We start from the raw sequence: 57671 nt of genomic DNA, 5'->3' as shown, positions 1-57671 counted from the left end.
CGCCGACCGCGTACACCTCGGTGACCTCGCGGCCGGTGACCCAGCGGATGATGTCGAAGTCGTGCACGGAGCAGTCCCGGAAGATCCCGCCGGAGGCGGCGATGTACGCGGCCGGCGGCGGGGCCGGGTCCAGGGTGGTGGAGCGCACGGTGTGCAGCTTGCCGAGCTCGCCTGCCTGAACGGCGGCCCGTGCGGCGACGAAGCCCGCGTCGAAGCGGCGGTTGTAGCCGATCTGGATCGGCACCCCCCTGCCCTGGACGGCCTGGAGGACCTCGACGCCCTCGGCCATCGTCTTCGCCACCGGCTTCTCGCAGAAGACCGGCACACCGGCCTCGACCCCGGCCAGGATCAGGGCCGGGTGGGCGTCGGTGGCGGCGGCCACGACGATGCCGTCCACGCCGGCCGCCAGCAGCGCCTCGGGCGAGTCCACGACCTCGGCACCGAACCTCTCCGCGGCGGCCTTGGCCGCGTCCGCGAACGGATCGGTGAAGACGAGCGACTCGACGACGTCGAGCCCGGAGAGGGTCTCGGCATGAAAAGCACCGATACGGCCGAGGCCGAGGATTCCGATACGCATTGAGTGTTGCTCCTTGATGGTGATGAAGAGTCGGTCGGCAGGCGCCCCGTAAGGGACGCGGGGAACTGCGCGACCAGCCACGACGAACCCGCGGACGACTACGGCCTGTCGCCCCTCAGCTCTCCCGCCGTACCGCGGCGTGCCGCAACCCGTCCCGCAGCACCCGCGGCGCCCACCCCTCCCGCAGCGCCCGCCGCACCAGGTCCGCCTGCGAGGGCGGGGCCATGCCGTCGACCGGCGGGTCGCTGTCGAGGTTGGTCGGGAACGGGTAGCCCTCGGCGCTCGCGGCGATGACGTTTTCCAGCCACGCCTCGCCCGCTCCCTCCGAACGGCGCCGGCGCAGCACCGGGTAGACCGCGTTGGCCACCGCCTCCCGGTCCACGCTCTCCATGGGCCGCCCGAACGCCGAGGACACCTGCAGCAGGTTGGCCGTCCGGCGCACGTCGAGGGTCCGGTTGGTGCCGGCCGCGTGGAACACCGCAGGGTTGAAGAACACCGCGTCGCCCTTCGCGAGCGCCAGCTGCACATGGCGGGCCCTGAAGTACTCCTGGAACTCCGGCCGCCGCCAGGCCAGGTAGCCGGGCTCGTACGTCTGCGAGTACGGCAGGTACATCGTCGGCCCCGACTCCACCGGCATGTCGCAGTGCGCGACCGCGCCCTGGAGGGTGAGCACGGGGGAGAGGCGGTGCACGTGCGCCGGGTAGGCCTCCGCCTGCTCGTCGGAGAGGAAACCCAGGTGGTAGTCGCGGTGCGCGGTCTGCGCCGCCCCGCCCGGGTTGACCACGTTGACCTGCGAGGTGATCTGGTAGCCGGGGCCCAGCCAGGCCCGGGAGACCAGGGCCACGACGTCGTTGGCGTAGTAGTCGGCGAACGCCTCCGGGTCGTAGAGCGCCGCCTTCTCCAGGGCGTTCCACACCCGCTCGTTCGCCCCGGGCGTCGCGAAGTGGTCACCGGCCCCCGCGCCGGACTCGTGCTGCTCCGAGATGAGCGCCTCGAACACCGCGGTGGCCCGGTCGATGACCGCCGGGTCGGGGAACGCGCCCCTGAAGACGACGACGCCCGGACCGTCGGCCAGGGCGCGGACGAGCTCGGTCCGGATCCCGTGGTCCGCGTCGGCGGTGCGCAGCCGCTCGCCGTCGTAGACGAGGACGTTGCCCTCGACGGCCGAGGCGTGCGGGTACCCGGCCGGGTCCGTGGTCCGCTCGACCAGGGCACGGAAGGCGTCGAGGTCGCAGTCCTGCTGAGAGAGCCAGGAGCGGCCCTGTTCGGCGGCTAGGGACATCGATGTCCTGCTTTCGGTCACGGCCATGGTCTCGGCCACGGCGGGGCTCTGCCATTCTTGTCAGCACAAACCCCTCGAACAACCAGCAGCGACCCGTCAAAAACCCCTCAAGGAGGCAGCCCGTGGGCCACCCCTTCCCCATCCGTGAGATCGCCCGGCAGGCAGGGCTCAGCGAGGCCACCGTGGACCGGGTCCTGAACGGCAGGGGCGGCGTCCGGGAGAGCACCGCCCGCGAGGTGGAGCGGGCCATCGCCGATCTGGACCGGCAGCGCACCCAGGTCCGGCTGGTGGGCCGCACCTTCATGGTCGACATCGTGATGCAGGCGCCCGAACGGTTCACCACGGCCGTCCGGGGCGCCCTGGAGGCCGAGCTGCCGGCCCTGCACCCGGCGGTGGTGCGCTCCCGGTTCCACTTCCGGGAGACCGGGCCGGTCGCGGAGCTGGTGCGGACGCTGGACCGGATAGCCCGCCGCGGCTCGCAGGGCGTGATCCTCAAGGCACCGGACGTCCCCGAGATCACCGCCGCCGTGGGGCGCCTCAGGTCGGCGGACATCCCCGTCGTCACCCTCGTCACCGACCTGCCCGCCAGCGGCCGGCTGGCCTACGTCGGCAGCGACAACCGGGCCGCGGGCGCCACCGCCGCCTACCTGATGGGCCAGTGGCTCGGCGACCGGCCCGGCAACGTCCTCACCAGTCTGAGCAGCGGCTTCTTCCGCAACGAGGAGGAGCGCGAGATGGGCTTCCGCAGCGCCATGCGGGCCCGGCACCCCGAGCGCACGCTGGTGGAGATCGCCGAGGGGCAGGGTCTGGACGCCACCCAGTACGACCTGGTCCGGGCCGCCCTGGAACGCGACCCGGAGATCCGCGCCGTCTACTCGATCGGCGGCGGGAACATCGCCACCCTGCGTGCCTTCGCCGACCTGGACCGCGAGTGCGCCGTGTTCGTCGCCCACGACCTCGACCACGACAACACCCGGCTGCTGCGCGAGCACCGGCTGTCCGCCGTCCTCCACCACGACCTGCGCCAGGACATGCGCGAGGCGTGCCACCTGGTGATGCGCGCCCAGGGCGCGCTGCCTCCGGCGGGCCCGACCCTGCCGTCGGCGATCCAGGTGGTCACGCCCTACAACATGCCGGCGGCCACCACCCGCTGAGCGCGCCCACGGCTCGCCGGCCGCGGCTCACAGACTGATCGCGTACGCCTTGCGCAGCGTCTCGTGCACCGTCCAGGTGGTGCGGTCGCCCGCGCGCAGGACGGCCATGTCGCCGGGGCCCACGGTGAACGTCGCCCCGCCCTCGACCTCGATGGTCGCCGAGCCGCTGACCACCACGAACAGCTCGTCGGCCTCGGTGTCGGTGACCACCCCCGGGGTGATCTGCCAGATCCCGCGGAGCTGCTTCCCGTCCGCCGACTCCCCGACCACCTTCCCGGTGACCTCGGGCGTTCCGGAGACGATCTGCGCCGGGTCGAGCGGGTCGGGTTCGAGTTCGGCGTCGGGGATGTGCAGGGCGAAGCTGTGCGTCGTCATGCGGCGACCCTAACGAGCCCGCCGGCGGCCCGGGTGTGGACAGGGTGTGCGGCATCCGGCCTGGTAGGAGGACACTTCGTCGCGCCGTGCCCGGTGGCGGCAGGGTCCGGCCCGGGTGATCGTGGAGGACATGGCTGACTGCACGGCGGCCAGGCCGGAGCCGCGAGCGCACGACACCCGCGAGGCCGTCCTGTTCGGCGGGGTCTACGGCGCCGTGCTGGCCTGCTCGATGGTGGCCGCGCTGACCCAGTACGGGCACACCTCCGAGGCCAGCCGCCGCTACGACGCCCTGTGGCTCCTGGTCACCGCCTGCGCCTCCGCCCTGGCCCACGGCTACGCCCACTACATCGCCGAGCGGGCCCCGCACCAGCGCTGGGACGCGCTGCACACCCTGGCGGACGAGTGGCCACTGGTCACGGCCGTGCTGCCCACGGTCCTCCTGCTCGCGGGCGCCGGCTGGGGCTGGTGGCCGCCGAAGGGCGTCGAGTACCCCGCGTTCGTCCTGAACATCGTCATCCTGTTCGGCCTCGGCCTCGTCACCGCCCGACGGTCGCACCGGAGTTGGCCGGCCGCCGTACTGATCGGCACGCTGGACGCGCTGCTCGGGGTGATCGTGGTGGTGGCCAACGCGCTCATCAAGTAGCCGCGGGCGGACGCGCGCGTGGGGACGGTTCATTGAACGGTGAACGGGTTTACGATCACTCAAGGTCACTGTTCCTCCGGGCAAGGAGCCGGCATGACAACCGAAGACGCAGTCACCGCGGAGGCCGTGGACAGCCTGCGGGGCACCGACGACCCGCGGCTGCGCGAGCTGCTCGCCGCGTTGATCCGCCATCTGCACGCCTTCGCGCGCGAGACCCGGCTGACCCGGCGCGAGTGGGAGGCGGCGGTCGCGTTCCTCACCGAGACCGGCCAGACCTGCACGGACACCCGGCAGGAGTTCATCCTGCTCTCCGACGTCCTGGGCCTGTCGATGCTGGTCGAGACGGTCAACGGACACAGCGACCCCGACCGCACCGAGTCGACCGTCCTCGGCCCCTTCCACCTGACCGAGTCCCCGGTCCGGGAGCTCGGCGCCGGCATCGACCTGGTGGGGACCGGTGAACCCTGCGTGGTCAGCGGCGTCGTCCGCTCCGCCGACGGCACCCCGCTGCCGGGCGCGGTCCTGGACGTGTGGCAGGCCGACCCGCACGGCTTCTACGACGTGCAGCAGCCCGACGTCCAGCCGCCGGGCAACGGCCGCGGCCTGTTCACCGCCGACGGCGAGGGCCGCTTCCGGTTCCGCACCTGTGTGCCGAGCGCCTACCCGATCCCGACCGACGGCCCGGTCGGCGCCCTCCTCAAGGCCACCGGACGGCACCCCTACCGCCCCGCCCACATCCACTTCATCGTCTCGGCCGCGGGACACGCGCCGGTCACCACGCACATCTTCGTCGCCGGCGGGGAGTACCTGGACTCCGACGCGGTGTTCGCCGTCAAGGAGAGCCTCGTCAAGGACTTCACCCCGACCGACGACCCCGTCCTGGCCGCGGAGTACGGCGTGCCGAACCCGTTCCGGCACGCCCGCTTCGACCTCGTCCTGGAGCGCTCGTGAACCCCTTGGACTTCGTGTACGAGACCCGTCCCTCCCGAGTGGTGTTCCGGCCCGGGGCCGCGTTCACCGCACCCGCCGAGGAGGCCCGGCACCTCGGTCTGCGGCGCCTTCTCGTGCTCAGCGGCGAGCGGGGCGCGGCGACGGCGCGAGCGGTCGCCGACTCGCTGGGGGATGCCTGCGCGGGGCTGCACACGGGTGCCCGGATGCACGTCCCCGTGGAGGTCGCCGACCGGGGTGTCGAGGCGGCCCGGGCCGCGGGCGCCGACGGCTGCGTGGCGGTCGGCGGCGGTTCGGCCATCGGCCTCGGCAAGGCCGTCGCGCTGCGCACCGGACTCCCGCTGATCGCCGTGCCCTCGACCTACGCGGGCTCCGAGATGACCCCGGTCTGGGGTCTGACCGAGCACGGTGTCAAACGCACCGGCCGCGACCCCGTCGTACTGCCGCGCAGCGTCGTCTACGACCCCGAACTCACCCTCTCCCTGCCCGTCCCGCTCTCGGTGACCAGCGGGATCAACGCCCTCGCGCACGCCGTCGAGGCGCTGTACGCCCCCGACGGCTCGCCGCTCGTCGCGCTGCTGGCCGAGGACGGCGTACGGGCGCTGGCCGGCGCGCTCCCGGAGATCGCCGCGGCCCCGGACGCCGTACCGGCCCGCTCCCGCGCCCTGTACGGCGCCTGGCTGTGCGGGACGTGCCTCGGCGCCACCACCATGGGCCTGCACCACAAGCTGTGCCATGTCCTCGGCGGCACCTTCGGCCTGCCGCACGCCGAGACCCACACCGTCGTCCTGCCCTACGCCCTCGCCTTCAACGCCCCCGCCGCCCCGGACGCGGCCGCCGCCGTCGCCAGGGCCCTCGGCGCCGACGACGCCCCGGCGGCCCTCAGGGAACTCGCGGCCCGTCTGGGCGCGCCCGGCTCCCTCGCCGAACTTGGCCTGAAAGAAGCAGACTTGGCGACTGCCGCCGCCCAGGTCGCCGGACAGCCGTACGCCAACCCGAGACCGGTCACGACCGACGACGCGCTGGCCGTGCTGCGGGCGGCGTACGAGGGGGGCCCGGCCCGGGCGTGACCGCGACCCCTCGGACCCGGAGGCGGCGGTCAGCCGCGGCTGCTCGTGGACATCGGGGGAGCGGACGCATCGGCCTGTCGCAGTTCGGCGAGGAGGACGTTCTGCCCGTCGAGGAGTTCGGTGAGGATACGGCGGGCCGCGCGCAGCAGGTCGGCCACGTCCCCGCCGGCCAACGCGTAGCGGACGGTGGAGCCCTCCCGGGTGGAGACCACGATGCCGGACCGGCGCAGGACGGCCAGTTGCTGCGAGAGGCTGGACGGCTCGATCTCGATGTCGGCGAGGAGATCCCGTACCGGGACGGGCCCGTGCTGGAGCAGTTCCAGGACCCTGATCCGTACCGGGTGCCCGAGCATGCGGAAGAAGTCCGCCTTGGCCTGGTAGAGGGGGACTTGCATGACCGCTCGCTCTCTGCCGGGACGGGTGGGGGCGCCGGGGTGCGGCGGCGCCTCGCGGCACCGCCGCACTGGCCCTGTACGGCCGATCCTTGCCGTCCGGGGCCGTACGCAGACATGAGTTGGAATCATGCTGATGTGGTCACTTGAAGAAGTTTTCACATCATGGGCGCACGAAGCCCCGGAACCTGGACCGTCGTCAGACCTCGAGTTCCTCCTCGACCCGCTTCAGCTGGTGACGGGCCATGGCGAGGTTCGAGCGCTCCTTGTCGAGCACCAGATAGAGGAACAGGCCGTTCCCGCTGCGGCCTGTGATCAGACGGATGAGGTGGTACTGCTTCTCCAGTGTGATCAGGATGTCCTCGATCCGGCTCTTGAGGCCCAGCTCCCCCATCGTGCGCACCTTGGCCCGGATGACATCCGTGTTCCCGGCCGCCGCCACCGTCAGGTCGAGATCCTTGCCTCCGCCCAGTGTGCCCAGGGCCATGCCGCTGGTGTAGTCGACGACCGCGGCTCCCAGTGACCCCTCCACCCCGGCCATCATTTCCTTCAGCGACACTTCCACGCTCGCCATACCGGCGCCTCCCCATTCGAATGTCGACGACGACGGGCCGGCGCTCGCCGGCCCGCCCGATGCAGGGACCGTAGGCCGACGGAAGCGGCGCCGGGACGGAGTCTCCGGGGCTGACGGATGCTGACCGATCGCCGGCGCTTCTAGTCCGTTTGAGCGATGGAAATTGGTTCGATCGAGGCGGGGGCGACGCTTCCCGGCGCTCCGGTCGGGGGCGGCGCGGGCGCTTCCGCGGGTGGAACGGTGAAGATCGTCACGAGGGTGCCGCCCGTCGCCCCGCCGCTGCGGGCGCCGCATCGCGTTCACCGACAACTTCCCGCCGAAAGGCCGTTGAACGGAACCGAGTTGGCGAGGCCGAGGTGTCTTCGCGTCGCCGTGGCGGCAGTTCCGAGATCTTGTGCCGTCGCAGGTCACCGAGGTGGCCCTCGTCGCCGAGGTGTCCGTGGATGATCACCGGTCCGTTGACCCGCTTTCAAAACCCGCGCACAAATTCCACACACCCCCTCTTCAGGCGGTCGTAGATGGTCTAGATTGACCGTGCTTCGCATGCTGGGACACGGGGCGACAAATGATGATCCATGGGTCAGGCGTTGCGGGCGGCCAGTGGCCGCGTCCGTGGCGCGGGGCCCGGGGGTGATCAACTTCCGGGGATCGGGGAGGACTTCGGGTGCGGGGAGCACCTGTGGTCCCGACGGGTTCCCACGCACCCGGAGAGCCTTGTGGAGCAGGCAGTTCCGCCGCGGCACGGGCAGGTTGTGCGGGCAGCGCTGAAGTAGCCGGGATGTCGTACGCGGAGGGCGGGGGCCGTCCGTCGGAGGAACAGCGCGGCGCGGGGAGCCGGGGGGCCTCCCGGGGGCGGAAGCGTACGGGAGGCGGGGGCCTCCCGGGGGGAGGAACGGTGTCAGGGCACCATGTCGAACCACTGGGGACCGGGGGGTTTCTGTGCGGCAGGGGGGACTAGTCGGCCCTTTTCCGTCGGCGCACGAGCGTCTGGCGAACGGGGGAACCAACAGGCCGGCGATCGAATGGGAACAGCGGTACCGGCGTACCGTGATCATCAGCGATACCGTCGCCACGGCCGTCGTGGTGGCGGGCATCGGAGAGTTCTTCGGCGGCCGGGACGCGGCCAACTGGCACGAGAAGTGGGGGATCCTCGCGTTCGGCACCGAACTGCTGGTGCTGTCCGCGCTGGTGGTCGGCCGCTCGTGGGCGCCGGCCGTGCTCGGCCAGGGCGCCGAGGAATTCCGCCGGCTCGGACGCTCGCTGTTCGCGGCGACCGTCGTCCTGGCGCTCGGCGGGATCGCCCTCACCTCACGCAACATCAAACTCTGGATCTTCGTCGCGATCCCCGCGATCGGGCTCGTCACCATGACCGCGCGGTACCTGCTCCGCCTCGATCTGCACAGACGCCGCAAGGACGGCCGGTGCCTGAGACCGGTGCTCGCCGCCGGCAGCCCGGCCACCGTGGGCGACCTGATCACCAGGACCCGCAAGTTCCCGCACATCGGGTGGCGGGTGGAGGCGGTGTGCACGACGGACGGCCGCGGGCTCGACGGTGACGAACTGGACGGCGTCCCGGTCGTCGGCGGACTGGCGGACGTCGCCAAGCACGTCCGCCACGACGGCTACCGCGTCGTCGCGGTCACCCCGGACCCGTACTGGACGCCGGACCGGCTGCAGCGGCTGGCCTGGAACCTGGAGGGCAGCGACGCCGAAATGGTCGTGGCCCCCGTGCTGATGGAGGTGGCCGGCCCGCGGCTGCACGTCGACGCGGTGCTCGGGATCCCGCTGCTGCGGGTCAGCCTGCCGACCTTCACCGGGGGCCGCCGGGCCATCAAGGAAGTCGTCGACCGGGTCGGCGCCGCGCTCCTGCTCATGGTGTTCGCGCCGCTGATGGCGTTCGTCGCCCTGCTCGTGCTGGCCGACAGCCGGGGCGGGGTCTTCTACCGCCAGCGCCGGGTCGGCAAGGACGGCCGGGAGTTCACGATCCTCAAGTTCCGCACCATGGTCGTCGGTGCGCACCGGGCCCGCGCCGAGCTCGCCGACCGCGACGAGGGCGCGGGCCTGCTGTTCAAGGTCCGCCGGGACCCGCGGGTCACCCGGGTGGGAGGCGTGCTGCGCCGGTACTCGATCGACGAACTCCCGCAGCTCTGCAACGTGCTCACCGGAGCGATGTCACTCGTCGGCCCGCGGCCCCCGCTGCCGGAGGAGTGCGCCGCCTACGACCCGGACATCCGGCGGCGGCTGCTGGTCAAGCCGGGACTCACCGGACTGTGGCAGATCAGCGGACGCAGCGACCTGCCGTGGGAGGAGGCGGTCCGCCTGGACCTGCGGTACGTGGAGGACTGGTCGCTCGCCCTCGACACGGTGATCTTGTGGAAGACGATGCGTGCGGTGCTGCACGGGCAGGGGGCCTACTGATGCGCGGGGGATCACGTCCGGCCGACGTGCGGACCACAGGCCACCAGGGCCTGCCTGGGGGGAGGGACGAGTCATGAGGGTCAGCGTTTTCGGGCTCGGCTACGTGGGCTGCGTATCAGCCGCGTGCCTGGCCGGCATGGGCCACGAGGTCATCGGGGTGGACGTCAACCAGGTGAAGGTCGACCTGGTCAACGACGGCAAGGCTCCGGTGGTGGAGGAACGTATCGGCGAACTCCTCGCCGAGGTCGTGCGGACCGGGGCCCTGCGCGCCACCGGCGACGTCCGTGAGGCGATCATGAACAGCGACGTGTCGCTGGTCTGCGTGGGCACGCCGTCGGAGCCCAACGGCAGCCTGTGTACCACGTACCTGGAGCGGGTCACCGAGCAGATCGGCACCGCGCTGGCCGAGGGGGCCAAGAAGGAGGGCCGGCATACCGTCGTCTTCCGCAGCACCATGCTCCCGGGGACCTGCCTGAACCTGCTGGTGCCGATCCTGGAGAAGAACACCGGCGGCACGGCCGGGGTGGACTTCGGGGTCGCGGTCAACCCGGAGTTCCTGCGCGAGGGCACGAGCGTGCGGGACTTCTTCGACCCGCCCAAGACCGTCGTCGGCGAACTCGACCCGGGCAGCGGCGACGCGGTGCTGGAGCTGTACGAGGGCCTGCCCGGCGAGGTGTTCCGGGTGCCGGTGCCGACCGCCGAGGCGATCAAGTACGCGGACAACGCGTTCCACGGCCTCAAGATCGGCTTCGCCAACGAGCTGGGCGCGGTCTGCCAGGCGCTCGGGGTGGACTCGCACCAGGTGATGGACGTGTTCCTGGCCGACCGCAAGCTGAACATCAGCCCCGCCTACCTGCGCCCCGGCTTCGCCTTCGGCGGCTCCTGCCTGCCCAAGGACCTGCGCAGCCTGGTCCACGCGGCGCAGCGGGCCGACGTCTCGGTACCCATCCTCGCCCACGTGCTGACCTCCAACTCCGACCACCTGCAGCGCGCGGTGGACCTGGTCGAGCGCACCGGGAAGCGCCGGGTGGGGATGTTCGGGCTGTCCTTCAAGCCCGGCACCGACGACCTCCGCGAAAGCCCGCTCGTCGAACTGGCGGAGCGCCTCTTCGGCAAGGGCTACGACATCAAGATCTACGACGCCAACGTGAGCCTCTCCCGGCTGATCGGCGCGAACCGCGAGTACATCGAGACCCGGCTGCCGCACCTCGCGCAGCTGCTCGCGGACTCCGTCGAGGAGGTGCTCGACCACGCCGAGGTGTGTCTGGTCGGGACCAGGGAGCCGGCCGTGACGGCGGCGCTGCCGCACGGCGAAGGACCCGTGATCGTCGACCTCGTCCGCCTTCCCGACGCCGAGACGCGCCGGACCGAACCGGGATACATGGGCCTTGCCTGGTAACGCAAGAGGCGGCGCCGGCTCCGGCCGGCGCGCGCTGATCCTCGTGGAGAACCTGTCGGTGCCGTTCGACCGGCGGGTGTGGCAGGAGTGCACGACACTGCGCGACGCGGGCTGGACGGTGCACGTCATCTGTCCGCAGGGCAGCAAGCGCGACACCGAGCCGGAGGCGGTGATCGACGGCGTGCGGATCCACCGCTACCCGCTGCGCGCCGCCACCGGAGGCCCGGCCGGCTACCTGAAGGAGTACGGGTCGGCGCTCTGGCACACGGCCCGGCTGGCCCGCAAGGTCGGCCCGGTCGACGTGGTGCACGCCTGCAACCCGCCCGACCTGCTGTTCCTGCCCGCGCTGTGGCTCAAGCGGCGCGGCGCACGGTTCGTCTTCGACCAGCACGACCTGGTGCCCGAGCTGTACCTCTCCCGCTTCGACCGCGGCAAGGACCTGCTCTACCGCGCCGTCTGCGCACTGGAACGGCGGACCTACAACGCCGCCGACATCGTCCTCGCCACCAACGAGAGCTACCGCGACGTGGCGATACGCCGCGGCGGCCGGCGCCCCGAGGACGTCTTCGTGGTGCGCAGCGCACCCGCCGTCGAGCGGTTCCAGCCGGTGCCGCCCGAACCGGAGTTGAAGCGCGGCAAGCCTCATCTGCTCTGCTACCTCGGTGTCATGGGCCCCCAGGACGGCGTCGACTACGCCCTGCGGGCCCTCGCGAAGCTCCGCGACGACCTGGGCCGGACCGACTGGCACGCGGTGTTCGTCGGCTCCGGCGACGCCTTCGACGCGATGGTGGAGCTGTCCCGGCGGCTCGGGCTCGACGAGCAGGTGGAGTTCACCGGACGGATCCCGGACGCCGACCTGGTGCGCTATCTCTCCACCGCGGACGTCTGCCTCTCGCCCGACCCGTGCAACCCGCTCAACGACGTGTCGACCATGAACAAGGTCCTGGAGTACATGGCGATGGGCCGGCCGATCGTCTCGTTCGACCTGAAGGAAGCCCGCGTCTCCGCCGGCGAGGCCGCGGTCTACGCGGCCGCCGACGACGAGGCCGAGTTCGCCGCGCTCGTCGCGAAGCTCCTCGACGACCCGGACCAGCGGGCCCGGATGGGCAGGATCGGCCAGGAGCGGGTCAGCGGGCCGCTCTCCTGGCGCAACTCGCAGGCATCGCTGCTTGCTGCCTACACCGCCGCCTGCCGTGACCACACCCCGGTGCCGGCGGCCGATCAGGTTCGAACAGGGAAGAGGCAGCGCAGTTGAGCGAGGAATCGATACGTCTGGTCACCATCGGGCGGATATTCCGCCGGCGTTGGCGGTTTCTCGCCGTCCTCGCCGTCGTGGGCGGGCTCGTGGGCTACGGCGCCTCGGTGGTGTTCCCACCGCGGTACACGACGTCGGCGTCCGTGCTGCTGCCGGGACAGTGGGAGGAGCGCGAGCTGCTGACGCAGGTCGACATCGCGACCAGTTCGACGGTGGTCGACCGGGCATCCGCCGCGCTGAACTGGCGGGACGTCAGCGCCGCCGAACTCCGGGACCGGGTGACCGCCTCGGCCGCCGACGGGAACATCATCAAGATCTCCGGTACGGCCGACACCCCGAAGCGCGCGCAGCAGCTCTCCGACCAGGTGGCGGCGCAGTTCGTCAAGTTCGCCGCACGGGTCGCGGGCGGCGGCACCGACTCCGCGGCGGCCACCGAGGCCGAGTCGCTGCGCAAGCAGGTCGAGGAGACCAACCGCCGTATCACCGAACTGGCCGACGCGTCCGATCCGGGGCAGACCGTCGAGGGGGTGCAGGCCCGGACCGAGCTGGAGAAGCTGAGCACCTCGCTGGAGGAGGCCATGACGAAGCTGGACGAGGCCGACCCGGCGACGAACAAGGCCGGCATGGTCGTCATGGGCCCGGCCGCCCGGCCGACCGGCGAGGCGCCGCCGACGCGGATGCAGTTCATCGGCGCGGGAGCCCTGCTGTTCCTCCTGCTCGCGGTCGTCGGCCACCTCGCCGCCGCCCGGATGAACCGCCGGCTGCGCACCGAACCGGAGCTCACCGCGGCGCTGGGCACGGTACTGCTCGGCACCGTGGAGGTGCCCGACCCGGGGCGCGGCGCGCACCGGCCCGAGGACGGCGCCCGGCGCGGCTGGATCCGCCGCCTCCTCGGGACCGACACCCGGTGGGACCTGCCGACCCCGCCGAGATCCGACGACGAGGCCGCTCGGCGAATCCGCTACCGCCGGGTCTGCGCCCGGCTCCGGGACCAACTTCCCGCCCCCCGGCGGCTGCTGGTGGTCGTGCCGGACGGCGACGGGCTCGCCCGGCGGGCCGCCGGACAGCTCGCCGCCGAGGCCAAGAGCGATCCGCAGCTGCGGATCGTCGAGGTCTCCGTGGACCGGCCGATCGTGCCGGACCGCGACACCGAGTCCGGCGCACTCGTCGTCCTCAGCGCCGGCAGCTGGACCGCGGAGGAACTCGCCGGCATCGCCGAGGCCTGCGCGGACGGTCGGCACGAGGTCCTCGGCATCGTCGTCGCCGACCCCGTCCGCGCCCGTGAGACACGACCCGCCGGCCGTCTCCCCGACGACGCCACTCTCGCCCTTGCGGTTCGCGGCCAGGCCACTGGAGGTTCAGCGTGACGACCAGCACGACCGCGGAGTCGTCGGCCGCCACTCCGCTTCTCGACCTGCAGGCCCTGGTGGTGGCGGTGCGCAGGCGCCGCCGCCTCTGGTACGCCACGGCGTTCCTCGGCCTGGTGGCGGGCTCCGGGCTGGCGGTCGCCATGCCGCCGGCGCCGACCGCGGTGACCGAGGTGCTGGTCGCCCACGAAGCGGACCAGCCGAACGACACCGGAACGCTGATCCGCACCGACGTCCAGCTCCTGCAGACCACGCAGATCGCCGACAAGGCCCTGCGGTCCCTCGGGTCCACGGCGAAACCGGAGGACTTCCTGAAGGACTACCGGGGCACCGGCCTGACCAACAACCTGTTGCAGATCACCGTGACCGGCGACACCGACGCCCAGGCGGTGGCCCGCGCCAAGGCGCTGGCCGACGCGTTCGTCGCCGACCACGTGCAGCGGATGCAGCGGACCGCGCAGGCCGAGGCCCAGGCCCTGCTCGACCAGCGGGACCGCATGCGGGACGAACTCGCCCAGGTCAACAAGGAGATCGGGAACCAGTCGGCGGACAGCGACCCGAAGGTGTCGGCGACCCTCGAATCGCTCTTCGCCCGCCGTGCCGAACTCAACTCGCGCATCTCCGACTTCGACGAGCGTGCCGCGGACGCTCGGACCGGCGCACCCCAGGTCGTCGCCGGCACCCAGATCGTGGACACCCCGCGCGCGCTGCGTCAATCCGTGCCCAAGGCCGTCGCCACCGACGGCGCGATCGGCCTCGTCCTCGGGCTCTTCCTCGGGCTCGCGGGGGCCGCGGTCGGCACGGTGGTGGCGGACCGCCCCGTACTGCGCCGGGACATCGCCGCGAACCTGGGCGCCTCGGTCGTCGCGGAACTGCCCCGCAGGCCGGGCAGGCCGTGGCAGCGCCGCCGGACCCGGCTGGCACGCGAACGGCTCGCCGCGTCCCTGGCCCGCACCCTGCGCGGCTCCACGGAACCTGTGTCGCTGCTCGAACTGGGCTGTGCGCGCGCCACGAGCGTGATCGCCCTGGACCTCGCCAGGAACCTGGCGGCGGAGGGGCCGGTGACCCTCGTCGACGCACTGCCCCGTCCGCAGCTGGCGGCCCGCCGTCAGAAGCCCGGCGACCCGGCCGTGGTCGGCGCCGAGCATGCCGCGACCCTGTCCCCGCAGGAGCGCAGGATCGGCGTCGGCTCGGTGGCGCCGGGCACGGCGTGGACCGACCTGCAGTACCTCGGCACCCAGACCGTGCTCGTGGTGCGGGCCGGCCACGGCAGCGCCGCCTGGCTGCACACCGTGGCCCGGCAGCTCGCGGACCAGCGCATCCCGGTCATCGGCGTGGTGCTGATCGACCCCGATCCGCGGGACCGGACCGACGGCACCCTGTGGGACGGGCTGCAGACCGCCCTGCGCGGCCGGAGCGAGCCCCCGGCCCGCCAGCCGGGGGCGGGAACGGGTCAGCGGCGGGCGGAGCGGCAGCCGGTGTGGGCCGTCCGCGGCCCGGACAACGACCAGGAGGCGCGGTAGCACATGTGCGGCATCGCAGGTACCTACCGCTGGCCGGACGGAAAGATCGTGACCGACCGGCTCACCGACACCCTCGCCCACCGCGGTCCGGACGGGTCGGGCCGCTACAGCCACCCCGTGGGCGACGGCGAGGTGCACCTCGGGCACCGCAGGCTGGCCATCATCGACCTGTCCGACACCGGCGCCCAGCCGATGGCCTCGGACGGCCTCGTCCTGACGTACAACGGCGAGCTGTACAACGCGCCGGAACTGCGGGCCGAGTTGGAAGCCGCCGGGGTGCGCTTCCGCGGCACCTCCGACACCGAGGTGCTCCTGGAGGCCTGGCGGCGCTGGGGCACGGACTGCCTGCCCCGGCTGCGCGGCATGTTCGCCTTCGGGATCTTCGACGAGCGTACCGGGGACCTGGTGCTCGCCCGCGACCAGCTCGGCATCAAGCCGCTGTTCCTGCTCCGGCGCGGCGGCGGCCTGGTGTTCGCCTCCGAGCTCAAGGCGCTCTCCGTCGCCACCGGCAGGTCGCTGCAGGTGGACGACGCGGCGCTGGTGGCCTCGCTGCTGTACTACTGGGTGCCGGACTCCCGGTGCGCGTTCCGCGAGGCCGAGAAGCTGCAGCCGGGGAGCTGGCTGCGGTGCCGCGCCGACGGGCGGGTGGAGCGCGGCCGGTTCTGGAACCTGAAGGACGTCGCCGCCGAGGGCCGGGAGCGGGCCCTGGCCGGCGAGCGGCCCGACCTGGCCGCGATCGTCGAGGAGTCGACCCGGCGCCACCTGCTCTCCGACGTCCCCGTGGCGACCTTCCTCTCCGGGGGCCTCGACTCCAGCTATCTGACCGCGCTGGCGGCCCGTCACCAGCCGGGGATCTCCGCCTACACGATCGGGTTCCGCGCCGAGGACGCCAGGTTCGAGGCGATGCCCGACGACCTGCGCTACGCCCGGCAGGTGGCCGAGAGGTTCGGCGTCGACCTGCACGAGATCGAGATCGCGCCGGACGTGCTCGACCTGCTGCCACGGATGACCTACCACCTGGACGAGCCGATCGGCGATCCCGCCGCGATCAACACCTACCTGATCTGCATGGCCGCACGCGAGGCCGGGGTGAAGGTGATGCTCTCCGGGATGGGCGCGGACGAACTGTTCGCCGGGTACCGCAAGCACCTGGCCAACCTGATCGCGCTGCGCTACCAGCGGGTCCCGCGGCCCCTGCGGCGCGGGGTGTCCGCGGCCGTGGACCGGCTGCCGGTCGCGACGAGCCGCCGCGGCTACCGGTCGGTGCGCTTCGCGAAGCGGTTCCTCTCCTTCGCCGACCTGCCGGAGGAGACCGCCTTCCGGCGCAGCTACACCATGTACGACCGGGACGAGCTGCTCGCCCTGCTCGATCCCGACCTGGCCGGGACGGTCGAGGACGTCCTGACCGAGCACGCGGACGTCTACGCGGACAACGACCTGGACGACTTCGTCAACCGCATGTGCCTCACCGACGCGCGGATGTTCCTGCCGGGCCTGAACCTCACGTACACGGACCGCTCCAGCATGGCCGCCTCCACCGAGGTGCGCGTGCCGTACGTGGACGTCGAGGTGGTCAAGGCGGCGTTCACGGTGCCCGGCGACCGCAAGATCGCCGGACGGCAGGGCAAGGCCGTCCTCAAGGAGGCGGCCACCTCGATCCTGCCCCGGGAGATCGTGTACCGGCCCAAGGGCCTGTTCAGCGCCCCGCTGCGGGCCTGGATGAGCCGGGACCTGGCACCGCTGGTGCGCGAGGTCGTCGACCACGGCGAACTCGTCCGCTCCGGGTTCCTGCGCCGTGAGGCACTGCAGCGGCTCGTCGCCGAGGACGCCGCCGGGCAGCGGGACAACTCGAAACATCTGTGGCACGTACTGACCCTCGAGTACTGGTATCGCGACGCGACCTCCGGGTCCGGCCAGAGCACTCGGCTGACGGCTTAGGAATCAGGGGACTTCGGTGAAACAGGTCGTACAGAACTACAAGAGCGGCGAGCTGGCGGTGCTCGACGTTCCGGTGCCGGGGTGCAAGCCGGGCGGTGTGCTGGTCCGCACCGCCTACTCGCTGATCTCCACCGGCACCGAGCTCATGAAGGTCTCCGAGGCCGGCATGTCGATGCTCGGCAAGGCCCGCTCCCGCCCCGACCAGGTGGCCAAGGTCATGCAGAGCGTGGCCACCAACGGGCTGCCCGCCACCTACCGCAAGGTCATGGGCAAGCTGGACTCCTACACGCCGCTCGGTTACTCGCTGTGCGGGGTGGTCGAGCAGGTCGGCGCCGGCGTCGACGACGTGAAGGCGGGCGACCTCGTGGCCTGCGCCGGCAACGAGCACGCGCTGCACGCCGAGTTGAACTGGGTGCCGAAGAACCTCTACACCCCGGTGCCGGACGGCCTCGCGCCGCGGCACGCCGCCTTCGGCACCGTCGGCTCGATCGCGATGCAGGGCGTCCGCCAGGGCGGGCCGCAGCTCGGCGAGGTGGCCCTGGTCATCGGCCTCGGCCTGATCGGGCAGCTGGTGGTCCAGCTGCTGGCCGCCGCCGGAGTCCGGGTCGTCGGCGCCGACCCCGACCCGGCGCGCTGCGAACTCGCCGAGCGCCTCGGCGCGGTGGCCTGCGGCGACCCCTCCTCCGCGGCCCTGGAGGCCGCCGTCGGCGAACTCACCGACGGGCACGGCGTGGACCAGGTGTACCTGGCCGCGGGCGGCGGCAGCAACCAGCCCGTCGAGCTGGCCGCCCGGCTCTGCCGGGACCGCGGCCGGGTCGTCGACATCGGCAAGTGCCGCCTGGACCTGCCGTGGAACGCGTACTACGAGAAGGAGCTCGACGTCCGGTTCTCGCGGTCGTACGGCCCCGGGCGCTACGACCCGGAGTACGAACTGGAGGGCCGCGACTACCCGATCGGCTACGTGCGCTGGACCGAGCGCCGCAACCTCGCGTGCTTCCTCGACCTGGTCGCCCGCGGCAGGGTCGACGTGGAGCCCCTGGTCTCCCACGTCGCCGACTTCGGGGACGCGGTCGAGACGTACCGGCGCCTGAAGGACGGCGAACTGAAGGCCGTGGCCGTACTGTTCCGCTACCCCGAGCAGGCGGCGGGAGCGACGGAAGCCGGGGAAGGGACGGAAGGAGAGGCGGCGCAGGCCCCTTCGGTGGCCGTGCCCGCGGTGCGCCGCAGCGGGGGAGCACCCGCCCCGGCCCGGTCCGCCACCTCACCGGTGCGCCTCGCGTTCGTCGGTGCGGGGAACTACGCGACGTCGATGCTGCTGCCGCACCTGGCGCGGCGCGAGGGCGTCGAGCTGTCGACCGTCGTCACCACGACGGCGCTCTCCGCGGCCAACGCGCAGCGCAAGTTCGGCTTCACCGAGGCGACCACCGACCTCGACGCCGTGCTCGGCGACAAGTCCATCGACGCGGTGTTCGTGGTCACCCGGCACAGCTCGCACGCCGCACTGACCCGCAAGGCGCTGCTGGCCGGCAAGACGGTGTTCGTGGAGAAGCCCCTCGCCCTCACCGAGGACGAACTGGCGGACGTCCTCGCGGCGGTGGCGGAATCCGGCAACGACCGCCTCCAGGTCGGCTTCAACCGCCGGTTCGCACCGCTGCTGACCGAGGCCAAGCAGCGGTTCGGCGCCCGGACCGGCCCGGCGAGCCTGCGCTACCTGGTCAACGCGGGCCAGTTGCAGCACGGCAGCTGGTATCTCCGCCAGGGCACCGAGGGCTCGCGGTTCGAGGGCGAGGGCGGGCACTTCGTGGACACGGCGAGCTGGCTGCTCGACGCCGACCCGGTCTCGGTCTACGCGGTCGCCCCGTCCGGCAACGAGGACCTGCAGATCGTGCTGCGCTACCCGGACGGGTCCACCGCCACCATCAGCTACGTCACCACCGGCTCGCCCGGGTTCCCCAAGGAGACGCTGGACCTCCTCGCCGACGGCAAGGTGCTCAGGCTCGACGACTTCGTCCGCGCCTCGGTGTACGGCCGCAAGCGCTGGGTGAGTTCGCGGCTGCCGAAGGCCCGCGACAAGGGCCAGAACGCCGAACTGGCCGCGTTCGTCAAGGCCGTGCGGACCGGCGGGCCGATGCCGGTGCCGCTGGAGTCGCTGGTCGCCACCACGGCGGCCACCCTCGCCGTGCGGAGCGCCCTGGCCGCCGGCGCGCCGGTGGCGTTGGAGCGGGCCGAATGACCGTGACTTCGGGGAACGCGGGCTGGTACCTGCGACGCCTCTCCCGGATGGGACCGCGGGAGATCGCGGGCCGGGCGGCCGACACGGTGCGCAGAAGGCGTTGGCGGTCCGCCCGGCCGGACTGCCCGAGCGTCACCGGCGCCCGGTTCACCGCGGTCCTGCCCGCCGGGACGCTCGCCGCGGTGCCGCCGGACGCCGCTAAGCGTCTCGTCGCCGAGGCGGACCGGCTGATGTACGGGCACGTCGAGTTCTTCGGCGTGGTCCGCGACGACCTCACCGACCCCGACTGGTGGTACGACCCGAAGACCGGACGCCGGGCTCCCGGCGGCTACGCCTTCGACGTGCCGTACCGCAACGAGGACGCGGTCGGGGACATCAAGCAGATCTGGGAGCCGTCCCGGCACCAGTACCTCACCGTGCTCGCCGCCGCCTACGCGGTCACCGGCAACGAGCGGTACGCCGAGCGCGTGGCCGAGCACCTGCGGTCCTGGTGGACGGCCAACCCCCCGCTGCGGGGCGTGCACTGGATCAGCGGCATCGAGCTGGGCATCCGGCTGCTGTCCTGGGTGTGGATCCGCCGGCTGCTCGACGACTGGCCGGGCGCGGCCGGGCTGTTCGAGGACAACCCGGTGGCGCTGAACCAGATCTGGCACCACCAGCGGTGGCTGGCCGCCTTCCCCAGCCGGGGGTCCTCGGCCAACAACCACGTCGTCGCCGAGGCCGCCGGACAGCTCGCCGCGGCCTGCGCGTTCGGCTGGTTCCCCGACTCGGCGCGCAGGCGGGCCGACGCGCTGCGGTCGCTGGAGCGGCACCTGCGGAGCAACACCTTCGTCTCCGGCCTCAACCGCGAGCTGGCCACCGAGTACCACGGGCTCGTGCTGGAGCTCGGCCTGGCCGCGGTGGCCGAGGCGGACGCCGCGGGCGTGCCGGTGCCGACGTCCGTCCGGCTGGTGCTGCTGCGGATGACCGACGCCCTCGCGGCCGTCGTGGACAACCGGCTGCGGCCGCCGCGCCAGGGGGACGCGGACGACGGGTACGGTCTGGTCGTGGACGGCGCGGGCACCGACCGCTGGGGCTCGCTGCTCGCCACCGGCGACGCCGTGTTCGGCCGGCTCGACTGGTGGCCGGAGGTGACCGGCACCGACGTGCGCACCCCGCTGCTGGCGGCGCTCGTCAGGCGCACCGACCTGTCCGTGACCCGCCCGACGGACCGGCCCGCGCACTTCGCCGACGCGGGCATGACGATCCTGCGCGGTCCGGGCGAGATCTGGTGCCGCTGCGACGGCGGTCCGCACGGCTTCCTGTCCATCGCCGCGCACGCGCACGCGGACGCGCTGTCCGTGGAGGTCCGGCACGACGGCGTCGACGTGCTCGCCGACCCCGGGACGTACTGCTACCACGGGCAGCCCGCGTGGCGGCAGTACTTCCGGTCCACCCTCGGCCACAACACGCTGCAACTGGACGGCGTCGACCAGTCGGTCTCCGGCGGCCCGTTCCTGTGGACCCGGCAGGCCCGCACCCGCGTCCTGGCCGTGGACACCTCCGGCGAGGGGGTGGCCGCCTGGTCCGCCGAGCACGACGGGTACGAGGGCTCCGTGCACCGCCGCCGGGTGGAGCTGACGGCCGCGAGCCAGGAACTGAAGCTGGTCGACGAGGTGCGCGGCCCGCGCCGGACCGTGCGGCTGGCGTTCCACCTCGGCCCGGAGATCGCGGCGGACCTGGTCGGGAACCGGGCGGTGCTCACCTGGATCCGGGACGGCGAGGGGCGTTCCGCCGTACTGGACCTGCCCGGGCAGTTGTCCTGGCGGGCGCACCGCGGCGCGACCGAACCGCCGCTGGGCTGGTACTCCGCGGGCTTCGGGCGCAAGGAACCCACGACGACGCTGATCGGCACCGGCACCAGCCCCGCCGACGGCGCGGGCGGGTTCACCACCGTGCTCAGGTTCGGCGGCTAGGGGGCACGTGGTGATCAAGAGGCGGCTTCTCGCGCCGGCGCTGGTACCGCCGGCGCTGGCCCTGCTGCTGACGGTGACCGGCTGCGACAGCACGTCGGGCGCCGGAACGGCGGAGCCGACCGCCGCGCCGTCCACGTCCACCTCCGCGGCCCGCGCCGTGGCCCGGGTGTGCGCCAACCCCGCGGCCGGACCGGCGAAGGCACCGGCGGGCGCGGTGACGATCGACCCCGCGGTCGTCGGCGACCTGGCGGCGAAGACCAAGAACAGCCCACCGCACACCACGTTCTGGCTCCGGCCGGGCAGGCACCGACTCGAACCGGACCGCTACGCCCAGGTCATCCCCAAACAGGGGGACCGCTACCTCGGTGCGCCGGGCGCGGTGCTCGACGGCGGGAAGAAGAACCAGTACGCGTTCGCGGGCACCGCCCGCGACGTCACCATCCGCTACCTGACCGTGCAGCACTTCGTCGCGCCGCAGAACGAGGGCGTGGTCAACCACGACTCGGCCGACGGGTGGGTGATCGAGCACGCGACGATCCAGGACAACTCCGGGGCGGGGCTGATGGCCGGCGCCCGCCAGCAGGTCCGCGCCAGCTGCCTGCGCGGCAACGGGCAGTACGGAATGAACGCGTACAAGGGCGGCGGCGGGATCAAGGACCTGGTGGTCCAGGACAACGAGATCGTGGGCAACAACACCGACGACTGGGAACGGCGCCAGCAGGGCTGCGGCTGCACCGGAGGCATCAAGTTCTGGGCGGTCGACGGCGCGGACATCCGCGGCAACTGGGTGCACGGCAACCACGGAGCCGGGCTGTGGGCCGACACCGACAACAACGACTTCCTCATCGAGGACAACGTGCTCGACTCCAACGACGGTGCCGCGCTGATCTACGAGACCAGCTACAACGCGGTCATCCGGGACAACACGATCCGGCGGAACAACTTGGTCGAGGGCCGCAGGTACGCCGACCGCGGGGACAACTTCCCCTACGCGGCGGTCTACCTGTCCGAGTCCGGCGGCGAACCACGGGTCCGGGCCCGCACCGACAAGATCGACATCTACCGGAACGTGCTGGAGAACAACTGGTCCGGGATCACCCTGTGGGAGAACGCCGACCGGTTCTGCAACAGCCCCGCCAACACCTCGTCCGGTGACTGCACCCTGCTGGTGAAGAACACCCGTCGCTGCGTGCAGCCGGCCATCGACAAGGCACCCCTGTACGCCGACTGCCGTTGGAAGACCCAGCGGGTGGACATCCACGGCAACCGCTTCGTGCTCGACAAGTCCGTGGTCCAGTGCACCGACATGTGCGACCGGATGGCGGTGCTGTCCAACTACGGAACCTATCCGGACTGGTCGCCCTACAAGGGCGAGAAGGTGGCCCAGGCGATCACCCTCGAACAGGACAACCACTGGCGTGACAACGTCTACCTCGGACCCTGGCAGTTCGTCGCCCACGACCCGAGCCGGGTGCTCGACTTCGACGAGTGGCAGGGCACCGACTACCGGCAGGACGCGGGCAGCACCCTCGACGCAGGGGCCGGTGGCTGAGATGGACACACGGATGGACAGACCGACCGCCGCGGAACCGGCCACGGCCGGCACCCCGCGGATCGTCGGGATCGTCTGGGGGCTGCTGGTCCTCAACACGCTCGGCTCCGCCGGGGCGAAGACCATCGTCCCGCTGCCCCGCTCCCTCATCCAGATGGTCACCATGGGAGCCCTGCTCGCCGCGTTCGCACTGGCGCTCGCGGTCAATCTCCGGCTGCGCATCCGGCCCAGCGCCTACCTGCTCCTGCTCACCCTGCTGCTGGTGACGAGCGCGATCTCCAGCGCCCACCTGGAGTCCGGGTTCGGCGCGCTGTTCCGCTGCTTCCGGCTGGCGCTCTTCGTCGGCACCCTGTGGCTGCTCAGCCGCTGGTGGGACGGCAGCCTGACATTCGTCCGCCACCACATCCGGGCGTACTTCGCGGTACTCGGCTCGGTGGCCGCGGGCCTGGTCGTGTCACCCGGCGCGGCCCTGCCCGACCTCTACGGCGGCCGCCTGGTCGGCGCGCTGTGGCCGCTCACCCCGCCGCAGATCGGGCAGTACGCGGCGGTGATCATCGGGCTCACCGTGCTGCTCCTCATGGGCCGCAGGACCGACCGGACGAGCGCCGCGGTGGTCATCGTGCCGTCCTTCGTGCTGCTCGCGCTGACCCACACCCGCACGGCCACGCTCGGCCTGCTCCTCGGGCTGGCACTGGCCATCGGTTCGCTCGTCCTGACCAGCGTGGCCGCCCGCCGGTTCTTCAGCTGGGCGGTACTGGTCGGCGCGGTGGCCGCGGTCGGGTTCGCCGGCGCCCTGCAGACGTGGTTCCTGCGCGGGCAGAGCAAGGAGAACTTCTCCAGCCTCACCGGCCGGGCCAAGGTCTGGGACGCGCTCCTCGCCGCACCCCGGACGACCTCGGAGCAGCTCCTCGGCGTGGGCCTGGGGGACAAGTCGTTCGGCGGCCTGCCGATCGACAACAGCTGGCTGGCCGTCTACAACGAGCAGGGCCTGATCGGCGTCGGCCTCGTCGCGGTGATCATCGTCGTGCTGGGCGGCGTCGCGCTGCTGCGCCCGCCGTCGCTGCAGCGGGCCTGCGCGATCTTCCTGATCAGCTACTGCGCGATCGCGTCGTACACCGAGGCGGGCCTCGGCGACGCCTCGCCGTACCTGCTGCACCTGGCCCTCGCCGCCTCGCTGCTGGCGACGCCCGCCGCGGCACCACCCGTTCCCACGCCCGAGCTGCCGAGCCGGTCGGAGGTGACCTGAGCATGCACGTCCTCGTGGTGCACAACCGCTACAACTCCGCACAGCCGAGCGGGGAGAACAAGGTCGTCGACCAGGAGGTGGAGCTGCTGCGCGCGGCCGGCCACCGGGTCGAGGTGTTCGAGCGGCGCAGTGACGACATCGCCTCCCGGTCGCTCCTCGGCAAGGTCGCGGTGCCGCTCCTGGTGCCGTGGAACCCGGCGGTGCGCTCGGAACTCGCTGCCCGGCTGCGCACCGAGCGGCCGGACGTGGTGCACGTGCACAACGTCTTCCCGCTCCTGTCGCCCGCGGTCCTCGCCGCGTGCGCCGACGCCGGGGTGCCCGCCGTCGCCACCCTGCACAACTACACCCAGGTCTGCCCGCCCGGCACGCTCCAGCGAGACGGCCGGCCGTGCACCGAGTGCGTCGGCTCCGCGCCCCTGCCCGCCGTCCGGCACGGTTGCTACCGCGGCTCCCGCCTCGCGACGGTGCCGCTGGCGGTCAGCCTGTCGGCCAACCGGCGCCGCTGGTGGACCGGCGTGGAGCGGTTCCTCTGCATCTCCGCTGCCCAGCGCGACGTCCTGGTGCGGTCCGGCATGCCGGCCGAGCGCCTCACGGTGAAGCACAACTTCGTTCCCGACCCCGGCAGTTGCCGGGAGGGTGAGGGAGAGCACCTGCTCTACCTCGGCCGGCTCGCGGAGGCCAAGGGCGTCCGGCTGCTCATGGCCGCGTGGGACCAGATCGCGGCCGACGGCGGGCTGGGCGTACCGCTCGTGATCGCCGGCACGGGTCCGCTGGAGCGGGAGGTGACCGCCTGGGCGGCGGGCCGGGACGACGTCCGCTACGCCGGTCTGCTGGACACCGCGGAGTGCCGCAAGGCCGTCGCGCGGTCGGTCGCCGTGGTGGCTCCCTCGACGTGGCTGGAGGCGTTCGGCCTGGTGGTCGTGGAGGCGATGGCGGCCGGGGTGCCGACCGTCGCCGCCGGCCACGGCGCCTTCGTCGAACTCGTCGAGGACGGTGTGACCGGGCTGCTGCACCGGCCCGGCGACGCGGGCTCGCTCGCGTCCCGCATACGCCGGATCGCGGCCGACCCGGACCGCAACCGGGAGCTGGGGCGGGCGGCCCGGCGCCGCTACGAGCAGGGATTCAGCCCGGCCGTCGGCCTGGAGCGCCTGCTGGAGGAGTACCGCACCGCGATCGCGGGGCGGTCGGTACAGGCTCGCGGCGGGGAGACCCGCGCGAGCAGGGGGGATGGGGACAGCACATGACACGATGCCGACTCTGCGGCTCGGAAGCGATGGCGAGCGTCGTCGACCTGGGGGCGACGCCGCCGTGCGAGAGCTTCCTCGCCGCGGACCAACTGGACGATCCGGAGCCCGCGTACCCGCTGCACCTGCGGGTCTGCACCGACTGCTGGCTCGCGCAGATCCCGCCGCTGATCACGCCGGAGGAGACGTTCAAGGAGTACGCCTACTTCTCCTCGTACTCGACGTCCTGGGTGGAGCACGCGCGCACCTTCGTCGCCGGCGCCGCCGAGCGGCTGGCGCTCGGTACCGACGCGTTCGTGGTCGAGGTGGCGAGCAACGACGGATACCTGCTGAAGCACGTGGTGGACCGGGGGATCCGCTGCCTCGGCATCGAGCCGTCGGTGAACGTCGGCGCCGCGGCCCGGGAGGCGGGCGTACCCACGCTCACGGAGTTCCTCTCCCCGCAGACCGGCGCCGCCGTCCGCGCCGAGCACGGCCCGGCGGACCTGGTCGTGGCCAACAACGTGTACGCGCACATCCCCGACGTGGTCGGTTTCACCCAGGGGCTGCGCGCCCTGGTCGCCGACGACGGCTGGGTCTCCGTCGAGGTGCAGCACCTGCTGACCCTGATCGAGGAGAACCAGTACGACACCATCTACCACGAGCACTTCCAGTACTACACGGTCGCTTCCGCGATCCGGGCCCTGGCGAGCGGCGGACTCGCCCTCGTGGACGTCGAGTTGCTGCCCACGCACGGCGGCTCCATCCGGCTGTGGGCCCGCCCCGCCGAGGCGGCCGGCGAGCCGACACGACGGGTGGCCGACGTCCTGGCGCGGGAGAAGGCCGCCGGGCTCCAGGAGCTGTCCGGGTACGCCGAGTTCTCCGCCCGGGTGGCGAAGGTCCGCCGGGACCTGCTGCGGTTCCTCATCGACGCGGCCGAGCGCGGCGAGACGGTCGTCGGCTACGGCGCCCCAGGCAAGGGCAACACCCTGCTCAACCACTGCGGCATCCGCCCCGACCTGCTCGCCTACACCGTCGACCGCAACCCCTACAAGCACGGCAGGTTCACCCCGGGCACCCGCATCCCCATCCTGGCGCCCGAACGGATAGCCGCCGACAAGCCGGACTACGTCCTCGTCCTTCCGTGGAACCTGCGGGCCGAACTCGCCGAGCAGCTGTCCTTCGTCCACGAGTGGGGCGGCCGGCTCGTCTTCCCCATCCCGGAACTGAGCATCGTCGAGGCCGCGAAAGAGGTCACAGCATGAAGGTCGTCCTGTTCTGCGGCGGTTACGGGATGCGCATGCGCAACGGCACCTCCGACGACGTGCCCAAACCGATGGCGATGGTCGGCCCGAGACCGCTGATCTGGCACGTCATGCGCTACTACGCGTACTTCGGGCACAAGGAGTTCATCCTGTGCCTCGGGTACGGCGCCCATCACATCAAGGACTTCTTCCTCAACTACGAGGAGACCACGTCCAACGACTTCGTCCTGCGGGGCGGGAAGACCGAGCTGCTCTCCACCGACATCGCCGACTGGACGATCACGTTCGCGCAGACCGGCATCGAGTCCCCGATCGGCGAGCGGCTGCGCCGGGTACGCCACCACCTGGACGGCGACGAGATGTTCCTCGCCAACTACGCCGACGTGCTCACCGACGCACCGCTGCCCGAGATGATCGACAGGTTCGCCGCGCGCGACGCCGGGGCGTCGATGATGGTGGTGCCGCCGCAGTCCTCGTTCCACTGCGTGGAGCTGGGCGAGGACGGCCTGGTGGGCGGCATCACCGCGGTGAGCGAACTGCCGCTGTGGGAGAACGGCGGCTACTTCGTGCTCCGCCAGGAGATCTTCGACCACATACCGGAGAACGGTGACCTGGTCGCCGACGGCTGCGCCCAACTGGCCAAGCAGGGACGGCTGGTGGCCCACCAGCACCGCGGCTTCTGGAAGCCGACCGACACCGTGAAGGAACGGGCCGCGCTCGACGAGGCCTACACCCGGGGCGACCGCCCGTGGGCCGTGTGGGAACGCGACACCGCCGGAGCCAGGGCGTGATCCGGCTCGGGGCCGGCCCCCTGGACCGGATCCTCGCGGTGGGCGCGCACTGCGACGACATCGCCATCGGCGCCGGCGGCACGCTGCTGACACTGTGTCAGGGAAGTCCGGGCATCCGGGTCGACGCGCTGGTTCTGACCGGCGGCGGCAGCGAGCGCGAACAGGAGGAGCAGGCCGCGCTCGCCGCCTTCTGCCCGGGCGCCGACCTGCGGCTGACCGTGCACAAGCTGCCCGACGGCCGCTTCCCGGCCCACTGGGAGGAGGCCAAGTCCGCGGTCGAGGAACTGCGCGCCCAGACCGACCCGGACCTGGTCCTCGCACCGCGCACCGACGACGCCCACCAGGACCACCGCGGCCTGGCCAAGCTGATGACGACCGCGTTCCGCGACCACCTCGTGCTCGGCTACGAGATCGTCAAGTGGGACGGCGACCTCGGCCGGCCGGCGGCCTACCAGCCGCTGGCGCCCGAGACCGCCGAGGAGAAGGTGCGGCTGCTGCAGGAGCACTACCCCTCGCAGCGGCACCGGCCCTGGTACGACCGGGAGGCCTTCCTGGGTCTCGCCCGGATCCGCGGCATCGAATGCCACGCGCGCTACGCCGAGGCGTTCGCCGTCACCAAACTCACGCTCAACCTGGGGGGTTGAACAACCTTGCGCGTACTACTGACCGGACACCAGGGCTATCTGGGCACCGTGATGGCCCCGGTCCTCAAGGCCGCCGGGCACGACGTCGTCGGCCTCGACTCCGGCCTGTTCGCCGACTGCGTCCTCGGCCCGCGGCCCGAGGACCCGCCGGGGCACCGGGTGGACCTGCGCGACGTCACCGCCGAGCACGTGGCCGGGGTGGACGCCGTGATCCACCTGGCCGCGCTCTCCAACGACCCGCTCGGCTCGCTGGCACCGGAACTCACCTACGACATCAACCATCACGCGTCCGTCCGCCTCGCCCGGCTGGCCCGCGACGCCGGGGTACGGCGCTTCCTGTACGCGTCCACGTGCTCGGTCTACGGCGCCGCCGGCGACCCCGACTTGTCGAACTTGGTGACCGAGGACGCCCCGCTGCGCCCGGTGACGCCGTACGCCGAGTCGAAGGTGCGGGTGGAGGACGACCTGCACGCGCTGGCCGACGACGACTTCACCCCCGTGTTCATGCGCAACGCCACCGCCTTCGGCTTCTCGCCCCGGCTGCGTGCCGACATCGTCCTCAACAACCTGGTCGGGCACGCCCTGTTGTCCGGCGAGGTCCTGGTGCTCTCCGACGGCACTCCGTGGCGCCCGCTGGTGCACGCCGCCGACATCGCGCGGGCCTTCACGGCCGCGCTGACCGCGCCCCGTGAGGCGGTGCACGACCGCGCGTTCAACATCGGCAGCGAGGTCAACAACGTCACGGTCGCCGAGATCGCCGGACAGGTCGCCGAGGCGGTGACCGGGTCCAAGGTGGTGATCACCGGGGAGACCGGCGCCGACCCGCGGTCCTACCGGGTGGACTTCTCCCGGTTCCGGCACGCGATCCCCGGCTTCGACTGCGCGTGGACGGTGAAGCAGGGCGCGCTCGAACTCGCCGACGCCTACCGGAAGTTCGACCTCACCCGGGAGGACTTCGAGCAGCGCTACACCCGGCTCGCCGTACTGCGCGCGGCCTCCGACGCCGGCACCGTCGACGACACCCTCAGGCGGCGCCGGTGACCGACGTGAGCAAGGAGATGTACGCGCTGGTGGAGCGGATGTACCCGCTCTGCCGGAGCATCACCGGCGACGGTGTGCGCGCCACCCTGGACATCGTCGGGGAGTACATCCCGCTGCAGGTGCACGAGGTGCCGACCGGCACGCAGGTGCTCGACTGGACGGTGCCGCAGGAGTGGAACATCCGGGACGCCTACATCGCCGACGGCGCCGGCCGGCGGGTCGTCGACTTCGCCGCGTCCAGCCTGCACGTGCTCGGCTACAGCGTGCCGGTGTCGGCGACCATGCCCCTCGCCGAGCTGCGCCCGCACCTGCACACCCTGCCGGACCACCCGTCATGGGTGCCGTACCGCACCAGCTACTACAAGCCGGACTGGGGGTTCTGCCTGGCCCAGGAGACCCTGGACGCCCTGCCCGACGGCGACTACGAGGTCCGCATCGACTCCACGATCGCCGACGGCCACCTCACCTACGCCGAGTACGTGGTCCCCGGCCAGGTCCCCGACGAGGTCATCGTCTCCTGCCACGTCTGCCACCCGTCGCTGGCCAACGACAACCTGGCCGGCATCGCGGTGGCGACGTACCTGGCCCGCGCGCTCGCCGAGCAACCGACCTACTACACCTACCGGTTCCTGTTCGCCCCCGGCACCATCGGGGCGATCACCTGGCTGGCCCGCAACGTGGAGCGGGTGGACCGGGTCAAGCACGGCCTGGTGCTCGCCTGCGCCGGGGACCCGGGCCGGCTGACGTACAAACAGAGCAGGCGGGGCGACGCGGAGATCGACCGGGTGCTGCAGCACGTGCTGACCACGTCCGAACGCCCGCACCGGATCACCGAGTTCACGCCCTACGGCTACGACGAGCGGCAGTTCTGCTCGCCCGGGTTCAACCTCGGCGTGGGTTCGCTCACCCGGACCCCGTACGCCGGCTACCCCGAGTACCACACCTCCGCGGACAACCTGGACTTCGTCTCCCCGGCGGCGATGGCGGACACCCTCGCCGTGTGCCGCGAGGCGTTCGCCGTCCTCGACCGCAACCGGCGGTACGTCAACCTCAGCCCCTACGGCGAACCGCAGCTCGGCAGGCGCGGGCTGTACGACGCGGTCGGCGGGCGCAGCGACACCAAGCAGGCCCAGATGGCCATGCTCTGGGTGCTCAGCCTCTCCGACGGCGAGCACAGTCTGCTGGACGTCGCCGAGCGGTCCGGGCTGCCGTTCGACACCGTGGCCGCCGCGGCCGATGCCCTGCGCGGCGCCGACCTGGTCAAGGAATGACGCCCATGACCACCCAGGGGGAGAAGTCGACAGCACCGGCCGGGTCCGCCAGGCGGGCCCTGGTCGGCCGGCTGTCCTGGGGACTCGCCGACCAGGCGGCCTCCAGCATCAGCAACTTCGCGGTGGGCCTCTACGTGGCCCGCTCGCTCGGGGTGACCGCGTTCGGCGTGTTCAGCCTGGCCTGGGTGACCTACGGCGTGGTCCTCAACGTCTCCCGGGGCCTGGCCACCGACCCGCTCACGGTGCGCTTCAGCGGGGTGCCGGAGGCGGTCTGGCGCGGGGCGGTGGCCCGGTCGACGGGCACCGCGCTCGGCGTCGGCTCGGCCCTCGGCGTGTTGTGCCTGGCGGCCGGGCTCGGACTGGGCGGCCGGGTGGGCCCCGCGTTCGCCGCCCTCGGCGTCCTGCTGCCCGGGCTGCTGCTCCAGGACGCCTGGCGGTTCGCGTTCTTCGCCGCGGGCAACGGGCGGAAGGCGTTCGTCAACGACGTCGTGTGGGGCATCGCGCTCGTCCCCGCCATGGTGGTCGCGGCCCACGTGGACACCGTGGCCGCCTTCGTGCTCGCCTGGGGCGCGTCCGCCACGGTGGCGGCGGGCTACGGCTACCTCCAGTCCGGCATCCGGCCCCGGGTGGCCGAGGCCCGCGGCTGGCTGCGCGAACAGCGCGACCTCGGCTACCGGTACCTGGTCGAGAACGTCAGCCTCAGCGGCGCCAGCCAGGTGCGGGCGTACGGGCTCGGCGTGATCGTCGGGGTCGGCGCGGTGGGCGCGGTGCGGGGCGCCGAGCTCCTGATGGGGCCGTTCCTCGCCGTGCTGATGGGTCTCTCGCTGGTCACCGTCCCGGAGGCGGCGCGGGTGCTGCGACGGGCCCCGCACCAACTGGGCAGGTTCTGCCTGCTCCTGGGCGGGGGACAGGCCGCCGGGGCACTGCTGTGGGGCTCGGCGCTGCTGCTGATGCCGGACCGGCTCGGCGACCTGGCGCTCGGCGACGTCTGGCACTCCTCCTCGCACCTCGTCGTGCAGATCACGCTCAGCGTCGCGGGAGCGGGCCTCGGCACCGGCGCGGCGGCCGGCCTGCGCGCGCTCGGCGCGGCCCGGCGCAGCCTGCGCTGCCAGCTGTTCGCCTCCGCCTGCTACGTCGGCGGCGGGCTCGGCGGTGCGGCCGTCGCCGGCACGTCCGGCTCGGCCTGGGGCGTCGCCGCCGCGACCCTCAGCGGCTCGGCCGTGTGGTGGCTGCAACTGCGGTCCGCCCTGCGCGAGCGCCACCGCAATCCCATCCCCGAAGTGAGGACCGCATGACCGACCGACCCAGGCTGAGCATCGGCCTGCCCGTGTACAACGGCGAGGAGTACCTGGCCGAGTCGTTCGACGCCCTGCTCGGCCAGACCTACGAGGACTTCGAACTGGTCGTCTCCGACAACGCCTCGACCGACGGGACCGAGGCCATCTGCCGCAAGTACGCCGCGCAGGACTCCCGCATCCGGTACCACCGCCTGCCCCGCAACATCGGCGCCACCCCGAACCACAACCACGTGTTCGCCGAGTCCCGCGGCGAACTGTTCAAGTGGGCCTCGCACGACGACCTCTACGGCCGCGACCTGCTGCGACGATGCGTGGACGCGCTGGACGAGCGGCCGGACGTGATCCTCGCCCACACCGACCAGGCCGTCATCGACGGCGACGGCCAGGTGACCGTCCCCTACGAGTACACCCTCGCCACCGGCTCGCCGCACGCCCCGGAGCGCTTCCGCAGCCTGCTGTTCGAGCCGGGCGGCGACGACTTCTACGGGGTGATGCGCGCCGACGTGCTGCGCCGGGTGAAGCCGATGGACAGCTACCACCACGCGGACCGCACGTTCGTCGCCGAGATCACCCTGCACGGGCGCTTCCACCAGGTGCCGGAACTGCTGTACTTCCGCCGCGACCACCCCACCCGCGCCGAGCGGGCGAACCCGTCCAAGCGCTCCCGGTGCGTCAACCTGGACCCGCGCCGGGCCGGTCTGCTGCACCCGACCCCGCGGCTGCTCGCCGAGTACGTCTGGGGCTTCGCCTCGGCGGTCCGGCGGGCGCCGCTGTCCGCGGCCGACCGGCGGGAGTGCTACCGCCACCTGGCCGCCTGGATGACCAGCCGGGTCCGGCCGAACGCCGGCGAGCGGGTCGAGGACCGTGCCCCGGTCGACCCGGCCCTGCTCACGGTCTCCGTCGACGCCCTCGTCGCCGGCCGCGAGGGGAGGAGGCAGGCATGACCGCCGCGGACGGAACCCCGGTGCGCGTCGGGGTGTTCGGCCTGCTCGGCTCCGGCAACCTCGGCAACGACGGCTCGCTCGAAGCCGTCCTCGGCTACCTGCGCGCCGAGCACCCGGACGCCGTCGTGGACGCGCTGTGCGGCGGGCCCGAGGCCGTGACGGCCCGGTTCGGGATCCCCGCCACCCGCCTGCACTGGAACCGCGCGGAGTACCGGACGGCGTCCCGTGCGGGCGCGATCGTCTCGAAAGGGCTCGGCAAACTCGTCGACGTCTTCCGCACCGCCGCCTGGGTGCGCCGGCACGACGTGGTGATCGTGCCGGGCATGGGCGTCCTGGAGGCCACCCTGCCCCTGCGGCCCTGGGGTTTCCCGTACTCCCTGTTCCTGCTGTGCGCCAGCGGCCGGCTGGTCGGCACCCGGGTCGCGCTGGTCAGTGTCGGTGCCGCCGAGATCCGCAACCGGCCCACCAGGGCCCTGGTGCGCTGGTCGGCGCGGCTGGCGGCGTACCGGTCGTACCGGGACGGCCAGTCCCGCGACGCCATGCGGGCGATGGGCGTGGACACCGCACGCGACGAGGTCTACCCCGACCTCGCGTTCTCCCTCCCGACACCACGGGCGGGCGCGCCCACCGGCACGCCGGGTACCGTTTGCCTCGGCGTCATGGACTTCCACGGCGGCAACGACGACCGCGCCCGGGCCGAGGAGATCCACCGTCGCTACCTCGACGGGACGATCAGGTTCGTCCGCACGCTGGTCGAGGAGGGCAGGCCCGTACGGCTCCTCACCGGCGACCAGTGCGACCTGGCGGTGGTCGCCGCCGTCCTCGACGCGGTCGACTCACCGCTGGTCACCGCGGCCCAGCCGGCCTCACTGGCCGACCTGATGCAGGAGATGGAGGCCGCCGACACCGTGGTGGCCGTCCGCTACCACAACCTGATCTGCGCGCTGAAGACCGGAACGCCCGTGCTGGCCCTCTGCTACGCGGCGAAGAGCGACGCGCTCATGGACCGGATGGGTCTGGCCGCGTACCGTCACCCGGCTCGCGAGGTCGACGCCGACCGGCTCCTCGAACAGTTCCGGGACCTGGAGAAGCACGCGGCGGAGCTACGGCAGACCCTCGCCGAGCGGAACCGGGTCGCCGCACAGCAACTCGCCCAGCAGTTCACCGCCTTGACCACGACCCTGTTCCCGGCGAACGACCACGCCCACGCCCCACGGAAGGCTTCATGAAAGCGACCGAAGTCCCGGAGATCGCCGGTGCGTTCCTGTTCGAGCCGACGCCGTACGCCGACGAACGCGGCTTCTTCTGCCGCACCTTCGACGCCGACGTGGTCCGCTCGGTGGGTCTCGACCCCGACGCCTTCGTCCAGGACAGCGTGTCCCGCTCGGTCCGCGGCGTGCTGCGCGGCCTGCACCTGCGCTCCGGCGCCGGCGAGGCCAAGCTGGTGCGGTGCTCGTACGGGCAGATCTTCGACGTCGTCGTGGACCTGCGGCCGGACTCGCCGACCTACCTGAACCGGGCCTTCTTCGAGCTGTCCGGCGAGACGCAGAAGACCGTGTACATCCCGGCGGGATGCGCGCACGGCTTCCAGGCTCTTACCGAAATCACAGATACCTCTTACCGTATTGACCGTCAGCACGATCCGTCCGAAGACGTGACGATCGCCTTCGACGACCCGGAACTCGCCATTCCCTGGCCGCTGCCGGTCACGTCGATGTCCCGACGGGACCGGGAGGCGCCGAGCCTCGCCGAGGTCCTGAAGCACCGAGAAAGATGAGGTCGGCGTGCACACCCAAGACACCGAGGGGCTCCGCCTGTCCCGCTCGCGACAGGCCAACGAGCGGCTGCACGCCCTGATTCCAGGAGGCGCGCACACCTACGCCAAGGGCGACGACCAGTACCCCGAGAACCTGGCCCCGGTCATCAGCCACGGCAGCGGTGCCCACGTGTGGGACGTCGACGGCAACCGGTACATCGAGTACGGCTCCGGCCTGCGGTCGGTCAGCCTCGGTCACGCCCACCCGCGCGTGACCGAGGCGGTACGGCGGGAACTCGACCGCGGCAGCAACTTCGTCCGGCCGTCCATCGTCGAGGTCGAGGCCGCCGAACGCTTCCTGGCCACCGTGCCGACCGCCGACATGGTGAAGTTCGCGAAGAACGGCTCCGACGCCACCACCGCCGCGGTGCGCCTCGCCCGCGCCGTCACCGGGCGCCCGCGGGTGGCCCTCTGCGCGGACCACCCGTTCTTCTCCGTCGACGACTGGTTCATCGGCACCACGCCGATGAACGCCGGCATCCCGGCGGCGACCACCGAACTCACGGTGTCCTTCCCCTACGGCGACCTGGCCGCCACGGAGGAACTGCTCACCCGCTACCAGGACGAGATCGCCTGCCTGATCCTCGAACCGGCCACCCAGACCGAGCCGCCGCCCGGCTACCTCGCCGGCCTGCGCGCCCTGGCCGACCGGCACGGCTGCGTCCTGGTCTTCGACGAGATGATCACCGGCTTCCGCTGGTCGGAGGCGGGCGCCCAGGGCCTGTACGGGGTCGTCCCCGATCTCTCCACGTTCGGCAAGGCGCTGGGCAACGGCTTCGCCGTCTCCGCGCTGGCCGGGCGACGCGACCTGATGGAACGGGGCGGACTGCGCGATTCCGCCGAGCGGGTGTTCCTGCTGTCCACCACGCACGGCGCGGAGACCCACTCGCTGGCAGCCGCGATGGCCGTGCAGGCCACCTACGTCGAGGAGGGCGTCACCGCGCGCCTGCACGCCCTCGGCGAGCGGCTGGCCGCCGGTGTCCGCGACGCCGCGGCCGCCATGGGCGTCGGCGACCACGTCGTGGTCCGTGGCCGGGCCAGCAACCTGGTCTTCGCCACCCTCGACGAGAACCTGCAGCCGTCGCAGCAGTACCGCACCCTGTTCCTGCGCCGGCTCCTCGCGGGCGGGGTGCTCGCCCCGTCCTTCGTGGTGAGCAGCGCACTCGAGGACGCGGACATCGACCGCACGGTCGACGTGGTGGCCGAGGCCTGTGCGGTGTACCGGAAGGCGCTGGACACCGCCAATCCCGCCGCCTGGCAGGGCGGGCGACCGGTGAAGCCCGTCTTCCGCCGCCTGGCGTGACGTGCCGTCAGCGGGGCGCCCGCCGGGCCACGCCGGGGCTCCGCGCGGCGCTCCGGCCGGCCGTCCGGTCCACCAGCCACGCGGTCGCCGGCGTCACCACCAGCGCGGTGCACCAGCCGCCGACGGCGTCGGTCGGGTAGTGGGCGCCCAGGCCGACCTCCGCCCAGCCCATGGTGGCGCCGCCGGTCAGCGCCGCGGCCAGCACGAGTGACATGCCGGCCGTCCTGCCGAGGCCGAGCCGGCCGGCTGCCAGCAGCGCCGCCATGAGGGCGAGCGAGGTGAAGAAGGCGGTGTGGCCGCTCGGGTAGGACAGGTTTCCCGGACCGTGGATGGTGCGTCCCACGACATGTTTGAGCAGCGTGGTCGTCCCCACGGTCAGGCCGGTGCCGACGGCGACGAACGCCGCCGCGCGGGGCCGCCGCAGCAGCAGGCAGCCCGCCACCCCGGCCACGATCACCAGCACCGATCCCGCTGGTTCCCCCAGGAAGTCCAGGGCCAGGGCGAGCCGCCGCCACGGCCCCCGCACACTGTCCGCCGTGGGTGGGACGAGCCACCGGTCCACTTCGCCCGGCTCGCTGTGCCCCGCGTACCGGACCCCGAGGACGACGACCACCAGCGCCGCGAGCGCCGCAACCGGCCCCAGCCACCCGCGCAGCACCGGGGGCAGCACCGCGCGCGCCACCGACCGGGACGGTCCTGCGTCCGGGTCCGCTTCTGCCAGGTGATCCAACGTGAGCCCCCCAGCCGTGTCCGCCCCCGCCCGTCACCCTAACCGTTTGCACCCGGGGAGCGACGCCGCGCAGAATGTCGTGGTCGAACCCCGGCCATACGTGGGCGCGTTCGGCCCCGGCATGCCCGCAGCCGCCATTGAGCGCCGCAGGGCCGTCCGGCCGACGGCGCGAATTTCCGCGGTGTGCGTCTCCGCCGCTTATACAGCGCCCCTTGTGCCGGAAATTGCCGGCGAATCACGGCCCGCTCGCGCAATCACCGATCCGGAGGGCCGCCGCCCACCCGACCAGGAATTCAGCCCCCGCTTTCCACATGCGTGCACAGGGAATCGTTCAATGAACTCCCTTGCTGCGCAGGTAACCCGCGTTTGAAAATGTCCCGACGGCGTCCGTGCCCGAGGAGGGGCTATGCGGCTTTCGCTCGGCGACTACGCGCGACTGGCACGGGAACGGCTGGACCAGCCTGTCTGGGACTTCTTCGAAGGCGGCGCCGGCGACGAGCGCACACTGCGCGCGAACACTGCCGCTTTCGACCGGGTACGGCTGCGCCCCTCGGTGCTGACCGGCGTCACCGGGCCGGAACTCCGGACCAGCATCCTCGGCCGTACCTGGTCCGCTCCGCTGGCCGTCGCCCCCACCGGCTACCAGACCCTGGCGCACCCGGAGGGCGAACTGGCCACCGTACGGGCCGCGGGACCGCGCGGCGTCCCGGTCGTCGTCAGCATGTTCGCCGGCCACCGCATCGAGAACCTCGCGGCGGCGGCCACGGCACCGCTCTGGCTGCAGATCTACTGCCTGCGGGACCGAGCCGTGACCCGGCGGCTCGTCGAGCGCGCCGAGCACGCCGGGTTCGAGGCGATCGTCCTCACCGTCGACACCCCCCACCTGGGCAGGCGGCTGCGCGACCTGCGCAACGGGTTCCGGTTGCCACCGGACGTCGGGCCCGCCAACCTGCACGGTGACGGCTTCGACAACCCGGCCGGTCACGCCCGGACGCAGTTCGACCCGGCGCTGAACTGGGACGTCGTGGCGTGGCTGCGCTCGATCACCCGACTGCCCGTCGTACTGAAGGGGATCCTCACCGCCGCGGACGCGACGCGCGCGGTCTCCGCCGGGGTGGACGGAGTCATCGTCTCCAACCACGGCGGTCGCCAACTCGACGGCGCACCGGCGTCCTTGGAGGCGCTGCCCGAGGTCGCCGCCGCCGTGGCCGGCGTGTGCACCGTCCTGCTCGACGGCGGCGTGCGCCGGGGAGCCGACGTGCTGGCGGCCCGGGCGACGGGCGCGGACGCCGTCCTGCTCGGCCGCCCCGTCCTGCACGGGCTCGCCGTGGACGGCGAGGACGGGGTCGCCCGGGTGCTCGACCTGCTCGTCGAAGAACTCGTCGACGCGATGACCCTCACCGGCATCGCCTCCGCGGCCGCGGTGCCACCCGAACTGGTGGGCCCCGCACGCCCCCGAGCGGCCTCGGCCGAGGCCGTCGGGCACACCGACCGAACATGCGCCACCGGGACCGAGGACCGAACTCTCACCACCGGAGCGGAAAGGAGAGACGCGTGAGGCTCGCGTGGAACGTCAAACGGATCGTCCGAAGCAAGACACGCATGTGGGGGTGGACCTTCCGATGACCGTCGACAGCGTGCGGCGAGAGCTGCTGCCGGAACCCGTCCGAGCGGAGGCCGCCACCGCGGTCCGCGCGCGGATCGTCGGCGTGGGTACGGCGGTTCCGCCGCTCTCGTACTCGCAGCAGGAGGTGCTGGACGTCTTCGGCATCACCGACCCCAGGGCACGGGGCGTGTTCCTCAACAGTTCCATCGAGCGACGGCACCTGGTGCTGCCGCCCATCGGCGCCGACGGGCGACCCGTCGGCGAACCGCAGGGAGACCTGCTCGACAAGCACAAGAAGCACGCCGTGGAGTCGGGCATCCGCGCCCTGGAGGAGTGCCTGAAAAGGGCCGGCGCCGGCCTGTCCGACCTCCGTCACCTCTGCTGTGTCACCTCGACGGGATTTCTCACCCCCGGCCTGAGCGCTCTGATCATCCGTGAGCTGGGCATCGACCGGCACTGCAGCCGGTCGGACATCGTCGGCATGGGCTGCAACGCGGGTCTGAACGCCCTGAACCTGGTCGCCGGCTGGTCGGTCGCCAACCCCGGCGACCTCGCGGTCGTGCTGTGCTCCGAAGCCTGCTCGGCCGCCTACGCCGTCGACTCCACCATGCGGACCGCCGTGGTCAACAGCCTCTTCGGCGACGGCGCCGCCGCGGTGGCCGTGGTCGCCGACGGCAACGCGCCCCCCACCACCCCGGGCGCCCCGGGCGGCGACGGCCCCCGCATCCTGCGGTTCGCCAGCTGCATCATCCCGGAGGCAGCGGACGCCATGCGCTACGACTGGGACCGGGACCTCAACAGGTTCAGCTTCTATCTCGACCCGCAGATCCCCTACGTCGTCGGTGCCCACGCCGAGATCGTCGTCGACCGGCTGCTGGCGGGGACCGGCCTGCTCCGCGGTGACATCAGCCACTGGCTGGTGCACTCGGGCGGCAAGAAGGTCATCGACGCGGTCTCCGTGAACCTCGGCCTGAGCCGCCACGACGTACGGCACACCACCGGGGTCCTGCGCGACTACGGCAACGTCTCCAGCGGATCGTTTCTCTTCTCCTACGAACGCCTGCTGGACGAGCGGGTGACCCGTCGCGGCGACTACGGAGTGCTCATGACCATGGGACCCGGATCCACCGTGGAAACGGCGCTGGTCCAGTGGTGAGCGGCGTGCGCTTCGGCCTGGAGATCGACGGGTCCGGACACCTGACACCCGCCCTGGTCCACGCGGTCGAAACGGCCTGCGCCGAGGCGGAACGCTCCGGTTTCCTCGCCGTGTCGGTCACCGCCGTCCCGGAGGGCGCCGGCACCTACGCCGACGTCGCCCGGGTCAGCAAGTGGGAACGGGCGCTGCGACGGCTCGAACGGCTGCCCGCCACGACGGTCGCGGTCGCCTCCGGCGCGGTCGGCGGAACCGCGCTCGACGCACTCCTCGCCACGGACTACCGCATCGCGACCCCCGGCACCCGGCTGGAGGTCTCCCCGAGCGGGGCCGACGCCTGGCCCGGCATGGCGCTGCACCGGCTGGTCCAGCAGGTCGGCATCGCCCCGATCCGGCGGACGGTCCTGTTCGGGCACCCGCTGACGGCCGCGAAGGCCCTCGAGCTGGGCCTGCTCGACGAGATCACCGCCGCGGCCCCCGCCGCGCTGGCCGAGGCGGCCGCCGCGGCCGGACTCCGCTCCGGCCGCGAACTGGCGATCAGACGGCAGCTCATGCGCGACGCCGCGACCACCAGCTTCGAGGAGGCCCTCGGCGCCCACCTGGCGGCATGCGACCGGATGCTCCGCCAGACCACCTCGGGAGCGGGCCGGTGACCGCCCCGGCGGCCACGGGGCCGGACCCGGACCTGCGCCGCGACCTGGACCGGATCGCCGACGCGACCGCCCGCGCCGGGGAGTTCGACACCTCGGACCCGGAGCGGGACCGGCGGGGCCGGACCGCGGACGCCACGACCCCCGACCGGGTCAGACGACTACGGGTCGCCTGCCTGGACCGGCACGCCGAGGAGATCTACGACCGGCTCACCGACGGGCGCTCCACGCGCCCCCGACTCGCGGAACTGGTGGCCGCCGCGGCCGGTGCCTTCCCCGCGCTGGTGCCGCCCGCGGACCCCGCCGAGTCACGGGCCGACCGAGCCGACCGCGAGATCGACCAGGGCATCTTCCTGCGGGGTGTGCTGCGCTCTCCGGGCGCCGGCGGGCACCTGCTGATGTCCATGCTGCAGCCGACGGAGCGCGCGCTGCGGCTGCTGCCCGGGTTCCGCCGGACCGGACTCGTGCGGACCACCTCGGTGGAGCTGGAACGCCGCGACGGCGTGGCCCACCTGACCATGTGCCGGGACGACTGCCTGAACGCCGAGGACAACCTCCAGGTCGACGACATGGAGACCGCGGTCGACCTGGCCCTGCTCGATCCCGCCGTGCAGGTCGCCGTGGTGCGCGGCGGGACGATGACCCACTCCCGCCACCGGGGCAGGCGCGTCTTCAGCTCCGGCATCAACCTCAAGGCCCTGCACGCCGGGAAGATCTCCCTCGTCGACTTCCTGCTGCGGCGTGAACTCGGATACATCAGCAAGCTCGTCCGAGGGGTGCTCGTCGACCGCGACGACGACTGGCGCTCGGCCACGGTCGAGAAGCCGTGGATCGCCGCCGTCGACGCGTTCGCCATCGGCGGCGGCTGCCAGCTGCTGCCGGCGTTCGACCACGTGATCGCCGGTGCGGACGCCTACCTCAGCCTGCCCGCGGCTCAGGAGGGGATCATCCCGGGGGTGTCCAACCTGAGACTCGGCCGGGTCGCCGGGGCCCGCCTGGCCCGCCAGGCCGTCCTCGGCGGCCGGCGGATCCGGGCGGCGGAGCCGGACGCGCGTCTGCTGATCGACGAGGTGGTGGAGCCCGCCGAGATCGACGCGGCCGTCGACCGGGCGGCCCACGCGCTGCGCGCCCCGGCGGTGGTGCCGAACCGCAGAATGCTGAACCTCGCGGAAGAACCCCTTGAGGCGTTCCGCGTCTACGTCGCCGAGTTCGCCCTGCAACAGGCCCTGCGGCTGCACGCCGCGGACGTGACCGACAAGGCCGCCCGGTTCAGCGGCGCGGCATCCGCGTCCCCCGCCACGGGCCCCTTGCGCACAGAGCCGGTCGGGAGACCCGAGCGGTCTTCCGGCACCACGCGAGAACCTGGAGGAATGCGATGAGGAGCCGTCAGGCCGACCCGGCGGGAACGGACGAGGCAACCGACGACGCGAACGGCCCGCACGATCCCGTCATCGCCGCCGCCCGCCGCAGACTCGACGAACTGCGCACGGTCCGGACCCCTGTCGACGACTTCCGGACCGCGGTACGGGACCTGGTGGTCATCGCCTCCCCGTTCCGCGGCGGCACCACACTGCTCACCGAGCTACTGCGCGGCGCACCGGACCTGCTGCACTTCCAGGCCGAGATGCAGCCCGTCCTGCGCCTCGCCGGCTGGACCTACCCCGACAACGGGGCGGAATCGGAGCGGATCACCGGCCTCACCGGGGACGTCGGGTTCCTCGAACAGGAGCTGGGGAGCGACGTCGGCAACCCGGTGCACGACTGGCAGAGCATCGACTGGGCGCGCTACGCCCAGGACGTCCTCTGGCGCTGGATCGTGCAGTGGCCCATGCAGCCGCTCACCCTGGGTGAGGTCGAGGACATGCTGGAGGAGATCCTCGGCGACCGGACGGCCGACGGCCCGGGCCCGGACGGTGATCCGGTGCGGTCGGTCGGCCTGGCCCTGCTGAGGAAGCTGACGCGGCGCCACCGGGAGGTGAACCCCTACTACGCGGACTTCTCGCCGGCCGAGATCGCCACGATCCTCCCGGACCTGCCACGGCCGCACGGACCGCACGGCGACACGGTCATCGAGTTCGCGCCGCTGGCCGTCCCGAGACCGTGGCGGCGCGCGACACGACAGGACGTGCAGAGCAGGACGGTCGTCACCAAGACACCCGTCAACGTCTACAAGATGGAGGCCCTGCGCGCGTTCTTCCCCGAGGCCCGCATCCGGGTCGTTCATCTCACCCGTAACCCGGGTGCCGCCATCAGCAGTTACCGCGAGGCGTGGCTGTCGCCCTGGTTCTTCAACGCCAAGGTGAGCACACCGCTGGACATCGCCGGTTACACCGAGCCGGGCCGCCCGTGGAGCCGCGACTGGTGGAAGCTCGACTTCCCGCCGGGCTGGCAGGACCTCGTCCGCTCCCCGCTCGAGGAGGTCTGCGCCAGGCAGTGGTGTGCCTCGCACACGGCGATCTTCGACTATCTCGAGCGGAACAAGGACATCGACGTGATCCGGCTCGCCTACGAAGACCTGATCGGTACCGAGTCGCAGCGGATCCAGGCGATCGACGTCCTCGCGGACTGGCTCGGCACCGACCGTGCGCACTTCCTGGAGCCGGCCGTGAGGGGCATGGCCCCCATGAACGCGATCACGCTGCCGAAGCGGGCGAAGTGGCACCGCCACTACGAGGTGCTGCGTCCCGTGCTGCACAGCGACGACGTGATGTCGCTGGCCTCCGACATGGGCTACCCGCGCGACCTCGCCGACTGGCCGTGATCCCCGTTCAGCCGCGGTGAAGCCAGGCCAGCAGGTCGGCAGGGGCCAGGGCGGCCGCACGGGCGTGGTACCCGGACAGTTCACCGTCGGACAGCAGAGCCGCGCCGGATCCTGACCCGCCCCGCCGGAAGAACGCCGTGTTGTTCCGTGCGGGCCCCAGCGGCTGGATCCGGTTCGCGGCGGCCCGCATCCGCTCGAACGAGGCCGCCGCCACCAGATCCGCCCAGTCGCCGCCCGACGTCCCGACACCGAGGTACCGGCCCAGACGTGTCATCTCGCCCGGCAGGTCGGCCGAGAGATCGGCATAGTGGAAGAGGAGGAAATCGGCGTCCGCGCGGCGGGTCCAGGCGTCCGAGAAGTGCCACATCATGCCCTGCATCGAGGACGGCTGTCCCTCGCGCGGCGAGTCGTCCTCGATCCACTGGGCCAGCCACTTCCGCGCCGCCACCGGGTCCTGTCCGGCCCGCGGCCCCGCGGGCGCCGCCGCGGTGCCGGGCGAGTCGGTGTTGCGGCTCTGGTGGTACAGCGAGATCGCCGTGTCCAGCGGGTGCCTGCCGACGACGATGCGGGTGACCTCGGGTGGCGTGACGATGTCGCTCAGCGGCGTGTGGGTCTTGATCAGCCGCCGGTGCGACTGCCCGGCCAGAGCGGCGAACACCTCGTCGCGCGGGCACACCATGTCGTCCAGCCACGGGGACAGTTGAGGCATCGGCGCCGGCAGCTCCGTGGTCCGCAGGATCAGCAGCGCGCAGATCATCTGCATCCACGTGGTGCCGCTCTTGGCCGGTGTGCTGATGACGATGTCACCGGGTCTGAAAGGGAACAGGCGCCACCGCGCGGTCCGCAGGAAGTCCCACAGCGAGAGGGCGACGGCACGGCCGCGACCGGTCAGCGTCACGTGTATCCGCCGGCGGTCCGCCGGATCGACCCGCAGGTCCAGGTAGCCGCGTCCGACCAGGGCGTCCACGATCTCGCCGGCCTGCCGGTCGGTGATCCCCAGCACGCGTTTGAGACCACCGGTCGCGACGCCGCCGCGAAACGCCATGGCGCCCAGGACGAACTGCCCCTGCGGTGGGAGGTCGTCGAAGGCCGCCGCCGAGAGGTGGGCGTCGAGGTCGGCCTGCAGGTCGCTCGCTTCCCGGAGCACGGAGAGGAGCTGCTCATCGCTCATGGCAACAGGAAACACAGCCGTAGGTTATTGACCGTCGTCCATTGCCGTCAATGCGGGACGTGCCGAACGGCACGGTCGAATATCAACACCGGGAAAATCGGTGCTGTTTCGTGCGCGCCGGCCTTCGTTCCCCTGCGCCGCGATCGTGGGGTAGCGTGCGACACATCACTGCATCAAATGCCGCCATCGCGTGGATCCGATTTCTGATACCGGGGGAATCCCATGGACATTGGTGCGATCGATCATCTCGAGTGCTATGTCGCCGACGCGGAGAGTGCGGCGGAATTCCTGTGCGACGCGTTCGGATTCCGGATATCGGGTCGCGGCGGACCGGACACCGGCCTGGCCGGGTGCCACTCGGTGCTGCTGCGTCAGCGCGGGATCAGTCTCCTGCTGACCTCGGCCCTCCGCGAGGACCATCCGGTCGCCGAGTACGTCGGGCGGCACGGTGACGGCGTCGCCGTCATCGCCGTCGCGACCGACGACGCCCGAGCGGCCTTCACCGAGGCAGTGGCCCGCGGGGCCGCGGCCGTGGAACCCCCCGTCGAACTGGGCGCGGAGGGGGCACGCGTCACGTTCGCCTCGGTGAGCGGCTTCGGCGACGTCGCGCAGCGTTTCGTCGCGCGGGACGACGCCGACGGCCCGTTCGCGCCCGGCCTCGTCGTCGAGGACTGCTCGCGGGACACCGCGCCGGGGCTGCTGAGCAGCATCGACCACATCGCCGTCTGCGTCCCCTCCGGTGAGCTCGACCGCACGGTGAGCGATTACCAGTCGATATTCGGCTTCACGCAGATATTCGAGGAGAGAATCATCGTCGGAGACCAGGCAATGGACTCCAAGGTCGTCCAGAACGAGACGGGCGGGCTGACCCTGACGATCCTCGAGCCGGATATAACGAAGAAGCCGGGGCAGATCGACGAGTTCGTCCGCACCCACGGCGGCCCGGGCGTGCAGCACGTGGCGTTCCTCACCGAGGACATCACGTCCGCCGTGCGTGAGTTCTCGGAACGCGGTGTCCGCTTCCTGTCGACTCCGTCCGGCTACTACGACGTGCTCGGCGAGCGACTCGGCACGCTCGCGCTGCCGGTGGACGAACTGCGCGAACTCAGCATCCTCGCCGACCGCGACCACTGGGGCCTGATGCTGCAGATCTTCACCGAGTCCCGGCACCCGCGGCAGACGCTCTTCTACGAGCTCATCGACCGGCGCGGCGGCCGCACCTTCGGCAGCAACAACATCAAGGCCCTCTACGAGGCAGTCGACCGGCAGCACGCCGCCGGTCAGGAACTCGGCTACTGAGCCACCGGGCGGAGGACGGGCATGGAGCAGACGCAGACGGAAGAAGCCGACGTCGTCGTGGTGGGAGGGGGTCCGGCCGGCTCCACCCTCGCCGCCCTGGTGGCCCTGCAGGGACACCGGGTGGTGCTTCTGGAGAAGGAGCGGTTCCCGCGCTACCAGATCGGCGAGTCGCTGCTGCCGTCCACGGTGCACGGGGTCTGCCGCCTCACGGGCGTCGCCGACGAACTGGCCGCCGCGGGCTTCACGAAGAAGCGCGGGGGGACGTTCCGGTGGGGAGCCAACCGCGACCCGTGGACCTTCTCCTTCTCGGTGTCACCGAGGATGGCCGGGCCGTCCTCCTTCGCCTACCAGGTGGAGCGGTCGAAGTTCGACAAGATCCTGCTGGACCACGCCCGCCGCCTCGGCGTGGACGTCCGGGAGGCAACGGCGGTGGACCGGGTGCTGGAGGACGGCGGCCGGGTCGGCGGAGTCGGCTGCACCGGCGAGGACGGAACGCGGTACGAGATCCGGAGCAGGTACGTGGTCGACGCGTCCGGCAACAGGAGCCAGATCCACGACAGCGCGGGCGGCGCCAGGAAGTACTCGGACTTCTTCAGGAACCTCGCCCTCTTCGGCTACTTCACCGGCGGCAAGCGGCTTCCGGAACCCAACTCGGGGAACATCCTCTCGGCGGCCTTCGACAGCGGCTGGTTCTGGTACATACCCCTCAGCCCCGAACTGACCAGCGTCGGAGCGGTGGTACGGCGCGACATGGCGCAGAAGGTCCAGGGGGACCCCGAGAAGGCGCTCCTCGCGCTGATCGACGAATGCCCGCTGGTCAAGGAGTACCTGGCCGGCGCCCGGCGCGTCACCACGGGCCAGTACGGGCGGCTCAGGGTGCGGAAGGACTACTCCTACCAGGCCACGGCGTACTGGCGCCCCGGCATGGTCCTCATCGGGGACGCGGCGTGTTTCGTGGACCCCGTGTTCTCCTCCGGCGTCCATCTCGCCACCTACAGTGCCCTGCTGGCCGCACGCTCCATCAACAGCGTCCTCGCGGGCACGGTCGACGAACCGGCCGCCTTCCGGGAGTTCGAGGCCAGGTACCGCCGTGAGTACAGCGTCTTCTACGAGTTCCTCGTCGCCTTCTACGACATGAACGTCGCCGAGGGGTCGTACTTCTGGCAGGCCAAGAAGGTCACCGGCGGCTCGGGGGCGGAGTTCGAGTCGTTCATCGAACTCGTCGGCGGGGTCGCCTCCGGGGAGAGCGTGCTCACCGACAGCCGGACCACCGTGGCGGATCTGCGGTCGCGGTCGGCGGAGTTCTCGGACGCCGTGGACCGGATCGCCACCGGAGCCGACGAGACGATGGTCCCGCTCTTCCGCTCCGAGGTGGTCCGCAACGCCATGCGGGAGGGCGGGCAGGTCCAGAGCCAGGCGATGCTGGGCGAGGACTCCGAGGACGAGACCCCGCTGTTCCCCGGCGGGCTGGTCAGTTCGCCGGACGGGATGTCCTGGCGGCTGCCGCAGGCCGGCCCGACGGCCCGCTGACGGCAGCCGGCCGGTCACCCCTCCACCGGAGCGCTCCCCTGCGGGGCGAACTGGGTGCGGTACACCTCCGCGTAGAGCCCGTCGGCGGCGAGGAGTTCCTCGTGCGTCCCGCGTTCGGCGATCCTGCCCTCGTCGAGGACCAGGATCTGGCTGGCGTCCCGGACGGTGGGCAGCCGGTGCGCGATCACCAGCGAGGTCCTGCCCTCCAGGGCGACCGCCAGGGCACGCTGGACGGCCGCCTCCGACTTCGAGTCCAGGTGCGCCGTCGCCTCGTCGAGCACCACGACCGACGGCGACTTCAGCAGCAGCCGTGCCATGGCTATGCGCTGCTTCTCGCCGCCCGAGAGACGGTAGCCGCGGTCACCCACCACGGTGTCGAGCCCGTCGGGCAGCGCCGAGATGACATCCCAGACCTGCGCGGCACGACATGCCTCGACGATCTCCCGCTCGGCCGCGTCGGGCCGGGCATAGGCCAAGTTGGCCCGGATCGTGTCGTGGAACAGGTGGGCGTCCTGGCTGACCACACCGATCGTCTCGCGCAGTGACTCCAGGGTCACCTCCCGCAGGTCCCGGCCGCCGATGCGGACGGTCCCCGAGTCGGGGTCGTAGAGCCTCGGCACCAGCCGGGTGACGGTCGTCTTGCCCGACCCGGAACGGCCGACCAGCGCGGTCAGCCGGCCGGCGGGCGCCCGGAAGCTCACCCCGTCCAGGACCTTGGTGCGGTCCGTGCGTTCGGGGACGGCACTCGCGATCGACTCCAGGGACGCCAGGGACACCTCGCCGGGGGCCGGGTAGCCGAACGACACGTCGTCGAACTCGATCTCCGGCGCGCCGTCGTCCGGGGCGGCCGGCAGGGGAGCGGCGTCGGCACGTTCCGTGATGCGCGGTTCCAGGTCCAGCACCTCGAAGACCCGGTCGAAACTCACCAGTGCGGTCAACACGTTCACCTGCATGTTCGACAGCTGGTTGATCGGACCGAACAGCCGGGTCAACAGGGTCACCAGCGCGACCAGGGTGCCCAGCTGGAACCTGCCGTCGATGACGAGGCTGCCGCCGAGCCCGTACATGAGGGCTGTGATCAGCGAGGTGAGCAGCCCCATGAGGAGGAAGAAGGAGCGTCCGTACACCGCGGTGACCGCGGCGACGTCGCGAACCCGGCCCGCCCGGTCCTCGAAGAGCCCTGATTCCTCCTCGGGCCGTCCGTAGAGCTTGACGAGCAGCGCGCCGGCGACGTTGAACCGCTCGTTCATCAAGGAGGCGATGTCGGCGTCCAGTTGCATCTGTTCCCGGGTGAGCCGCTGCAGCCGCCTCCCGATGACCCGGCCGGGAAGCAGGAACAGGGGGATCACCAGCACCGCGGCAACCGTCATCTGCCAGGACAGATAGAGCATCGCGGCGAACACCAGAACCAGGGTCAGCCCGGTCGACACCGCCTGCGACAGCAGCGACGTCACCGCCAGCTGGGCGCCCACGACATCGGTGTTCAGCCTGCTGACGAGGGACCCGGTCTGCGTCCGGGTGAAGAACGCCATCGGCTGGCGCTGCACATGCCGGAACACCTGGGTGCGCAGGTCGTAGACGAGGCCCTGGCCGATCCGGGCCGAACACCTGATCTGCACGTACAGGACCAGCGCGTCGAGCACCGCCAGCCCCGCGATCGTCAGCGACAGCGCGATCACGACCGAGATCCTGCCCGGCACGACACCGTCGTCGATGATCGACTTGAGGATCAGCGGATTCGTCACGGTGATGACCGCGTCCGACGCGGTCACGAGCATCAGCAGCCCCAGACGCCACCGGAACGGCTTCGCATAGGGGATGATCCGTTTCAGAGTGCCGGGCCTGACCCGCTGGCGGGTGACCGGGTCACCGAGGCGTAGCCCAGCCGGCCCCGTGCCTCCAGTCATGGGGGCGCGGACCTCCTTCGTCATCATGCTCCGCGTCCTGTGGAAGGCCGGCCGCGGACAGACCGGAAGGCGAAACGCATCCGCCCCTTACGTCGGCAATTCGCCAGCCGAGTATCCCCGTTGCGGGTTCGAGTGACAACACGCGTCCCGCCGCCGATCGCGCGGTCGCGGTCACTGGTGAGGCCCTCAGACGCGCTGTTAGCATCGCGGCAGCAGCGCCCATCCCGAAATTGCCTGAATGGACGTTCAACCGCCTCCGGGCCGCAGTTGAACGGATTTCGGCAGGTGAGCAGCGGTGCCGCCACGACGTGTGTGGACACCGCCCCCGGTGCAGGAGGGTGACGTTGACGACCGACAATTTCCCCGGGACGGTGGCCAGGCCGCTCTCCAAGGAAACCGCAACGGACGGAGCAGTTCTCCGCAGGAGCGAACTCCACGGCAGTGTCTCGGATCCGACACTGGACACGATGAATTTCCTCAACGAGATCACTCTGCGGTATCCGCACGCCATCTCGTTCGCCCCGGGACGCCCGTACGACGGCTTCTTCGACACCGGTCAGATATTCCAGCACATTCAGCGGTACCTCGATCACCTCGCGGACAACGGGAATTCCCCGGAGGAAATCCGCGACGCGATGTTCCAGTACGGGCCGACCGCCGGGCGGATCCGCGCACTGATCGCCGAGTCGCTCCGCCGCGACGAGGGTATCGACGTCGCCCCGGAATCCGTCGTGGTGACCGTGGGCTGCCAGGAGGCGATGCTCCTGGCCGTACGGGCGCTCATCGCCGACCGCGACGACGTGCTCCTGGTGTCCAGCCCCTGCTATGTCGGAATCACCGGGGCCGCCCGCCTCCTGGACGTCGAACTGGTGCCGGTCGAGGAGCAGGAGGACGGGCTCCGCTGCGCCGACCTGGAACAGGCGATCCTGGCCCAGCGGGCCCGCGGCCGGCGTCCGCGCGCGTTCTACGTGGTGCCCGACCACTCGAACCCGTCCGGCACCACCATGCCGCTGGGAACCCGGCACGAACTGCTCGAACTCGCCGACCGGCACGACATCCTCGTCCTGGAGGACAGCCCCTACCGGCTGGTCGGCGGCGGCCGGCGGCTGCCGACGCTGAAGGCCCTGGACCGGCACCGCCGAGTGGTGCATCTGGGCTCCTTCTCGAAGTCGCTGTTCCCGGGCGCCCGCCTCGGGTTCGCCGTCGCCGACCAGCCCGTGGCGGACGCCGCGGGCCGAACCGGCCTGCTGGCGGACGAACTGGCCAAGATCAAGAGCATGGTGACGGTGAACACCTCACCGCTGAGCCAGGCCGCGGTGGCCGGCATGCTGCTGGCCGGCGGCGGCCAGGCCGCCGGACTCAACACCGAGGCCTCGGCCTTCTACCAGGAGGCCATGCGGTCCACCCTCCGGCATCTCGAACGGCGTTTCCCGCCCACCGTCCGCGAAGCCCTGCACGTGCGGTGGAACGAGCCGAGCGGCGGGTTCTTCCTGACCGTCCGGGTTCCGTTCCGCGCGGACAACGAGGCACTCGCCCGGTCCGCGCAGGACTTCGGCGTCATCTGGACCCCGATGTCCTACTTCTATCCACAGGGCGGTGGCGACTTCAGCATCCGCCTGTCGACCAGCTACCTGACCCAGCAGGACATCGGCGAGGGCGTCGAGAGGCTGGGCGACCACATCGAGCACGAGGCACGCAACGCGCGGGCGGCCGACCGGACCGACAACCGGTGACGGAGCCCGCCGGTGCCCACCGCGGGTCCCGCGCCCTGTGCTACGCCTGTCCGGCCCGCAGCCGCTGGAAGCGCTCCTCCCAGGCCTGCTGGTTGCGCTGAGCGCTCTTGATGAAGGGCGACCGGGAGATCGTCCACAGGACGATCCGATTCGCGATGTTGTAGGGGAAACGAACCGGCCGGACGATGTCCAGGAACAGCACGACCCGGTCCTCGCCGGTCTCGTTCCAGGCCGCGTGCGGGTAGGTGTCGTCGAAGAACATGCCCCCGCCCTCCCGCCAGTGCCGCGTCTCGCCACCGACCTCGATGCCGCATGCGTCGGCGGGCTCGGGAATCTTCAGCGCGAGGTGGTACCGCAGGACCCCGTTGTAGGGGCCGCGGTGCACCGGCACCCGCTTCCCCGGGCCGAACACCGAGAAGAAGGCAGTGGTCAGACCCGGGATCCGGGCGAGTGCCTCGGCGGTCTTCGGGCACCTTCCGAGATTGTCGGCGGAGGAGAAACCGTACCCGTGGAAGATGAATGTCTTCCACTGGTCGTCCTGGGTCAACGCGCGCTGCTCCCGCGAGATCTCCTGGAAGTTCGGCAGGTCGTTCCGATAGGTCAGCACCGTGTCCAGCTCCGACCGTATCTCCTCCCAGCGAGCCTCGATCAGGGGAGCCCAGGGGAACTTCTCGCCGGTGATGAAAGGGGTCGTGGGCACGAGGGAGTGCTGACGGTTCTTCTTCTCCGTCCAGTGGACGACCTTTCTGACGTACTTGCGGATCATCCGTGTCTCCTCCACCGGAATCGCCGTGCCGGCCTGGGCGATTCCCCCGCCGGTACCGCACGCACTCCCGAGCCACCATAGGGACTCGGCACACCGAAGTCAGTTGTCGGCCGCGCGGGCCGCCCGGCCGGCCCCGAGGGCCTGTTCAACTGCGGCCGTGCCGCACTTGAACACCGACGCCCCGCCCCGGCAGCAGGGACGACGGGTGAGCGGCGCCACCGTATTGCGCCAACCTGGCCGCCGGGACAGTATTCGTCGGGGCGGGCTCCTTGGTCATGAGTCCGTGCTGTACCGCCATGTCCTCAGCCGTAACGGAAAGGCAGATATCGCGCCCACCCGCACGGGAAAGCGGGCGCGCTCACCCGGTCGCACCGGGTTCTGCCGAGAGATCGAATGACGATGAAGATCGGGCCCGAGGGCCGGCGCGTCTTTTGCTCACCAAAGGGGAGGAAGTCCGGTTCGTGGGCCACGTCATGGCGACCCGTCACAACGACCCATTCCGCCGGCCGGAACAACGGGCCGAGTTCCCGGCAGGGCGCGTCCGGAACGGCATCACACCAGAACGCGGGCAGCGGAAATGGCACTGAGTGGTGAACCCGCGCAGCGGCTGCTGACCAACGGCATCCGGCTTTCCTACGAACGGCACGGATCAGGGCCGCCGGTTCTCTTCATCATGGGCACCGGCGCCGCCGGGCGGGTGTGGACCGTGCACCAGACCCCGGCCGTCGTACGCGCGGGCTATCAGGCCATCACGTTCGACAACCGCGGAATACCGCCGTCCGACTGCCCGCCGGGCAGATACGCGCTGGCGGACCTGGTCAGCGACACGAGAGGGCTCATCGAAAGCCTGCGACTGGAACCCTGCCGGATCGTCGGGGTCTCCCTCGGCGCGCTCATCGCGCAGGAGCTGCTGATCAGCGCGCCGCACCTGGTGCGCTGTGCCGTGCTGATGTCGACCAAGGCACGTTCCGACAGGGCCCGGAGCGCGCACGAGGCGGCTCACCGCGTACTCGCCGAATCCGGCGTCCGGCTGCCGCCGGAGTACTCGGCGGCCATGTCGGTCTTCCAGATGCTCTCGCCGGCGACTCTCGACGACGAGGACGCGGTCTCGCTCTGGCTGGACGTCTTCCAGCTCCCGGACGACGGCGCCGGTGCGGCCGCGGGGCAGAGCTGGGCCGGCCTCGCCGGCGCCGATCGACGCACTGCACTGCGGAACGTCACATCCCCCTGCCGGGTCGTCGCGTTCACCGACGACCTGATCACGCCCCCCTCGCTGGGCGCCGAAGTCGCCGATGCCATTCCGGACTGCGACTACGTGGAGATCTCGGCCTGCGGCCATCTCGGCTACCTCGAACGTCCCGACGAGGTCAACGCGACCATCCTCGAATTCCTGCGCAAGCACGACGACTGATCCGGCGAAAGCGAGCCGCGTTCGCCCTCACCACCCGAATGGGAAAGGAACCGAGATGACGAACCCCTTCGAGGACCCCGACGCCGACTACTTCGTGCTCGTCAACGACGAGGGCCAGCATTCCCTGTGGCCCACCTTCGTCGATGTGCCGGCCGGATGGCAGGTCGTCTTCGGAGAGAAGGGCCGCCAGGAATGCCTCGACTACATCGAGGCGAACTGGACGGACCTGCGCCCGAAGAGCCTGATCGAAGCCATGGAGAAGAACCAGGCCTGAGCCGTCGGAGGCCGGGCCGCCGGCCGGACACGAAGGTGGCGACCGCGTCGCCAGAAGGCGCCCGACAGTCGAGGAGTCCAGGGAATGTTCGATGCGGCGATTGACGGTCGGGAGCTGACGGCGGCACAACACGCCATCTGGAACGCACAGCAACTCGACCCGGCCGACCCGATCTACACCATCGGCGAGTACCTGGATATCCAAGGGGATCTGGACGTAGACCTCCTCGTGGCCGCGCTCCGCCGGATGCTGACGGAGGCCGACGCTTTCCAGGCCCGGTTCCGCGACTCCGGAACCGGGGTGCGGCAGTATGCCGTGCCACCGCATCTGCTTCCCGTCCACGTGCTCGACTTCAGCTCGTCGGACAGCCCCCGGGCGGCCGCGCTCGACTGGATGCGCACGGACCTGAAGAGGCCCTTCGACCTCGCCGAGGGACCCCTTGTCACCAATGCGGTCCTGCGCGTCTCCGAGCACCGTCACTTCTGGTACCAGAGCTGCCATCACCTGGTGGGCGACGGATTCAGCGGCGCCGTGCTCGTCGCCAGAGTGGCACAGATCTATGCCACGCTCCTCGCCGGAGACGATCCGTCGGGAGCCGCACTGCGCTCGTCCGCCCTGCTGACCGCGGCGGACCTCGACTACCGGCAGTCCGCGGAATTCCGGCAGGACCGGGAATTCTGGCGGGAAACACTCGCGGGATACCCCGAGACGGTGACGGTGAGCGGCTCCCCGGTCCGCCGGGCCCGGCTCCTTCCGCACCGGCATCTGGTGGAGATCGACGCGGAGCGGGCGGCGCGGATCAGATCGGCCGCCCGAGGGTTCGGAACCAGCCTGGCCGGACTCGCGGTCACGGCGGGAGCCGCCCACCTCCACCGGCTCACGGGAACCGACGACCTCACCCTCGGCATCCCCGTGCTCGGGCGAACCGGCCACGGGCTGCGCGCGATCTCCGGGATGAGCAGCAACGTCGTCCCCGTACGCTCACGACTGGACCCACGTACCCCCCTGACCGAGCTGGTACGGGCCACGTCGCGGAACATCCGCACCGCGCTCGGGCACCAGCGCTACCAGCAGACGGACATGCTCAGGGACCTCAACCGGGTCGGATCCGGGCCGCTGTTCGGCACCACGGTCAACGTCATGTCCTTCGACTACGGCGTGCGGTTCGGAGAGTGCACGGCCACGGCTCACAACCTCTCGAACGGCCCCGTCGACGACGTGGACATCTCGGTCTACCACCGGTCGGTCGACGCCCCCCTGCAGATCGCCGTCGACGTGAACCCCGACACCTATGGTCCCCAGGACGCCGAAGACGTCGCCCGGCGCTTCGTCGACATCCTGACCTGGATGTCCCACGCCACCGCCACCGAACGAGCGGCACACGTACCCGTGCTCACGGACGCGGAACGGCGGCGGGTGGTGGTGGACTGGAACGACACGGGTGCGGCGGTCGCGGATGTGTCGTGGCCGGTGTTGTTCGGCGAGCGGGTGGCCGCCGCTCCCGCCGCGGTGGCGGTGGTCTGCGGGGACGAGGAGCTGACGTACGGGGAGTTGGACGATCGTGCGTCGCGTCTGGCGGGGGTGCTGGTGTCCCGTGGGGTGGGTGCGGAGTCGGTGGTCGGGGTGCTGCTGGAGCGTTCGGCCGACCTGGTGGTGGCGTTGCTGGCGGTGTGGAAGGCGGGGGGCGCCTATCTGCCGATCGATCCGTCGTATCCGTCGGACCGGGTCGCTTTCATGCTGGCGGACGCCGCTCCACTGTGCGTGGTGACGGCTGCTGGTGCGGCGGGGGTGCTGCCGTCGGAGGGCGTGGTTCCGGTGGTGTGCGTGGACGACCCGGCCGTGGCCGCCGAGCAGGCGGCGGCGGATCCGGCCGTGACGCTCGGGACGGTGCTGCCCGACAACGCGGCCTACGTCATGTACACCTCGGGGTCGACGGGGCGGCCGAAGGGCGTCGTCGTCACCCAGCGGGACCTGGCCGAGCTGGTGTCCGACCGGTGCTGGGGCGACCGACCGGGGCGGGTGCTGGGGTATGCGCCCTACGCGTTCGACGCGTCGGTGCTGGAGCTCTGGGTGACGCTGGCGCGCGGCGGGTCCGTGGTGCTGGCCCCGGCCGGCGAGCTGGACGGCGGGCTGATCCGGTCGCTGGTCGGCACCCGAGGACTCAGCCACGTGTTCGTGACGGCGGGACTGCTGCGGGTGCTGGCCGACGAGGACCCCGGTTGCTTCGCCGGCCTGCGCGAGGTGCAGACCGGTGGCGATGTGGTGCCCGCGCCCGCCGTGGCCGCGGTGCTGGAGGCGTGCCCGGGCATCCTGGTACGGAACCTGTACGGGCCCACGGAGATCACCCTGTGCGCCACGCAGTACCCGGCCGCGGCCGCCGCGGAGCTGCCGACGGTGGTGCCGATCGGACGCCCGCTGGACAACACCCGCGTGTACGTCCTGGACGGGTATCTGCACCCGGTTCCGCCCGGGGCGGCGGGAGAGCTGTACGTGGCGGGCGCAGGGCTGGCCCGTGGCTACCACGGCCGTACGGGACTGACGGCGGAGCGGTTCGTGGCGTGCCCGTTCGGGGCGCCGGGCGAGCGGATGTACCGGACCGGCGACCTCGCCCGCTGGACGGCCGACGGGCAGCTGGTGTTCGCGGGCCGCGCCGACGACCAGGTGAAGATCCGCGGGTTCCGCGTCGAACCGGGCGAGGTGGAGGCCGTCCTGGCCGCGCATCCCGGTGTCGCCCAGGCGGTGGTCACCGCCCAGGAGAGCCTGCCTGGTGACAAGCGGCTCCTCGCGTATGTCGTCCCGGACGGCACCGGCAGCGGCACCGGAGCCCGGCCGGGCGAGGATCTCGTCGCGGACCTGCGCCGGTACACCGCCGGGCGACTGCCCCGGTACCTGGTGCCCGAGCAGTTCGTGGCCCTGCCCGCCCTGCCGCTGACCGCCAACGGCAAGCTCGACCGGGCCGCACTGCCCGTACCGGGGGCGGCGGTGTCGGGCGACGGGCGCGCGCCCGCCACCCGCACGGAACGCCTGCTGTGCGAAGCGTTCGCCGACGTACTCGACCTGGACCGGGTCGGACCCGACGACGACTTCTTCGGTCTGGGTGGACACTCCCTGCTGGCCACTCGTCTGGTGTCCAGGGTCCGGTCCCGCCTCGGTGTCGAGGTCGGCGTCCGCATGCTGTTCGAGGCACCGACTCCGGCGGCCCTCGCGGCATGCCTCGGCGACACCGGTCCGGTGCGTGCGGACCTGGTGAGGCGCGAGCGACCGGACCGGGTGCCGTTGTCGTTCGCGCAGCGCCGGCTGTGGTTCCTGGCCCAGTTGGAGGGACCGAGCCCGACGTACAACCTGCCGGCCGCGCTACGTCTGACCGGACAGGTCGACATCGACGCGCTCGGGGCTGCACTGTCGGACGTCGTCGCACGTCACGAGGTGCTGCGCACGGTGTTCCCGGTGGCGGACGGCGAGCCCTACCAGCGGGTCCTGCCGCTCGCCGAGGTGGGGCAGTTGCTGCGCGTCGCACGGGCCACCGAGGAGCAGGTGGCGGATCTGGTCGCGGCCGAGGCGGCACACGGATTCGATCTCTCGGCACAGGCTCCGGTACGGGCGCTGCTGATCGAGACCGCCGTGGACGTTCATGTGCTGGTGCTGGTCATCCACCATGTCGCGGGCGACGGCTGGTCGCTGGGGCCGTTGGCCCGTGACATCTCCCGGGCGTACACGGCGAGGTGCGAGGGGCGTGCGCCGGAGTGGGAGCCGTTGCCGGTGCAGTACGCGGACTACGCCCTCTGGCAGCGCGAGTCGCTGGGTGCCGAGGGGGATCCCGGCAGTGTACTGGCCGACCAGGTCCGCTACTGGCACGAGGCGTTGACGGGCGCTCCGGCGGAACTCGCGCTGCCGGTGGACCGGGTCAGGCCGGCCGTGGCCTCGCACCGGGGACACACCGAGGCGTTCGAGGTCCCCGACGATGTGCGTGCCGGCCTGGTCGCGCTGGCGCGCGAGCGGGGCGTCACGGTGTTCATGGTGGTGCAGGCCGCGCTGGCCGTGCTCCTGTCGCGCTTGGGGGCGGGGCAGGACATCCCCGTCGGAACGGCCGTCGCGGGGCGGACCGACCAGGCCCTGGACGAGCTGGTCGGGTTCTTCGTCAACACGCTGGTCCTGCGCACGGACCTGTCCGGCGACCCCTCGTTCACCGAGGTTCTCGGACGGGTCAGGGAAGCCGGCCTGGCCGCCCTGGAGCACCAGGACGTGCCGTTCGAGCGACTCGTGGAGCTTCTCGCCCCTGACCGGTCGCTGTCCCGGCATCCGCTGTTCCAGGTGATGCTCACCGGCCAGAACATGGACGAGGCCGCCCTCGATCTGCCGGGGCTGCAGGTCACATGGCTGCCGGTGGGATCGCTGCCGTCCCGCTTCGACCTCGACGTCGCGGTCGGCGAGGTGACCGGCCCGGACGGCCGGACCGTCACGTTGCAGGGGTCGGTGACGGGCGCGCTGGATCTCTTCGACCCGGAAACCGTCAGGTCGATCGCTGACCGGCTCGTACGCGTCCTCGCGGCGGTGGTCGCCGATCCGCAGGCGCGGGTGAGCGGTATCCAGGTGTTGTCGGGGGTGGAGTGGCGGCGGGTGGTGGAGGTGTGGAACGAGACGGGTGTGGTGGTGGCGGGGGTGACGTTGCCGGAGTTGTTTGCGGTGCAGGTGGGGCGGGATCCGGGTGGGGTGGCGGTGGTGTGTGGTGGGGAGCGGGTGTCGTATGGGGAGTTGGATGATCGTGCGTCGCGTTTGGCGGGGGTGTTGGTGTCGCGTGGGGTGGGTGCGGAGTCGGTGGTGGGGGTGGTGTTGGAGCGTTCGGTTGATCTGGTGGTGGCGTTGTTGGCGGTGTTGAAGGCGGGGGGTGTGTTTTTGCCGGTGGATCCGTCGTATCCGGTGGAGCGGGTCGGGTTCATGTTGGGGGATGCGGGGCCGGTGTGTGTGGTGACGTCGGGGGCTCTGGCGGGGGTGTTGCCGTCGGGTGGGGTGGTGCCGGTGGTGTGTGTGGATGATCCGGGTGTGGTGGGGGCGGTGGGGTGGTCGGGGTCTGGTTCGGTTGGTCCGTCGGGTGCGGCGTATGTGATGTATACGTCGGGGTCGACGGGGGTGCCGAAGGGTGTGGTGGTGTCGCATGCGGGGATTGTGAATCGGTTGTTGTGGAT

45 protein-coding genes (1 of these 45 running past the window's edge) are annotated in these 57671 nt (G+C 71.7%); 36 read left to right on the top strand and 9 right to left on the bottom strand.

The genetic code is table 11. From position 1 onward, the window contains the following. Together AB0472_RS17480 and AB0472_RS17475 are read right to left on the bottom strand one after the other, a co-directional pair. A protein-coding gene (locus tag AB0472_RS17480) for a Gfo/Idh/MocA family oxidoreductase (RefSeq protein ID WP_366357332.1) crosses the window boundary here: on the bottom strand, positions 1-577 show its 5' portion. 428 nt of this gene lie to the left of the window's left edge; only the first 577 of its 1005 coding nucleotides appear in the window; it begins with the start codon at positions 575-577; its stop codon lies off the left edge, out of view. A 115-nt stretch (positions 578-692) separates the two neighbouring features. After that, on the bottom strand, positions 693-1859 hold the full coding sequence (locus AB0472_RS17475) for a phytanoyl-CoA dioxygenase family protein (protein WP_366357331.1): 1167 nt from the start codon (positions 1857-1859) through the stop codon (positions 693-695). Between the two features lie 122 nt (positions 1860-1981). Here AB0472_RS17475 and AB0472_RS17470 point away from each other — a divergent pair, with 122 nt between their 5' ends. Next, the gene (locus tag AB0472_RS17470; protein WP_366357330.1) at positions 1982-3013 is read left to right on the top strand and encodes a LacI family DNA-binding transcriptional regulator; all 1032 of its coding nucleotides are present in this window, start codon (positions 1982-1984) and stop codon (positions 3011-3013) included. Between the two features lie 27 nt (positions 3014-3040). Here the strand turns inward: AB0472_RS17470 and AB0472_RS17465 are convergent, their stop codons facing one another. Beyond that, positions 3041-3388 carry a cupin domain-containing protein gene (locus AB0472_RS17465; protein ID WP_366357329.1) on the bottom strand — a complete coding sequence of 116 codons (348 nt, stop codon included), beginning with the start codon at positions 3386-3388 and terminating at the stop codon, positions 3041-3043. Between the two features lie 130 nt (positions 3389-3518). Here AB0472_RS17465 and AB0472_RS17460 point away from each other — a divergent pair, with 130 nt between their 5' ends. The 3 genes from AB0472_RS17460 (at position 3519) to AB0472_RS17450 (ending at position 6049) form a co-directional block, all read left to right on the top strand. Continuing rightward, positions 3519-4031, top strand: a complete 513-nt coding sequence (locus AB0472_RS17460; protein WP_366357328.1) for a hypothetical protein — start codon at positions 3519-3521, stop codon at positions 4029-4031. Positions 4032-4124: 93 nt separating this feature from the next. Continuing rightward, positions 4125-4982 carry a dioxygenase gene (locus AB0472_RS17455; RefSeq protein WP_366357327.1) on the top strand — a complete coding sequence of 286 codons (858 nt, stop codon included), beginning with the start codon at positions 4125-4127 and terminating at the stop codon, positions 4980-4982. 5 nt (positions 4983-4987) lie between these two features. Continuing rightward, the gene (locus AB0472_RS17450; RefSeq protein ID WP_366357491.1) at positions 4988-6049 is read left to right on the top strand and encodes a maleylacetate reductase; all 1062 of its coding nucleotides are present in this window, start codon (positions 4988-4990) and stop codon (positions 6047-6049) included. A 29-nt stretch (positions 6050-6078) separates the two neighbouring features. Here the strand turns inward: AB0472_RS17450 and AB0472_RS17445 are convergent, their stop codons facing one another. Together AB0472_RS17445 and AB0472_RS17440 are read right to left on the bottom strand one after the other, a co-directional pair. Further along, positions 6079-6444 carry a metalloregulator ArsR/SmtB family transcription factor gene (locus AB0472_RS17445; RefSeq protein ID WP_351485864.1) on the bottom strand — a complete coding sequence of 122 codons (366 nt, stop codon included), beginning with the start codon at positions 6442-6444 and terminating at the stop codon, positions 6079-6081. 196 nt (positions 6445-6640) lie between these two features. Further along, positions 6641-7015, bottom strand: a complete 375-nt coding sequence (locus AB0472_RS17440; RefSeq protein ID WP_351710318.1) for a hypothetical protein — start codon at positions 7013-7015, stop codon at positions 6641-6643. Positions 7016-7954: 939 nt separating this feature from the next. Here AB0472_RS17440 and AB0472_RS17435 point away from each other — a divergent pair. From AB0472_RS17435 to AB0472_RS17335, 21 genes are all read left to right on the top strand, one after another. Then, the gene (locus AB0472_RS17435; RefSeq protein ID WP_366357326.1) at positions 7955-9433 is read left to right on the top strand and encodes a sugar transferase; all 1479 of its coding nucleotides are present in this window, start codon (positions 7955-7957) and stop codon (positions 9431-9433) included. Positions 9434-9506: 73 nt separating this feature from the next. Further along, positions 9507-10832, top strand: coding sequence for a nucleotide sugar dehydrogenase (locus tag AB0472_RS17430; RefSeq protein WP_366357325.1), 1326 nt, complete (start codon positions 9507-9509; stop codon positions 10830-10832). Next, positions 10822-12087, top strand: coding sequence for a glycosyltransferase family 4 protein (locus AB0472_RS17425; protein WP_366357324.1), 1266 nt, complete (start codon positions 10822-10824; stop codon positions 12085-12087). Before AB0472_RS17430 ends, AB0472_RS17425 begins: the two co-directional genes overlap by 11 nt. After that, entirely contained in the window at positions 12084-13454 is a 1371-nt protein-coding gene (locus AB0472_RS17420; RefSeq protein WP_366357323.1) for a polysaccharide biosynthesis protein, read from the top strand. The genes AB0472_RS17425 and AB0472_RS17420 overlap by 4 nt, the downstream gene beginning before the upstream one ends. Next, positions 13451-14977 carry a Wzz/FepE/Etk N-terminal domain-containing protein gene (locus AB0472_RS17415; RefSeq protein ID WP_366357322.1) on the top strand — a complete coding sequence of 509 codons (1527 nt, stop codon included), beginning with the start codon at positions 13451-13453 and terminating at the stop codon, positions 14975-14977. The genes AB0472_RS17420 and AB0472_RS17415 overlap by 4 nt, the downstream gene beginning before the upstream one ends. 3 nt (positions 14978-14980) lie before the next feature. Further along, positions 14981-16915 (top strand): asparagine synthase (glutamine-hydrolyzing), encoded by a 1935-nt coding sequence (gene asnB, locus AB0472_RS17410; protein ID WP_366357321.1) that lies wholly within the window; start codon positions 14981-14983, stop codon positions 16913-16915. A gap of 16 nt (positions 16916-16931) precedes the next feature. Continuing rightward, the gene (locus tag AB0472_RS17405) at positions 16932-19148 is read left to right on the top strand and encodes a bi-domain-containing oxidoreductase (RefSeq protein WP_366357320.1); all 2217 of its coding nucleotides are present in this window, start codon (positions 16932-16934) and stop codon (positions 19146-19148) included. After that, positions 19145-21103, top strand: a complete 1959-nt coding sequence (locus AB0472_RS17400; RefSeq protein WP_366357319.1) for an alginate lyase family protein — start codon at positions 19145-19147, stop codon at positions 21101-21103. The genes AB0472_RS17405 and AB0472_RS17400 overlap by 4 nt, the downstream gene beginning before the upstream one ends. Before the next feature lie 7 nt (positions 21104-21110). Beyond that, on the top strand, positions 21111-22655 hold the full coding sequence (locus AB0472_RS17395; RefSeq protein WP_366357318.1) for a right-handed parallel beta-helix repeat-containing protein: 1545 nt from the start codon (positions 21111-21113) through the stop codon (positions 22653-22655). A gap of 13 nt (positions 22656-22668) precedes the next feature. Then, a complete protein-coding gene (locus AB0472_RS17390) occupies positions 22669-23901 on the top strand; it encodes an O-antigen ligase domain-containing protein (protein ID WP_366357317.1) in 1233 nt (410 codons plus the stop codon). A gap of 2 nt (positions 23902-23903) precedes the next feature. Next, positions 23904-25145, top strand: coding sequence for a glycosyltransferase (locus AB0472_RS17385; protein ID WP_366357316.1), 1242 nt, complete (start codon positions 23904-23906; stop codon positions 25143-25145). Then, positions 25142-26389, top strand: coding sequence for a class I SAM-dependent methyltransferase (locus AB0472_RS17380; protein ID WP_366357315.1), 1248 nt, complete (start codon positions 25142-25144; stop codon positions 26387-26389). The genes AB0472_RS17385 and AB0472_RS17380 overlap by 4 nt, the downstream gene beginning before the upstream one ends. Continuing rightward, positions 26386-27180, top strand: a complete 795-nt coding sequence (locus AB0472_RS17375; RefSeq protein ID WP_366357314.1) for a sugar phosphate nucleotidyltransferase — start codon at positions 26386-26388, stop codon at positions 27178-27180. The genes AB0472_RS17380 and AB0472_RS17375 overlap by 4 nt, the downstream gene beginning before the upstream one ends. Continuing rightward, positions 27177-27824 (top strand): PIG-L deacetylase family protein, encoded by a 648-nt coding sequence (locus AB0472_RS17370; RefSeq protein ID WP_366357313.1) that lies wholly within the window; start codon positions 27177-27179, stop codon positions 27822-27824. Before AB0472_RS17375 ends, AB0472_RS17370 begins: the two co-directional genes overlap by 4 nt. 6 nt (positions 27825-27830) lie before the next feature. Beyond that, positions 27831-28865, top strand: coding sequence for an NAD-dependent epimerase/dehydratase family protein (locus AB0472_RS17365; protein ID WP_366357312.1), 1035 nt, complete (start codon positions 27831-27833; stop codon positions 28863-28865). 17 nt (positions 28866-28882) lie between these two features. Then, on the top strand, positions 28883-30136 hold the full coding sequence (locus AB0472_RS17360; RefSeq protein ID WP_366357490.1) for a DUF4910 domain-containing protein: 1254 nt from the start codon (positions 28883-28885) through the stop codon (positions 30134-30136). Further along, entirely contained in the window at positions 30133-31431 is a 1299-nt protein-coding gene (locus AB0472_RS17355; RefSeq protein WP_366357311.1) for a hypothetical protein, read from the top strand. Before AB0472_RS17360 ends, AB0472_RS17355 begins: the two co-directional genes overlap by 4 nt. Further along, on the top strand, positions 31428-32378 hold the full coding sequence (locus AB0472_RS17350) for a glycosyltransferase family 2 protein (RefSeq protein ID WP_366357310.1): 951 nt from the start codon (positions 31428-31430) through the stop codon (positions 32376-32378). The genes AB0472_RS17355 and AB0472_RS17350 overlap by 4 nt, the downstream gene beginning before the upstream one ends. After that, positions 32375-33607, top strand: a complete 1233-nt coding sequence (locus AB0472_RS17345; protein ID WP_366357309.1) for a polysaccharide pyruvyl transferase family protein — start codon at positions 32375-32377, stop codon at positions 33605-33607. Before AB0472_RS17350 ends, AB0472_RS17345 begins: the two co-directional genes overlap by 4 nt. Beyond that, the gene (rfbC, locus tag AB0472_RS17340) at positions 33604-34155 is read left to right on the top strand and encodes a dTDP-4-dehydrorhamnose 3,5-epimerase (protein WP_366357308.1); all 552 of its coding nucleotides are present in this window, start codon (positions 33604-33606) and stop codon (positions 34153-34155) included. The genes AB0472_RS17345 and rfbC overlap by 4 nt, the downstream gene beginning before the upstream one ends. 7 nt (positions 34156-34162) lie before the next feature. Then, complete coding sequence (locus AB0472_RS17335) at positions 34163-35497, top strand: glutamate-1-semialdehyde 2,1-aminomutase (protein WP_366357307.1); 1335 nt, start codon at positions 34163-34165, stop codon at positions 35495-35497. Between the two features lie 7 nt (positions 35498-35504). Here the strand turns inward: AB0472_RS17335 and AB0472_RS17330 are convergent, their stop codons facing one another. Continuing rightward, complete coding sequence (locus tag AB0472_RS17330) at positions 35505-36227, bottom strand: phosphatase PAP2 family protein (RefSeq protein WP_366357306.1); 723 nt, start codon at positions 36225-36227, stop codon at positions 35505-35507. Between the two features lie 406 nt (positions 36228-36633). Between AB0472_RS17330 and AB0472_RS17325 the strand changes: the two genes are divergently transcribed. From AB0472_RS17325 to AB0472_RS17305, 5 genes are all read left to right on the top strand, one after another. Beyond that, a complete protein-coding gene (locus tag AB0472_RS17325; RefSeq protein WP_366357305.1) occupies positions 36634-37785 on the top strand; it encodes an alpha-hydroxy acid oxidase in 1152 nt (383 codons plus the stop codon). A gap of 64 nt (positions 37786-37849) precedes the next feature. Continuing rightward, positions 37850-38989, top strand: coding sequence for a 3,5-dihydroxyphenylacetyl-CoA synthase DpgA (gene dpgA / locus AB0472_RS17320; RefSeq protein ID WP_366357304.1), 1140 nt, complete (start codon positions 37850-37852; stop codon positions 38987-38989). Beyond that, entirely contained in the window at positions 38986-39639 is a 654-nt protein-coding gene (gene dpgB, locus AB0472_RS17315; RefSeq protein ID WP_366357303.1) for an enoyl-CoA-hydratase DpgB, read from the top strand. Before dpgA ends, dpgB begins: the two co-directional genes overlap by 4 nt. After that, complete coding sequence (dpgC, locus tag AB0472_RS17310) at positions 39636-41015, top strand: (3,5-dihydroxyphenyl)acetyl-CoA 1,2-dioxygenase DpgC (RefSeq protein ID WP_366357302.1); 1380 nt, start codon at positions 39636-39638, stop codon at positions 41013-41015. Before dpgB ends, dpgC begins: the two co-directional genes overlap by 4 nt. Next, complete coding sequence (locus AB0472_RS17305) at positions 41012-42397, top strand: sulfotransferase (protein ID WP_366357301.1); 1386 nt, start codon at positions 41012-41014, stop codon at positions 42395-42397. Before dpgC ends, AB0472_RS17305 begins: the two co-directional genes overlap by 4 nt. 7 nt (positions 42398-42404) lie before the next feature. Here the strand turns inward: AB0472_RS17305 and AB0472_RS17300 are convergent, their stop codons facing one another. Then, positions 42405-43568, bottom strand: coding sequence for a sulfotransferase domain-containing protein (locus AB0472_RS17300; RefSeq protein ID WP_366357300.1), 1164 nt, complete (start codon positions 43566-43568; stop codon positions 42405-42407). Positions 43569-43790: 222 nt separating this feature from the next. On the opposite strand from AB0472_RS17300, the gene hppD reads away from it, so the two are divergent. Both hppD and AB0472_RS17290 read left to right on the top strand, forming a co-directional pair. Further along, positions 43791-44867, top strand: coding sequence for a 4-hydroxyphenylpyruvate dioxygenase (gene hppD, locus AB0472_RS17295; RefSeq protein ID WP_366357299.1), 1077 nt, complete (start codon positions 43791-43793; stop codon positions 44865-44867). 21 nt (positions 44868-44888) lie between these two features. Then, positions 44889-46397, top strand: a complete 1509-nt coding sequence (locus AB0472_RS17290) for a tryptophan 7-halogenase (RefSeq protein WP_366357298.1) — start codon at positions 44889-44891, stop codon at positions 46395-46397. A gap of 14 nt (positions 46398-46411) precedes the next feature. Here AB0472_RS17290 and AB0472_RS17285 read toward each other — a convergent pair whose 3' ends face one another. Next, positions 46412-48304 carry an ABC transporter ATP-binding protein gene (locus AB0472_RS17285; RefSeq protein WP_366357297.1) on the bottom strand — a complete coding sequence of 631 codons (1893 nt, stop codon included), beginning with the start codon at positions 48302-48304 and terminating at the stop codon, positions 46412-46414. Positions 48305-48648: 344 nt separating this feature from the next. Between AB0472_RS17285 and AB0472_RS17280 the strand changes: the two genes are divergently transcribed. Continuing rightward, complete coding sequence (locus AB0472_RS17280; protein WP_366357296.1) at positions 48649-50037, top strand: PLP-dependent aminotransferase family protein; 1389 nt, start codon at positions 48649-48651, stop codon at positions 50035-50037. Between the two features lie 40 nt (positions 50038-50077). On the opposite strand, the gene AB0472_RS17275 is transcribed toward AB0472_RS17280, so the two are convergent. Beyond that, the gene (locus AB0472_RS17275; RefSeq protein WP_366357295.1) at positions 50078-50803 is read right to left on the bottom strand and encodes an aspartyl/asparaginyl beta-hydroxylase domain-containing protein; all 726 of its coding nucleotides are present in this window, start codon (positions 50801-50803) and stop codon (positions 50078-50080) included. A 577-nt stretch (positions 50804-51380) separates the two neighbouring features. Between AB0472_RS17275 and AB0472_RS17270 the strand changes: the two genes are divergently transcribed. From AB0472_RS17270 to AB0472_RS17260, 3 genes are all read left to right on the top strand, one after another. Next, positions 51381-52214 carry an alpha/beta fold hydrolase gene (locus tag AB0472_RS17270; RefSeq protein WP_366357294.1) on the top strand — a complete coding sequence of 278 codons (834 nt, stop codon included), beginning with the start codon at positions 51381-51383 and terminating at the stop codon, positions 52212-52214. A 55-nt stretch (positions 52215-52269) separates the two neighbouring features. Further along, positions 52270-52488: an MbtH family protein gene (locus AB0472_RS17265; protein ID WP_366357293.1), complete on the top strand. Its 219-nt coding sequence runs from the start codon at positions 52270-52272 to the stop codon at positions 52486-52488. Between the two features lie 84 nt (positions 52489-52572). Continuing rightward, positions 52573-57671: amino acid adenylation domain-containing protein (locus AB0472_RS17260; protein ID WP_366357292.1), on the top strand; the 5099-nt coding region annotated here is incomplete at its 3' end.

Source organism: Streptomyces sp. NPDC086777 (assembly GCF_040702065.1).
Classification (GTDB): domain Bacteria; phylum Actinomycetota; class Actinomycetes; order Streptomycetales; family Streptomycetaceae; genus Streptomyces.
The sequence above is the reverse complement of the archived record's forward strand: the minus strand, read 5'-3'. Positions and strand labels throughout refer to the sequence as shown.

Coding starts and splice junctions, on each gene's coding strand:
- AB0472_RS17270 (WP_366357294.1), top strand. CDS start 51,381: ATGGCACTGAGTGGTGAACCCGCGCAGCGGCTGCTGACCAACGGCATC.
- AB0472_RS17290 (WP_366357298.1), top strand. CDS start 44,889: ATGGAGCAGACGCAGACGGAAGAAGCCGACGTCGTCGTGGTGGGAGGG.
- AB0472_RS17305 (WP_366357301.1), top strand. CDS start 41,012: ATGAGGAGCCGTCAGGCCGACCCGGCGGGAACGGACGAGGCAACCGAC.
- AB0472_RS17300 (WP_366357300.1), bottom strand. CDS start 43,568: ATGAGCGATGAGCAGCTCCTCTCCGTGCTCCGGGAAGCGAGCGACCTG.
- hppD (WP_366357299.1), top strand. CDS start 43,791: ATGGACATTGGTGCGATCGATCATCTCGAGTGCTATGTCGCCGACGCG.
- AB0472_RS17275 (WP_366357295.1), bottom strand. CDS start 50,803: ATGATCCGCAAGTACGTCAGAAAGGTCGTCCACTGGACGGAGAAGAAG.
- AB0472_RS17355 (WP_366357311.1), top strand. CDS start 30,133: ATGACGCCCATGACCACCCAGGGGGAGAAGTCGACAGCACCGGCCGGG.
- AB0472_RS17360 (WP_366357490.1), top strand. CDS start 28,883: ATGTACGCGCTGGTGGAGCGGATGTACCCGCTCTGCCGGAGCATCACC.
- rfbC (WP_366357308.1), top strand. CDS start 33,604: ATGAAAGCGACCGAAGTCCCGGAGATCGCCGGTGCGTTCCTGTTCGAG.
- AB0472_RS17440 (WP_351710318.1), bottom strand. CDS start 7,015: ATGGCGAGCGTGGAAGTGTCGCTGAAGGAAATGATGGCCGGGGTGGAG.
- AB0472_RS17385 (WP_366357316.1), top strand. CDS start 23,904: ATGCACGTCCTCGTGGTGCACAACCGCTACAACTCCGCACAGCCGAGC.
- AB0472_RS17345 (WP_366357309.1), top strand. CDS start 32,375: ATGACCGCCGCGGACGGAACCCCGGTGCGCGTCGGGGTGTTCGGCCTG.
- AB0472_RS17375 (WP_366357314.1), top strand. CDS start 26,386: ATGAAGGTCGTCCTGTTCTGCGGCGGTTACGGGATGCGCATGCGCAAC.
- AB0472_RS17430 (WP_366357325.1), top strand. CDS start 9,507: ATGAGGGTCAGCGTTTTCGGGCTCGGCTACGTGGGCTGCGTATCAGCC.
- AB0472_RS17400 (WP_366357319.1), top strand. CDS start 19,145: ATGACCGTGACTTCGGGGAACGCGGGCTGGTACCTGCGACGCCTCTCC.
- AB0472_RS17475 (WP_366357331.1), bottom strand. CDS start 1,859: ATGTCCCTAGCCGCCGAACAGGGCCGCTCCTGGCTCTCTCAGCAGGAC.
- AB0472_RS17380 (WP_366357315.1), top strand. CDS start 25,142: ATGACACGATGCCGACTCTGCGGCTCGGAAGCGATGGCGAGCGTCGTC.
- asnB (WP_366357321.1), top strand. CDS start 14,981: ATGTGCGGCATCGCAGGTACCTACCGCTGGCCGGACGGAAAGATCGTG.
- AB0472_RS17465 (WP_366357329.1), bottom strand. CDS start 3,388: ATGACGACGCACAGCTTCGCCCTGCACATCCCCGACGCCGAACTCGAA.
- dpgA (WP_366357304.1), top strand. CDS start 37,850: ATGACCGTCGACAGCGTGCGGCGAGAGCTGCTGCCGGAACCCGTCCGA.
- AB0472_RS17350 (WP_366357310.1), top strand. CDS start 31,428: ATGACCGACCGACCCAGGCTGAGCATCGGCCTGCCCGTGTACAACGGC.
- AB0472_RS17390 (WP_366357317.1), top strand. CDS start 22,669: ATGGACAGACCGACCGCCGCGGAACCGGCCACGGCCGGCACCCCGCGG.
- AB0472_RS17455 (WP_366357327.1), top strand. CDS start 4,125: ATGACAACCGAAGACGCAGTCACCGCGGAGGCCGTGGACAGCCTGCGG.
- AB0472_RS17325 (WP_366357305.1), top strand. CDS start 36,634: ATGCGGCTTTCGCTCGGCGACTACGCGCGACTGGCACGGGAACGGCTG.
- AB0472_RS17285 (WP_366357297.1), bottom strand. CDS start 48,304: ATGACTGGAGGCACGGGGCCGGCTGGGCTACGCCTCGGTGACCCGGTC.
- AB0472_RS17265 (WP_366357293.1), top strand. CDS start 52,270: ATGACGAACCCCTTCGAGGACCCCGACGCCGACTACTTCGTGCTCGTC.
- AB0472_RS17460 (WP_366357328.1), top strand. CDS start 3,519: ATGGCTGACTGCACGGCGGCCAGGCCGGAGCCGCGAGCGCACGACACC.
- AB0472_RS17445 (WP_351485864.1), bottom strand. CDS start 6,444: ATGCAAGTCCCCCTCTACCAGGCCAAGGCGGACTTCTTCCGCATGCTC.